Raw genomic sequence first — 57,671 nt, 5'->3', positions numbered from 1 at the left:
CTTCCAGACCGTCGAAGGCCACTGGCGCCTGGGGAATGCCGCCGATGCCGAACACCAGATTGCGCGCGCGACGGCGGGAGATTTCGCCGTGCTCATCGCGGGACAACACGTCCATGGCGACGAAGCGGCCGTCTTCGAAATGCGGCTCGACCGACATCACTTCGGCACCGTAATGGGCCTGTTCGTTGAAGTGCGAGGCGGCCCAGGTCAGGTAATCGGTGTATTCCTCGCGGGTCGGGAAGAAGGTCTTCAGGTTGATGAAGTCCTGCAGGCGGCCGCGCTCGTTGAGGTAGTTGACGAAGGTGAAACGGCTGGCCGGATTGCGCAGGGTCACCAAGTCCTTGAGAAAGGAAATCTGCATGGTGGAACCGTCGATCAGCATGCCTTCGTGCCAGTTGAACGCCGGCTTTTTCTCGAGGAAACACACGTGGGGCGCCAGACCGCTGCGCTGGGCATGCTCCTGGGTGGCAATGGCCAAAGCCAGGTTCGACGGGCCGAAACCGATGCCGATGAAGTCGTAGACGAGTTCCATGCTTCCCTCTCGTAAGGCGCGATGCGCGATCGACTCCGGCAAGCCGCGCGACAAAATCGCTGGCGCCGGATGGCAGTTCACGCGCATCAAAAATTTTTAAGACTGATTCTCATTAACATGACGACTGAGGCTGACGGCTGTTTAGTCGCAGTCGCCGAAAATTCTTACAGCGCCTCTACTGTCTTCATCTGGTAGGCAGCGCCAATCTCTTCCACCGCGTCGCGGCTGGCGTTTTCCCGGCGATCACCCTGCAGTTCGCTGAGCTGCCCGGACTCCATCTTCACCAGGCGGTCGGCCAGGTCGAAATACTGGTCGTCGTGGCTGATGGCGAACACCGTCACGCCGGCTTTTTTGAACATCGGCAGCAGCTCGCGGTAGAAGAAGCGGCGGAACAGCGGGTCCTGATCGGCGGCCCATTCGTCCAGCAGCAGGATGTCGCGCTTCTCCAGCAGCGCCAGCATCAGCGCCAGGCGCTTGCGCTGCCCCTGGGAAAAACGCGTGTCGAGCAAGTGCCCGTCGGCGAGCTGCACCTTGTGCTTCATGTGCAGTTTTTCCAGCCAGTGGTCGACGTCAGCGACATCGGCGTTTTGCCCGTCGGCGCCGAGCAATTGAGCAAACAGGTGGAAGTCGGTGAACACGCTGGCGAACAGCTGACGGTAGGCCAGCCAGTCGTCCGAACCGATGACTTGGCCGTCGATCAGGATCGCCCCCGCCGACGGTCGATACAGGCCGCTGAGCAAGCGTGCCAGGCTGGACTTGCCGCTGCCGTTGCCACCCATGAGGAACACCGTTTCGCCCCGGCGCAGGGTCAGGTTGACCGGGCCGACATCGAAACCGGGCTCGTCGCCCTGGGGCGCGTAGTGGTATTCAACGTCACGCAGTTCGAGGGTCTGCCAGTGGCCGGCGATGTGGCTCGGGGCGACGGCAAAGCTTTCGTGGTGCTCGGCCAGGGCCAGGGACTCGACTTTATCCAGCGCCACGCGCCCGGAGATCTGCGCCGGAATCGCTGCCACCGCCAGCACCAGCGGCGTGCGCATGAACAGCACGGTCAGCGCGTAGGTCGCCGCCACTTCCGTCGGCGCCCAGCCCAGGCCGTTGGCCAGGTAAAACGCCAGGCCAATGGTGCCGAGGACCATGATGTTGGCCCAGTTGCTGGCCAGGCCGTGATAACGATCGGCCAGGGTGAAATGCTCGCGGTAGCGCTGGGCGGCGACGTCGAAGGTTTCCTCGTACAGCCGGCGCGCGCGGTCGCGGTTGAGGGTCAGCTCCTTGCGCCCGTCGATCACCCCTTGATAGCTCTGATAGAGCTTGTCTTCGGACTCACGCAGCGCGCGAATGTGGGCGTTGAGTTTGCCCACCAGCAACCAGCCCACCCCCAACGTGAACGCCATCCAGCACAGGGTGGTGATGAACAGAGACGGCGACAGCCAGGCCAGGTAACTGAACGACGCGACGCTGAGCACCGTGCCGTAGATCAGGTCCGGCAGCTGAACGAAGGCCATGGTCACGGCGCGAATGTCGCTGGACAGGCTGGCGAAAATCTTCGCCCCGCCGATGGATTCGATGCGCTCGATGTTGGTGTCCAGCAGGCGCTTTACCATCACCCGGCGCAGGCCGTAGACGAACCGGTGACCCAGCGCGGTCAGCGACAACGACGCCCCGGACGCCAGCGCCAGCAGCACGGCGAGCATCAGGCCGAACTGCCACAGCGCGGTGCCGAGGCCTTCGTGGCTGCTGATCATGCGTTGGTTGACGAAGGCAATCACGCCAACGCTCAACAACCCGCTGCTGACGCTCAGCAGCAGCACCATCGCAAGCGGCCAGCGGTATTGCTGGAAGACCAGACGAACTAATTTCATGGATGACTCCGGGCAGTGAAAACGGGGGACATGGCGCGGCGGTGCCTAGAGCTCGCCGAGCCGCGCGCGGCAGTGAGACAGGGTGTCGCGCAGGAGGAAATTGACCATGGTCGGCGAGGTGCCGATGACCTTGGCCACGTCGCGCTGGGTGTAGCCTTGGATCTGGCTGAGGTCGAAGACGATGCGCATGCGCTTGGGCAGTTCGTTGAGCGCCCCGACCAGCTGATCCAGTGACTCGCGACCGGCCAGCACACGTTCGGGGGACACCTCGAAACGTATCTGCTCTTCATGCTCGGCTTCGGCGCCGTGGTTGCGTTCAAGACGCTGGCGGCGAAGACGGTCGATGGACAGATTGCGCACGACGCGAAACATGTAGCGCGCCGGTTCCGCAGACGCCAAGTCGCTCTCGAGCATCTTCACGAACGCGTCCTGGACTACGTCCTCGGCGCGGGCGCGACAGCCAAGGAATTTTGCCGCCAGGCGCATCAGCGCCTCGCGGTGGGTGTTGTAGGTGCCCATCAGCGCCTCGAGGCGCGGGTCTCTCGCGCCACGGGTGGCGCCAACACAGGGTGAGCCGACCCGGGTGGGGTGGCTCATTGCAGGGCGAAAATCCATCTTGTTCGACATCCCTGGTAACAAAGGAACGCGAAGGATAACGCAAACGATTCTCATTGCAACGTAAGAAAGTTTACCGATTGGTGAAACTTTCTCGCCGCACCCTGAGTCGTTTCGGCCCTGCAATCCTTATTTCATCAGGCGCAGCTCCAGGTATTGCAGGAGCATGATGGTCTTGCCGTCATTGATTTCGCCGCTTTCCACCATGGCGACGGCCCGCTCGAAGTTCAGCTCCAGGACCTCGATATCCTCGCCCTCCTCTTCCAGTCCGCCGCCGTCGCTGACTCGATCGTCGGCCTGGTATTCGCCGATGAAAAAGTGAATGCACTCGGTCACTGAACCGGGGCTCATGAAGGCATCGAAGATTTTCTTCACCGAGCGCACGACGTAGCCGGTTTCTTCCTCGGCTTCCAGACGAATGCGTTCTTCGGGGCTGGCGTTGTCCAGCAATCCTGCTGCGGCTTCGATCAGATAACCGCTGTGACCGTTGACGAAGGCCGGCATGCGGAACTGGCGGGTCAGCACGACGGTGCGGCGTTCGAGGTTGTACAACAGAATCGTCGCGCCATTGCCCCGGTCGTACACCTCGCGGGTCTGCGACTGCCAACTGCCGTCGCGGCGTTGCAGCTCGAAGCTGTATTTCTTGAGCACGTACCAGTTGTCAGAGAGGAGTTGTTCATCGGTGATGCGGATGGGGGTGGAAGGCATGGTGGTCCTTATGGGTAGGGAGTGGTTGGATTTGGCTCATTGAGTTGGCGCAGCTGCAGGGATTTAAGCAACGACACGGAATTGTGAAAGTGACACGGATTTTGTGGGGGCGAGCTTGCTCGCGAAGAGGCCGAGGCATCCGTTACATCTCTGGCGCCTGAAATGACGTCTTCGCGAGCAAGCTCACTCCCACGTTGCCTGCATGTGCCACTTCATCTGCGTTCCTGGCAAAACCCCGAACTATTGTTTCCATCGATTGCCAACATAGTCACGAACGCCGTTCAGTTTGCCTGTGCAAATCCGGATGATGGCGACACTGATTAACCAGACAAGGATTTGCCCGCAATGTCCATCAACATGACCATTCTGTTGGCCCTCATCGTTTCGTTTTCCATCGCCCTGGTTGGCGTGGTGCATATCTGACACTGGCTGCAGATACGCATTAGGCGCCGAAGCCCGGTCCGGCACACCAGATCGGGCCATCGATCGTCACTTTTTACTCGTGAAACGCCGCTACCGTCTCCTTGCTGCCGACAAAAAAACTGTCGGCGACGATGCGCAGTGGCTGCAGATCCAGGTCGCTCTTGCCCCCGTCGATCAGGCGCGCGAAGTGCCCGTACATCGCCGGGTACTCGCCCTCCTCCGATACGGCCTGGGTCACGCCGTCGATGCTGACCTGCGCGCCGCCCGCGTCCAGACGCATCACGCCCTCGTCGCACTGCAGCTCGATTCTCCACTGCTCGTTGACGCTGTGATCGAAATCCAGTTCGGCAATCACCCGCACGTCCTCACCGGAACGCATCTGCAACGACGCTGCAATCGGCGACTGGCAGTTGCTCGGCACGCTGAGGTTCGCCGATTCGACGAACAGCGCGCGGGGCAGCAGTTCGGTGACGATCGACAACGCGTTGATCCCCGGATCGAACACGCCCAGCCCGCCCGCCTGCCAGATCCACGCCTGGCCCGGGTGCCATTTGCGCACCTGCTCTTTCCAGTCGATCCGCACCTGCTTGAGGGTCTTGCCTTCAAGCCATTGCGCCGCGTTGCCCACGCCCGGGGCAAAACGTGAATGCCAGGCGAATAGCCCGCTGACGCCCGCTGCGTTGACCTCGTCGATCAGGGCAAGGGCTTCACCGAGGGTCGAGCACGGCGGTTTTTCCACCAGCACGTGTTTGCCGGCTTTCAGCGCCTGTTCAACCAGCGCAAAACGCCCTTGGGGCGGCGTGCAAAAGGCGATGGCGTCCACCGCCGGGCCTTGGGCGAGCAACTCAGCCAGCGAGCTGAAATTGGGCACGCCCGGACAGTGCTGACCCAGCGTCGCCACAGCCACCAGCTCAAAGCGGTCACTGCCGTGGATCGCCGGCACATGCTGGTCCTGGGCGATCTTGCCGTAACCCACCAGCCCTAAACGAATCGGATGCATCGATGACTCCTGTGATGTTGTCGTTGTTATGACAGACGCGCCCCAAACGAGACGCGCTAAAGCAATTCAATGAAGCGGTGCTGCCTCGCCCTGCTGGTATTCGCGAGGGGTGCAGCCGAACTCCCGGCGGAACACGGTGTGCAGGTATTGCGCGGACTTGAAGCCGCAGTTTTGCGCGATGTCGGCGATGGCCGAGTCACCGTGTTTCAGCCCTGAAGCGGCGGCGGTCAGTTTGAAGCTCAGAATCTCGTCATGCACGCTGCAGCCGCGTTCCTTGCGAAAGTGTGATTCCAGGGAAGAACGGGAAATGCCGACGTAGCCCGCGACCTGGGCGGTCTTGATGCCCTGGCACGCGTACTGGCGAATGAAATGCAGCGCCTGCATGACGTACGGATTGCCCAGCGGCTGATGCAGGCTGGAGGCCTGAACGTTGATGGCCTCGGGTGGCACCAGAATCTGGCGAGCGGTCGAGGGCATGCCGTGGAGCATCTGGTGCAGCAACTGCGCCGCCGTGCGCCCCATCAGCTGGGTGCCTTGCGTCACCGAACTGAGCGGCACCCGCGTGAGGGTGCGGGTCAGCGGGTCGTTGTCGATGCCGATCAGCGCCACCTGCTCGGGCACCGCAATGCCCGCCGTCAGACACGCCTGCAGCAACTGCCGGGCGCGGGCGTCGCTGACGGCGATGATGCCGATGGGTTTGGGCAGGCTTTGCAGCCAGGTGATCTGCTGTTCGACGGCGCTGTCCCACAACGGTGCGCTGGTGCTCAGACCGCGATAGACCTCGCCGCGTAACCCGTCGCGCTGCAACAGCCGGCGAAAGGCTTTCTCACGCTCCTGGGCCCAGCGATTGCTCTGGGCTTCCGGCAGGCTGAAACAGGCGAAGCGCGTCAGACCCGCCTCGATCAGGTGCTCGTAGGCCAGCTTGATCAGGGCGAAGTTGTCGGTGGCCACGTAGGGAATGTGCTTCGGGTAGGCCCGCTCGTCCTCGTAGGAACCGCCCACGGCCACCACCGGCAAGGTGCTGCCGGCCAGCGCCTCGCCGATCAGCGGATCGTCGAAGTCGGCAATGATGCCGTCGCCGTGCCAGCGCTCGATGCCCTTCAAGCGGCAAAGAAAATCCTCCTCCAGAAACAGATCCCACGAGGCGCGGGTGCTGCTCAGGTAATTGCCGATGCCGGTGATGATGCCGCGGTCGTAGATCTTGCCGCCGTTGAACAACAGCGCGATGCGGTGAGCGGGCGGGACGGTTTTCATTATTGTTCCCCGGGCCTGTGAAGCGAGTCGGCACAGACTAGGCCTGCGCCGGGGGAATCTCAATACTCAAAATCGAACACCGAGTTGGTGATTTTCGCAATCGGCGCGGACGGGGCCGTTGCTAGTATCGGCACACAGGCAATAATACATCGCCCGTCAACGCTGGCAAGAATAATAAGGAAACCCCGATGCCCTGCTTCCCCGATGTCGACACCATTCGCTACGAAGGCCCCGGCAGCGAGTCGCCCCTCGCCTTCCGCCATTACGACGCCAACAAGATCATCCTCGGCAAGCCCATGCGCGAACACCTGCGCATGGCCGCCTGCTACTGGCACACCTTCGTCTGGCCCGGCGCGGATATGTTCGGCGTCGGCACCTTCAAGCGGCCATGGGTCAAACCGGGGGACGCCATGGAGCTGGCGCGCTTGAAGGCCGATGCAGCATTCGAATTCTTCTCCAAGCTGGGCATCGACTACTACAGTTTCCACGACACCGACGTCGCCCCCGAAGGCGCCAGTCTGAAAGAGTACAGCCGCAACTTCGCGCAGATGGTCGACGAACTCGAACGCCATCAGGAACAGAGCGGCATTCAGCTGCTGTGGGGCACCGCCAATTGCTTCAGCAACCCGCGCTTTGCGGCCGGCGCTGCGAGTAATCCGGACCCGGAAGTGTTCGCCTTTGCCGCCGCTCAGGTGTTCAGCGCGATGAACGCCACCCATCGGCTCAAGGGCTCGAACTACGTGCTGTGGGGTGGCCGCGAGGGTTACGAGACGCTGCTCAATACCGACCTTGCGCGCGAGCGCGAGCAACTGGGCCGCTTCATGGCCATGGTGGTCGAGCACAAACACAAGATCGGTTTTACCGGCGACCTGCTGATCGAGCCCAAACCCCAGGAGCCGACCAAGCACCAGTACGATTACGACACGGCCACGGTGTTCGGCTTTCTGCAACAGTTCGGCCTGGAGAAAGAGATCAAGGTCAATATCGAGGCCAACCACGCCACCCTCGCCGGCCACAGTTTTCACCATGAAATCGCCACGGCGGCGTCCCTCGGCATCTTCGGCAGCATCGACGCCAACCGCGGTGATCCGCAGAACGGCTGGGACACCGATCAGTTCCCCAACAGCGTCGAAGAGCTGACCCTGGCCACCTACGAAATCCTCAAGGCCGGCGGTTTCAAGAACGGCGGCTACAATTTCGATTCGAAAGTGCGCCGGCAGAGCCTGGACGAAATCGATCTGTTCTACGGCCACGTCGCGGCCATGGACGTCCTCGCGCTGTCGCTGGAACGGGCTGCTGCGATGATTCAGGACGATAAGCTGCAAGCGTTCAAGGACCAGCGCTACGCCGGCTGGGACCAACCGTTCGGGCGCGCCGTGCTGTCGGGGGATTTCAGCCTGGATTCTCTGGCGCAGCACGCCATGGACAACGAACTCAACCCGCAGGCCGTGAGCGGCCGCCAGGAAATGCTCGAAGGCGTGGTGAACCGGTTTATCTATCCCTGACAGCAGGCGCCCGCGATTCCCATGCAGGACCGGCGAGGTCATCACCAAATCCGCTGGATGGACGCGATGCTTTTCGTAGGACCGGCTTTAGCCGGGAAGAGGCCAATGCGTGCAACATTCATCTTGCGGTGTGACGCCAACAGCTTCCCGGCTAAAGCCGGTCCTACTAAGGGAATTGCGTTGGTTACATTCTCACGACAATTCCCTGCTCGCGGCGCGCGGCCAGTATCTACAGTTCCACCGGCAAACCCATACATGCTCGAAAAGTGTCTTTAAACAAAAATAACAGGACGCAATCCCATGAAGAGTTTCAAGACCACCCTGCTCGCCAGTGCTCTGGCCCTGCTCAGCCTGCCCGTCATGGCCGATTCGGCCCATCCGAAAATCGGCTTTTCCATCGATGACCTGCGCCTCGAACGCTGGGCCCGGGACCGCGATTACTTCGTCGCGGCAGCGGAGAAAATGGACGCCAAGGTCTACGTCCAGTCCGCCGATGCCAACGAAGGCAAACAGATCTCCCAGATCGAAAACCTGATCTCCCGCGGCGTCGACGTCATTGTCATCGTGCCGTTCAACGCCACCGTGCTGACCAACGCCGTCGCTGAAGCCAAGAAGGCCGGCATCAAAGTGGTGTCCTACGACCGGCTGATCCTCAACGCCGACATCGACGCCTATATCTCCTTCGATAACGAAAAAGTCGGCGAAATGCAGGCGGCGGGCGTGCTCAAAGCAGCCCCGAAAGGCAACTACTTCCTGCTCGGCGGGGCACCCACCGACAACAATGCCAAGGTCCTGCGCGAAGGCCAGATGAAAGTGCTGCAGCCAGCCATCGACAAGGGCGACATCAAGATTGTCGGCCAGCAGTGGGTCAAGGAATGGAACCCGACCGAAGCCCTGAGCATCGTCGAAAACGCCCTGACCAAAAACAACAACAAGATCGACGGCATCGTCGCCTCAAACGACGCCACCGCCGGCGGCGCGATTCAGGCTCTCGCTGCGCAGAAGCTGGCCGGCAAGGTGCCCATCTCCGGGCAAGACGCCGACCTGGCAGCGGTCAAGCGCGTGATCGACGGCACCCAGACCATGACCGTCTACAAACCGCTGAAACTGATCGCCTCGGAAGCGGCAAAACTGTCCGTGCAACTGGCGCGCAATGAAAAGCCTACGTACAGCTCGCAGTACGACAACGGCACGAAGAAGGTCGACACCATCCTCCTGACCCCGACGCCGCTGACCAAGGACAACATCGATCTGCTGGAGAAGGACGGGTTTTACACCAAGGATCAGATCGCCGGGAAGTGATCACTTTTTGCAGATTGCCATAGCTGCAGTGTGACCCCTGCACCGACACCTGTAGGAGCGTGGCTTGTCCCGCGAGCGGCGGGGAACCCGTCGTAAAACCTGACACTGTGGTTTGCCTGACACAACGCGTCTGCTGAATTTACGACTGATTCGAAGCCGGTCGCGGGACACGCCGCGCTCCTGCACAAGAACTCCGGCCTGTCCTGGAATACCGCGCCATGTCCGACTATCTGCTGCAAATGAACGGCATCGTCAAATCCTTCGGCGGCGTCAAGGCGCTCAATGGCATCGACATCAAGGTGCGGGCCGGCGAATGCGTCGGCCTGTGCGGCGAGAACGGCGCCGGCAAATCGACCCTGATGAAAGTCCTCTCGGCGGTCTATCCCCACGGCACCTGGGAGGGTGAAATCCTCTGGGACGGCCAGCCGCTGAAGGCGCAATCCATCAGCGAAACCGAGGCCGCCGGGATCGTCATCATTCACCAGGAACTCACCCTCGTCCCCGACCTGTCGGTGGCGGAAAACATCTTCATGGGCCATGAACTGACCCTGCCGGGCGGGCGGATGAATTACCCGGCTATGATTCACCGCGCCGAAGCCCTGATGCGCGAACTGAAAGTGCCGGACATGAACGTCGCCCTGCCGGTCTCGCAATACGGCGGCGGCTATCAGCAACTCGTGGAGATCGCCAAGGCGCTGAACAAGCAGGCGCGACTGCTGATCCTCGACGAACCCTCTTCAGCCCTGACCCGCTCGGAAATCGACGTCCTGCTCGACATCATTCGCGAGCTCAAAGCCAAGGGCGTCGCCTGCGTCTACATTTCCCACAAGCTCGATGAAGTCGCTGCCGTCTGCGACACCATCTCGGTGATCCGCGACGGCAAACACATCGCGACCACGGCCATGGCCGACATGGACATTCCCAGCATCATCACGCAGATGGTCGGCCGCGAGATGAGCAATCTCTACCCCACCGAACCCCACAGCGTCGGTGAGGTGATTTTCGAGGCGCGCCACGTCACCTGCTACGACGTCGACAACCCGAAGCGCAAACGCGTGGACGACATCTCCTTCGTGCTCAGGCGCGGAGAAATCCTCGGCATCGCCGGGCTGGTCGGGGCCGGCCGCACCGAACTGGTCTCGGCACTGTTCGGCGCTTACCCGGGACGCTACATCGGCGAAGTGTGGCTGGACGGTAAAGCCATCGACACGCGCACACCGCTCAAATCCATCCGCGCGGGGCTGTGCATGGTCCCCGAGGACCGCAAACGCCAAGGCATCATTCCCGACCTTGGCGTCGGTCAGAACATCACCCTCGCCGTGCTCGACAGCTTCGCCCACCTGACGCGAATCGACGCCGAAGCCGAGCTGGGCAGCATCGACAAGGAAATCGCGCGCATGCACCTGAAGACCGCGAGCCCGTTCCTGCCGATCACCAGCCTGTCCGGCGGCAATCAGCAAAAAGCCGTGCTGGCGAAGATGCTGCTGACGAAGCCGCGGGTGCTGATACTCGACGAGCCCACTCGCGGTGTGGACGTTGGCGCCAAGTACGAGATCTACAAACTGATGGGTGCGCTGGCGGCCAGCGGCGTGTCGATCATCATGGTGTCGTCGGAGCTGGCCGAAGTGCTCGGCGTCTCCGACCGGGTGCTGGTGATCGGCGACGGCCAGCTGCGCGGGGACTTCATCAACGAAGGGCTGACCCAGGAACAGGTGCTCGCGGCCGCACTCAGTCAGTCCGGCGACACTGCGCACAACAAAAACAATAACGACCGGCCCGGTGCTGTGGGAGACGCGCGTCAATGAATCAACTCAAGCAACTGTTCACCCGCTACAAAATGCTCGCGCTGGTGATCGCCATCGCGGTCATCTGGCTGTTCTTCAGTTGGGAAACCGACGGGGGCTTTCTGACGCCGCGCAATCTGTCCAATCTGCTGCGGCAGATGTCGATCACCGGGATTCTGGCCTGCGGCATGGTGCTTGTAATCATCAGCGGTGAGATCGATCTGTCGGTGGGGTCGTTGCTCGGCCTGCTCGGCGGCGTGGCGGCGATTCTCGACGTGGTCTACCACCTGCCGCTGCCGCTGAACCTGTGCATCGTCGCCGGCTGCGGGCTGTTGATCGGTCTGGCCAACGGCTGCATGACCGCGTACCTGCGCATCCCGTCATTCATCGTCGGCCTGGGCGGCATGCTCGCGTTTCGCGGGATTCTGCTGGGAATCACCGGCGGGACCACCATTGCGCCGGTGTCGCCGGAGCTGGTCTACATCGGCCAGGGGTATCTGCCGCCGCTGGTGGGGATCGTGCTTGGCGTGCTGCTCTTCGCGCTGACGCTGTTCCTGACCTGGCGTCAGCGCAGCAACCGCGCTTTGCACGGGCTCGCGGCCCATTCACTGGTTCGGGATGTGGTGCGGGTCGTGGCGATTGGCGCCGTCCTGGCAGGCTTCGTCTACACGCTGAACAGCTACGACGGGATTCCGGTGCCGGTCCTGCTGCTGTTGGTCCTGCTCGGCGTGTTCAGCTACATCACCCCAGACCGTGTTCGGCCGGCGCATCTACTCGGTGGGCAGCAACATGGAAGCCACGCGGCTTTCCGGCATCAATGTGCAGGCGGTGAAATTGTGGATCTTCGGCATCATGGGCGTCATGTGCGCCCTCGCCGGCCTGGTCAACACCGCGCGCCTGGCTGCGGGTTCGCCGTCGGCGGGCAACATGGGTGAACTCGACGCCATCGCCGCCTGCTTCATCGGCGGCACCTCCATGCGCGGCGGCTCGGGCACCGTCTACGGCGCCCTGCTCGGCGCCCTCGTCATCACCAGCCTCGACAACGGCATGTCCATGCTCGACGTCGACAGCTACTGGCAGATGATCGTCAAGGGCAGCATTCTGGTGCTGGCGGTGTGGGTGGATGTGAGCACGCGGGCGGGACGGCGATGATTGTCAATGGGCTTGAGCCACGGCATTTTCAGCGCCTGTAATAGAGCCTTCGCGAGCAAGCTCCCACAGAATGGTGGTCAGGCTAGGGATTTTCGGTTGTTGCAAAACCTGTGGGAGTGAGCTTGCTCACGAAGGCGCCGGAACAACCGCCACATTTTCAGCGCCTGAAATACAGCCTTCGCGAGCAAGGTGGAGCGCCACCCCGGTCGCTCCCACACAAGGATTCCGCTTCAAGCCAATATGCGCGCCCGGCGCTGGAAGCAGTAGGCCACTCACCGCCCCTCCAGCAACTCCCCCGCCCGATCCAGCAACCCCAGCGGATCGTCCGTCTTGTGAATGTCCACCGAGAGCATCTGCCGAAATTTGCGCGCGCCGGGGAAGCCGGTGCCCAGGCCCAGCACGTGGCGGGTGATGTGGTGCATGGAGCCGCCGTCGCGTAGGTGCGCTTCCACATAGGGGCGCATCAGCGCCAGGGCTTCGGCGCGGGTGATCTGCGGGGCGTCGCTGCCGAACAGTTCGCGGTCCACGCCGGCCAGCAGGTAGGGATTGTGATACGCCTCGCGGCCAAGCATCACGCCGTCGAAGGTGTTCAGGTGCGCCTGGCACTGCTCCAGAGTCTTGATGCCGCCGTTGAGGATGATCTCCAGTTCGGGGAAGTCCTGCTTCAACTGCGCGGCGATGTCATAACGCAGCGGCGGAATGTCACGGTTTTCCTTGGGCGACAGGCCCTCGAGAATGGCGATACGTGCATGCACAGTGAAGCTCGTGCAGCCGGCGTCGCGAACGGTGCCAACGAACTCGCACAGCTGCTCGTAACTGTCGCGGCCGTTGATGCCGATGCGGTGCTTGACGGTCACCGGAATCGTCACGGCGTCGCGCATGGCCTTGACGCAATCGGCCACCAACTGCGGATGCCCCATCAAAACCGCGCCGATCATGTTGTTCTGCACGCGATCGCTCGGGCAACCGACGTTGAGGTTGACCTCATCGTACCCCGCGGCCTGCGCCAGACGCGCGCTGGCAGCAAGGTCGGCCGGGTTGCTGCCACCTAATTGCAAGGCCAGCGGATGCTCCGTTTCGTCATGGCGCAAAAAGCGCTCGGTATCGCCGTGCAGCAACGCGCCGGTGGTCACCATTTCGGTGTACAGCAGCGCATTTTTCGACAGCAGACGCAGGAAGAAACGGCAGTGACGGTCCGTCCAGTCCATCATCGGGGCCACGGAAAAACGCCGTGAGGGCTCGGACGGAAGGCGGTCGGTACGGGGTTCTGTGATAGGCAACATGGGCGCAATTAGCAGGTCGGGCGAAGGAGGACGCGCATTCTAACAGCTCGCCCGCCAGGCTGAAGCCGATCCGGCTGAAAAGACACCCTCTGCAGAACCGGTTCCATCCTGACATTAATGGCCCAAGTGTTCAGAACTTATAACAACTTAATCGATACCGCACAGTCCTACACTTAGCGACCCTCCTAAACATTAGCACGCTAACAACCGCCTTTTAAAACACGCTTTTTACACGCCCATAGACGCTGGCGTTATTAACGCCATCGCCCGATGGATTCTTTGACGCCATTAATTCGCAACCTGGTTAATCCATGACTCTTTAAACAGGGTTATTTAAATAAGAAAGGAAGTTGACGCCAACAAAATAAATGAACTTTATTTTAACTCACCACTGGCAAAGTATTTTTATTGAGATATAACAAGTAACAACCTGCACACACGAACGTACAAACATGACAACCCTTAAGTTCATCGGCCTCTGGCTGCTGCCTCTGTGCGCCGCCACCACGGCGTTTGCTCAGCCCAGCGTGAATACTTCCGCGACGGTTGAACAACACCGGACGCTTAACCATCGTGACGTCGGCGGTATTGTGATCGGGCAGACCATGACGCTGGCAGGCCGAACGTTTTATGACAGTTTCGCAAACACCTGGCGTGAGAAAGATCAAGCGGAAACATTCACCGTCACTATTACCGAGCGGCCCACGGCGCGTTTAGGCAGCCAGGTATTCGTGGATTACGGCAATCGCCGGTTATTTCAAATGTTCCTGCCACCCAATCGAACGCTTATTCCGGCCATTGCCGCCGACGCGGCCGGTCAGGTGTATCAGGGCATCCTTGATTATCAATTGGCACAATTCTTTGGCGACCCGGACATGGGACGAGACGAGCTATGAAAGCACTCACTATTAACCGCAGTTTGGTGGTTGTTGCCAGCCTCGCCTTGATGGCCGGCATGGGGTCAGGCGTCCAGGCCAGCGAACTGGCGTATGTCCCGAACAACCCGTCATTTGGCGGCAATCCGTTGAACGGCCCGGTGCTGCTCAATCAGGCGCAGGCGCAAAACCATTACGTCGAAAAGTCTTCATCGTCCGGCGCCTACGCCGGGCAGACCGCGCTGACCCAGTTCAACAGCATGTTGCAGAGCGCCATCCTCAGCCGGGTGTCGTCGGCGGTCACGTCCAGCATCGTCGGTACCAACGGCCAACTGGTGCCGGGCACCGTCGAAACCACTGACTTCCGCATCGCAATCACCAACCTGCAAGGCGGCCTGCTGCAGATCGTCACCACCGACAAGAACACCGGCCAGACCACCCAGTTTCAAGTGAATCAACCGTAACACCCGTCGCACCCGCTACCCCGCAACACCCCACTACCCAACTGAATAAGGAAGATCACCATGCAAGCACGCAAATCCTTACTGTCTCTGGCCATCCTGTTTGCTGTCTCCGGTGCGGCCATGGCCGACTCCAGCACCGTCAACACCACCCAGGCAGGTTCTGACAACGGACTGAACGTCGAGCAACGCGGCGCCACCCAGTCCACTGTCACCGTTAATCAGAACGGCGGCCGTAACACCGCAGGCGCTATCAACCAGACGGCCACTTACAGCAACCTGACGATCAATCAGACCGGCTACTACAACCTCAGCAGCGCCAAACAGGCCGGGAACAACAATACCGGCTCCATCACTCAGAACGGCGGCGGCCCTCAGCCGCAGATCGCCAGCCTGGATCAGTCCGGCGGCTACAGCAAAGCCAGCATTGATCAACAGAGCAACCACAGCACCAGCGCCTCCATCACCCAGGGCGGCGGTAACAACAACACCGCCAGCACTTCGCAGATCGGCAATAGCACGCGCGTCGGCACGACTGTCTCCCAAGCCGGCAGCTACAACCTGGCGACTGTTTCGCAAGAGAGAAATAACAACACCGTCACCAGCAGCGTCACCCAGGCGGGCAACAGCAATACCGGGATTGTTTCGCAACAGCATAACGCCCAGCAGGTGTCCGCCACTCTGCAACAGAACGGCAACTACAACGTCGGCTCGATCCAGCAGAACGACACCCTCGTCACCACAGCCAAGGCTCAACAGCGCGGCGATTTCAACACGCTTTCCGTTTCGCAGAACGGCTCTCTGCTGAACGCCGACGTCCAGCAGAACGGCAACAACAACTACGCGTCCAGCACCCAGACCGGCCTTAACAACGAAGATACGCTGCTGCAGACCGGCAACAACAACCGCGCGGCTGTGAGCCAGACCGGCACCGGCACTTACCTCTCCACCAACGCCGTTCGCCTGACTCAGTCCGGCAACAACATGGTCGCCAACGTCAGCCAGACCGGCGGCAGCGGCAACGTGGCAACGATCTACCAACACTAAGATGGTGTACCCCGCCAGGTTCTGGCGGGGTTTTCTTGCGGGAAGAAAAAGAATGCGCGTCCGCCCCCTCATGTTGATCGTCACCGCCGTCATGCTGATTGCCGGCTGCACCACGTCCCGCCCTGCCGCGACCATTTCCCCGGCCACGCTGTCGCCTGCGACCCAGAGCCTGCGTGACCTGACTCACCTGCCGCCGCCCGCTGGCCCCATCAGCGTTGCGGTGTACGGCCTGCGCGACCAGACCGGGCAATACAAACCGTCCCCCGACAGCTCGTTTTCCACCTCGGTGACCCAGGGCGCCGCGTCGCTGCTGATCAGCGCCCTGCGGGACTCACGCTGGTTCAAGCCGGTGGAACGCGAAAACCTTCAGGACCTGCTGACCGAGCGCAAAATCATCCGCGCCCTGGAGCAGCCCCAGGACCAGGCCCAGGTGCAACTGCCTGCGCTGCGACCCGCGAACATGATCATCGAAGGCGCCATCGTCGCCTACGAAAGCAATGTGCGCACCGGCGGCATCGGCGTTCGCTATCTGGGTGTCGGGCCCTCGGAGCTTTACCGTCAGGATCAGGTGACCGTTAACCTGAGGGCGGTGGACATCCGCACCGGTGACATCATCCAGAGCATCACCACCACCAAGACCATATTCTCGATCCAGGTCGATTTCGGCATCTTCCGTTTCGTCTCCCTCAAGCACCTGCTGGAGGTGGAGACCGGCGTGTCACGCAACGAGCCCGTGCAGCAATGCGTGCGCGAAGCCATCGAGACGGCGCTGATCCACATGATTGCCCAAGGTGCGCGGGACGGTAGCTGGAACCTGAAAAATCCCACTGACCTGAACAAACCGCTGCTGCAGAGTTACCTGCAGAGCTACGACGAACAGATGACCACCTTGCCGCTGGCTGACGCGGACAAGGACATCGTTGCCACAGGAGAGAAAAATGGAACGCAACGCTAAAGGATTCGGCTGGGTCGCAGCGGCACTGCTGCTCACCGGCACGCTCGCCCAGGCGCAGGATCTGGTGCGCGAAGCACGCTACGCGGACATCACCGTCGGCAACAGCGTCGCCACCATCTTGCAGATCGGCGCCTATAACACTGCGCGCGTCGATCAAAGCGGGGCCCGACAGAATCAGGCCGTGAGCCAGACCGGCAGTCGCAACCAGGCGGTGGTCAACCAGAGCGGCGTCAACAACGCGCTCACCGCCCAGCAGTACGGCACAGCGAACACCGCGCAGGTCAGCCAGTCGGGCAACAACAACCAGACCGGCGTGATGCAGAACGGCACCGACAACGCCGCGAGCGTGGTGCAGACCGGCGCCTACAATCAGGCCTTCGTCGGGCAGTACGGTCAGGCCAACCAGGCCAGCGTTACCCAGGCCGGATCGGGCGGCGCCGTCTCCATCAAGCAGTTCGGCGACAACATGAACGCCAGCGCGACCCAACGGTGACCTTGATGATGGATTTCACGCAGCTGGTGGTGACGGTTGACGCCCAGCGCAGCGGCTCGACGGTGGTGATCCGCCCGCACCTCGAGAATCCTGCCCCGCTGACGCTGCAATACCGAATGACCGTCAGGCAGAACAGCGCCCAAGGCACCTCGGCCATCAACCAGCAGGGCGATCTGCAGAACGGCGTCGCGGCAAACAGCGTGAGCCTGACGCTGCCGGCTGATGCCACGTGTCAGGTCCATCTGGAGGTCTTCGACCGCACCACGCTGATCAAATCGGTGGACAGCGACTGCGGCGACACGCCCGCCCGCTGATTCAGACGGTGCGGGTTCAGAAGCACAAGCCGCTTCAGAGCCCTCTCCCTCGCTCGGCCCCCGACCGTCAGCGGATAAGATGCCGGGCGCCGGGAACATCCCGGGCGGTCAGGGCTCCAACCAGTCTGGATCGAGTATCCGCCCTCCTCGGGAACCGACAGACCATGACCCCGCGCTGCCCTTTTAAAAAGCTCGCACCGCCCGGATCATGGCTGACGCGCAAGCACGGCGTTTGCGCAAACGCAGGCGTCTAAACCGGCGTGTCTGTCGCGGTTTACGCCCTTGAGTGACCGGCGGCGCTCGGGTAATGTCAGCACAACCACAGGACAGAGCACGCTCATGACTTCCAAGCTGGAACAACTCAAGCAATTCACCACCGTCGTTGCCGACACCGGCGACTTCGCTGCCATCGAAAAACTCAAACCCGTCGACGCCACCACCAACCCTTCCCTCTTGCTCAAGGCCGCTTCCAGCGACAGCAACAGCGATCGGTTGAAAGAGGCGTTCACCGGCAGCAACAACGACATCAACGTCGCCAGCGACCGTTTCGCCGTCGCCATTGGCCGCGAGATCCTGAAAGTGGTCCCGGGCCGCGTCTCCACCGAAGTGGACGCACGCCTGTCGTTCGACACCCAGGCCTGCATCGAACGCGCCGACCGCATCGTCGGTCTGTACGAAGATTTCGGCATCGGTCGCGACCGCATCCTGATCAAGCTGGCGTCAACCTGGGAAGGCATCAAGGCCGCTGAAGTGCTGGAAAAGAAAGGCATCCAGTGCAACCTGACCCTGCTGTTCTCCTTCGCCCAGGCCCAGGCCTGTGCCGACGCCGGCGTGTTCCTGATCTCGCCATTCGTAGGTCGCATCTACGACTGGTACAAAAAAGCCGAAGGCAAAGACTACGTCGGTGCAGAAGACCCGGGCGTGCAGTCGGTGACCCGCATCTACAACTACTACAAGGCCAATGACTACAAGACCGTGGTCATGGGCGCCAGCTTCCGCAACCTCAGCCAGATCGAAGAACTGGCCGGCTGCGACCGTCTGACCATCAGCCCTGACCTGCTGCAGAAACTGGCAGAAGACAACGGCACGCTGGCGCAGAAACTCAAGCCGGGCAATGGTGGCGAGCCGCGCGTAACCCTCAACGAAAGCCAGTTCCGCTGGGCTTCCAACGAAGACGCCATGGCCACCGAGAAACTGGCCGAAGGCATCCGTCAGTTCGCCCGTGACCAAGTGGCACTGGAAAAAATGCTGTCGGCCAAAGCGTAAAGCGTCAGGCATGTAAAAAGGGCGGCACCCTCACAGGTGCCGCCCTTTTTTAATGCCTCGGTTCAGGACCGAGGCGTGTTACTGGTGTTCGAGTGCGTTGACCAGATCGCGAAAGGCTTCGCGGTTCGAATCGTTCAAGCCCATCAGGATCTTGTGGGCCTCCAGCACCTTCGCCTTGACCACGTCTTCGCACTGATCCTGGCTGGGCAGATCGCTCAGCGCTTCAGGACGCGGAATCGGCCGACCGACGATGTTGAACACCTGATCGAAGCCCATCGACTGCAACAGGCGCGTGATGTCTTCGTGGGTGGTGACGACCGTCGGCAACAACCCGGCTTTCTGGCGCGAGAGGATCGACAGCTTGGCCAGCAGACCGAGGGTCGTGCTGTCGATGCTGCGGGTTTCGGTCAGATCGATGACCACCGTCGAGAAGTTCATCGAGGTGAAGATCCGTTCAATTGTCGCATCCAACGCCGAGCACAGTGTCAGACGCACTTCACCTACAAACTTGAGGACGAATGTGCCGTCTTGCTCGGCGAACTGGATTCTACCGGTACTCATTAAAGGTTCCTGCTCAACACTAACAAGGCGATATCATCCGGCATCTCCCCTAGCGTGGCCAATCCAAACGTTTGGCGCAGACCATCCAGGCTGCCCCCCGCCGCCTTGACCAGTTCGGGCAAGTTGGCTTCTTTCTCTTTGAGTGTATCACCTGGCAGAAGGTCCAGAATGCCGTCGGACAGCAGCGTCAGACTAAAGGACTCCGGCAGATCGATGACGTGATCGGTGTAAGTCGCTTCGTTGAACAGCCCGACGGGCAGACCACGGCCTTCAAGGTAATGGGTGTCGCCCGGGGTGTAGAACACCGGCAGCGGCAAATGCCCGCCGACGCTGTAGGTCAACTGCCCGGTGTCTTCGTCGATCACGCCGCCCACCATCGTCACGTGCTTGCCCAGCTTGCAGCTGATCAGCCCGCGATTGATATGGCCCAGCACGTCTGACGGTTTGAATTCCGGCAAACTGCCGCCGCGCTTTGATTCGAACAGCAGACGCGTGGTCATGAATTTCAACAGCACGGTGATGAACGCAGACGACGCGCCATGGCCGGACACGTCCGCCAGGTAGAACGCAACACGGCGCTCATCGACCCGGAAATAGTCAACGAAATCACCCGACAGGTACAGCGACGGGATGATCTCATGTTCGAATTCGAACGCATCGATGGCCCAAGGGCTGGTGGGCAGCATGTTCATCTGCACCTGACGCCCCGCGTCCTGGTCTTCCTGCAGCAAATGCAGGCTGGCCTCGAGCTCGCGGTTAGCGGTCTCCAGCTTCTGACGGTATTCCTGGTTTTCATGGAGCAGGCGTGCGCGATCCAGCGCGCGTCGGACCGAGTGCTCAAGCACTGCGAGGTCTTCGAGGGGTTTGATCAGGTAGTCGGCCGCGCCAAGGCGCAGGGCTTCGACGGCATCGCTCATCACGCCTGCGCCGGACACCACGATGACCGGGGTTTCCGGCGCAAGGCTGGTGACCTGACGAATCAGCTCGAGACCGCCCACCTGCGGCATGCGCAGATCGCAGATCAGCAGATCGGGCTTTTCCTGCTCGAAGGTCTGGAGACCCTGCAGGCCATTACCGGCTTGCAGAACGCTGAAACCGCTGTCTTCCAAATAGGCCGCGAGACTCGCGCGCACTACTTCGTCGTCATCGATGATCAGCAGCGTGGCACTGGTTTTTTGCATGTGGGCAAACGGCGCCAGATTAGGTTGGCGTAGGCGGCTGGTTGCAGTCAGCCCGCGTACTGGATTCGCTTCTAGCCTCTCTGGCTCAGGTAGCGGACTTTTGGTCAAACGCTTCACATGACAGAGCTGCCCTTCAAGGCGCAGACGGTACTCCCATCCGCCTGGCGTTTCAAGCGTGGCCCGGCTGCCGAGCGGCGTCTTTACATCGCAAATCACCCGGAGTTATAAGAACCGTTAAATCAGCAATCAAAACAAAGGATGTGCCATGGGTCAGCTCGATCGCGATTACGAAGAAAAACGGGATTACATTCGCATGCGGGTCGATGCGGACATCAGTCTGATCTACGCCGGCCAGATTATCCCGGCGGTGTGCGTGGATTTATCCAGCTCCGGCATGCAGATACAGGCGCCGCGCTCGTTTCAGGTGGGTGACAAGATCAGCGTGAGCATCGATTCCGAGCATGCCGCGCTCAAGGGCCTGGAGGCCGACACCGAGGTGGTGTGGATTGCCGACATCGACGGCGGCGATCAGAGGCTGGGCCTGACGATCTTGAAGATCAAGTGACGGCAGCCCGGAACTCCGTCACATTTTCGAAAAATAGCGAAAATAAAAAGGCGACCCTAAGGTCGCCTTTTTTTGCATCGTTTTACGGACCGGCTGAATCAGAAGTCGTCGACGACCTTGCCGTCTTTGACCTTGAACTCACGGTTCTGCAGGTAAGCGTTGCGGATGAAGATGTACTTGTCGCCATTGATCAGCTTTTCAGCCGACAGCAGGCTGGCGCGGGTATCGACCAGACTCACGCCCAGCGCGGTGTTGCGCGTCGGCACGTGATCAATGTACCGCCAAGGCTGGGTGTAGGTGTCAGGGTATTTGGCGAATGCGTCACGCACGGTGCTGGGACCGAACAGCGGCAGCATCACGAACGGACCGCTGGCAACACCCCAGTGACCGAGGGTCTGACCGAAGTCTTCGTCGTTGCGCTGCAGGCCCATCTTGGTGCCGACGTCGAAGAAGCCGAGCAGACCGAACGTGGTGTTGAAGATCAGGCGCGCGGTGTCGACGCCAGCGGCCTCAGGCTTGGCCTGGAGCACGTCGTTGGCAAAGTTGGTCACTTCGCCGACGTTCTTGAACATGTTGTGAATGCCGTCTTCGAGGAACTGCGGCGTGATGAACTCATAGCCCTGGGCGATGGGTTTCAGCGCGTAGGTGTCGACGGTGTCGTTGAAACGGAAAATCGCACGGTTGACGCCTTCCCACGGATCTTCGTCTGCCGCGTTTGCAGCCATCGGCGCCACGGCCAGGCTGGCCCAGACGCACGTTCGAACCAGACGATTAATAAAGCCAGCACCGTTCTCGGGCATAGCTGAGACTCCCAGTCAAAGTAATGAAGCGGGCGCTACGCCCCAAACCAAAGGCGAGAGTATAAAGCCTTCTGTGACTATTTACGTCGCTGAAATGGTCAGGGTTTTGTAGGGCAATAAACATCCCGAGTCACTGTCATCGTTTAGTCATCGATTTGTCATGGCAATCCCTTAGCGTCTACGGCTTTGAGAGGGAATGCCATGCTCGCCCCGGTTGCCGTCGCTGTTCCGCCGTTCACCGCTGTGTTGTTCGGACTCAGCGGATGCCTCGTCGACTTCGGCGCCCAGACACGCACGCTGCTTGCCGCCGATGGCAAGTCCCTCGCCTCCCATGACGTCCAATCCTTTGCAGCGCCGGCGCCCGGTGCAATCAACGCACTGAAGTACCTCAAGCAGCACGGCATTCCCTGCGCCTGGATCGATGAGTACCCCTCCCCGGTTACCGATCAACTGGCTGCGCCACTGAGCAACCTGATTTTGCCCACGCCCCCGCCAACCCACCGCTGGCCAGCACCTGATGCGTGTTGGCAGGCGCTGATGATCCTTGGCGTCATGCAACTGGACGGCTGCGTGCTGGTCAGCGGTGATCCGCGTCTGCTCATGGCCGGAATCAACGCAGGGCTGTGGACGGTCGGGCTCGCGTCCTGCGGGCCGCTGTGCGGTTTGTCACCCGAGCAATGGGAAGCGCTGAGCGACCTGGATCGCGAGCGCCGTCGCGGCCGCGCCACCCTTGAGCTGTATGCCGCCGGCGCGCATTCGGTCATCGATCACTTGGGGGAATTGGAGTCCTGCCTGGCGGATATCACGCTGCGCCGGCAGAAGTCGGAAAAGCCTTGAGCTGACAGCGGTCATGCACGGCGGCCGGGAGTGGATTAGTCTAGAGCGGTAAGGACCTTTGCCTTCGCATTGCGGTCCATCGTGAGACCCATCACATTAAGGAAGACCCCATGTCCGTCAGTGACTTGCAACTACAACTCAACACGTTGCGCGAGCAGCTTGAGCAAAATCCGCAGCTGACGCTGGAAGAGCGCGGGAACCTGACTGAGGTCATGGAGCAGATCCAGGCGCAGATCGAACTCGAAACAGTCTCCCAGGACCCGAGCATTGCCGATGGCGTCAACCTGGCGGTCGAGCGGTTTGAAGTCGATCACCCGACCATCGCCGGCACGCTGCGCAATGTGTTGGTAACCCTGGGCAGCATGGGGATCTGAATCATCCCGTCCCTCTTCATGTGGGAATGACGGGGATGGCGTTCCACCCCGGTCACTCCCACAGTGCGTTAACGTGCAGAAAGTGGTCGAGAAGTTACTGCCGCGCGAGACGCCCGTTCTCCAGCGTCAGTGTTTCCGTGCTGCGGTACGGATTGATGTCCAGCCCGCCGCGGCGCACGTAACGCGCATACACCGTCAGCTTCTCTGGCTTCAGCAAGCGCTTCAGGTCCATAAAGATGCGTTCCACACACTGCTCGTGGAAATCCGAATGCTGGCGGAAGCTGACGATGTACGCCAGAAAACTTGCGTGATCCAGCGCCGCGCCACGGTACTCCACCGCGACGCTGCCCCAGTCCGGCTGGCTCGTCACCGGGCAGTTGGATTTGAGCAGATGGCTGTGCAGCGCGTCGTCCACCACTCGCGACTCATCGCAGCGCAGCAGCTCGGGTTGAGGCCGGTCGTAGCTTGAAATGCTCACGTCCAGGTCATCGACACACACACCCGGCACCGCGACGATACCCTCGGCCTCGATGTCCTTCAGACTGCGAACGCGGACGCCAACCGGCTTGCCTGCGGCCGCCGAGAGGTCTTTCTCCAACGTGGCGATCAGCTCGGCTTCAGACGCGAACGCAGTCTGGTTGAGCGAGTTCAGGTACAGCTTGAACGACTTGGATTCGATGATATTGGCCGAGTCCGCCGGAATGCTGAACTCACCGATGGCCACCACCGGCTTGCCCGACGGCAGCAGCCAGGACAGCTCATAACAATTCCAGAAATCGACACCCTGATAAGGCAGCGTCTCGGCGGTCAGGCCCAGCTCCGCCCATTTGGCAGCGCGCGGGATCGGGAACAGCAGAGACGGGGTGTACGTGGCGATGTATTCGCTGGACTTGCCCAGCGGCGAGTGTTCGGCTGCGGGATGCATGGCGGGACCTGAACCTGAATAAAGCGGCTGTAAAAACCAAGGCCGCGAAGTTTATCGGGTTCGGCCCGGGTTTTCAGCGTTTACTGACTGATCGCCAACTTACCGACCGTGCCCCCTGGCCATGCCCGGGAATATTGCACGCGGACGCCAGACCCGTGGCGTCATTGCTCTTCGCCGCGGGTCAGCCCCTGATCCCTCTCCTACTCGTAGCGCAGGGCGTGGGCCGGCTGAATCTGCGCGGCGCGATAGGCCGGGTAGATCGTCGCCAGAAAGCTGAGGATGAAGCCGGCACTGCAGATCAGCGCCACATCGCTGCCTTCGAGCTTCGACGGAAGGTTGCTGATGAAGTACACGTCCGAGGTAAAGATGTGCTGGCCTGTCACCCGCTCGACCCAGCCGACGATCTGACTGACGTTGATCGCCGCGATCACGCCCAGCACGCCGCCGATGACGGTGCCGACGATGCCGATGACGGTGCCCTGCACCATGAAGATGGCCATGATCTGCCCGGGAGTGGCTCCAATGGTGCGCAGAATCGCGATGTCGGCGCCCTTGTCGTTCACGACCATGATCAGCGTGGCGATGATGTTGAAGGCCGCCACGGCAACGATCATCAGCAGCAACAGGCCGATCATGGTCTTTTCCATCTTCATGGCGCTGAACAGGCTGCCCTGACTGTGGGTCCAGTCATCCGCTTTGTAGTCCGCTCCGAGTCCGGCGGCAATGGCCGTGGACACTTGGGGCGCGGCGTACAGATCGGTCAGCGCCAGGCGCACGCCCTGCACCTGATTGGGCTGCCAGCGCTGGATCACCGCAGCATCCGCGACGTTCACCAGCGCCATGGAACCGTCCAGTTCAGCGCCGACCTTGAACACGCCCACCACCGTCAAACGCTGCAAACGCGGGGTGATGCCACCTGGGGCGCTGCTGATTTCCGGAACGATCAGCGTCAGTTTGTCGCCGACGTTCAGGCGAAAGCGCCGGGCGGTGATTTCGCCGATCACCACACCAAACTCGCCCGCCTTCAAGTCCTGCAACCGGCCCTGCACGATGTGCTGGGTCACGATGGAGACCTTGGATTCCAGCGCCGGATCGACGCCGTTGATTTGAATCGGCTGCATCGACCCCTTGTACGACAGCATGCCGTCCATTTCAGTGAACGGCACGGCGGCGGTGACTTGCGGATCCTTGAGCGATGCCTTGGCAGCCGGCTGCCAATCGTCCAGCGGCTTCACTCCGGAGATCACCGCATGGGGAACCATGCCGAGGATCCGCGAGCTCATTTCCTGCTGGAAACCGTTCATCACGGACAGCACCACGATCATCGCCAGCACGCCCAGCGCCAGCCCGATCATCGAGGTCATGGAAATGAACGAGATGAAGTGGTTGCGACGCTTGGCCCGCGTGTAGCGCGTACCGATAAAGATGGATAACGGTCTGAACATTCGTGGAGCACCGTAACTAAGCAGCTGAAAGTAAAAAGCCGATGCCCGAAAGGCACCGGTTGTGCGGGTCAGGCTTCGACCAGACGGCCTTCTTCAAGACGCCACACGCGGTCCATCTGCCGGGCCAGCGTCATGTCGTGGGTCACCACCAGAAACGCTGTGCGCGACGACGTGCTGAGTTCCAGCATCAGGTCCTGAATCCCTTGGGCGGTATGCGAATCAAGGTTGCCGGTGGGCTCGTCGAGCATGACCAGACCCGGCTGGTTGACCAGCGCGCGGGCAATTGCCACCCGCTGGCGTTCGCCACCCGACAACTCCGATGGCTTGTGCGCCAGTCGATGTTTGAGCCCTACCCGCTCCAGCAGGGCGGTTGCGCGCTGACGCGCTTCCGGAATCGGCGTCTTGCCGATCAGCAGCGGCATGCAGACGTTTTCCAGCGCAGTGAACTCGGCCAGCAAGTGGTGGAACTGATAGACGAAGCCAAGGGCGCGATTGCGCAGCAGGCCGCGGGCTTTCTCGTTCAGCGCCGACAGCTCTTCGCCCGCCAGCCAGACGCTGCCTTCGGTCGGCGTGTCGAGGCCGCCGAGCAAGTTGAGCAAGGTACTTTTGCCCGACCCCGAACTGCCGACGATCGCCACGCGTTCGCCCGGGTGCAACTCCAGTTGCAGTCCCGACAGGACGACCACGGATTCCGGACCTTCCTCGTAGGACTTGCCCAGGTTGCGGCAGCTCAGTACAGCTTTATCACTCATGCCCGACTCACTCATAACGTAGCGCCTCCGCCGGCTGGGTGCGCGCAGCACGCCAAGCCGGATACAGGGTGGCGAGGAAACTCAGGACCAGCGCCGCGCCGCATACCAGCAGCACGTCCTGGGCCATCAATTGCGAAGGCAGATAGTCGATGAAGTAGACATCCGCATTGAGAAACTTGTGACCGATCAGGCCTTCCAGCGCCGAGATCGCCGAACTGACGTTGAGCGCCGCAAGAATGCCGACACCGGCGCCGATCAATGTTCCGACCACGCCGATAACCGTGCCCTGGACCATGAAGATCGCCATGATCTGGCCCGGGGTGGTACCCAGGGTGCGCAAAATGGCGATGTCGCCGCGCTTGTCGTTCACCACCATGACCAGCGTAGAAATGATGTTGAACGCCGCCACCGCCACGATCAGCAACAGCAGCAGGCCGATAATGGATTTCTCCATGCCGATCGCCTGATACAGGTTGCCGTGGGTGCGGGTCCAGTCACGGGAGTAATACTGATGCTCGCCGAGATTCTGGGCGATGTCGTACGCCGTACGCGGCGCCTTGAACAGGTCGGTGAACTTCAGGCGCAAGCCCTGCACCTGATCCGGCTTCCAGCGGTGCAGCCGCGCCAGATCCTGCAGGTTGGTAACGCCCAGGTAGCCGTCCAGCTCGCCGGCGCCGACATGAAAGATGCCGACCACGGTGAAGCGCTTCATGCGCGGGAACATGCCCGCCGGGGTCACGGTGACTTCGGGTGACACGAAGGTGACTTTGTCGCCCATGCCGACACCGAGCTTGGTCGCGGCCTTGTCGCCGATCACCACGCCGAAGCCGCCCGCGACCAGATCGTCGAGGCTGCCCTGCTTCATGAAGCCGTCGATGATCGACACCTTGCGCTCCTGCGCCGGGTCGATGGCGTTGAGCAGGATCTTCTGCACGTTGCCGTTGTTGGTCAGCAGGCCTTGCATCTGGGTAAACGGCGCAACGGCTTCGACCTGTTTATTCTGTTTGACGCGGGCGGCCAGGGCCTGCCAGTCATTGATGGGCTCGCCGGACTCGATGGTTGCGTGGGGCACCATGCCCAGCACGCGGGTGCGCATCTCGTGGTCGAAGCCGTTCATGACCGAGAGCACGACGATCATCACCACCACGCCCAGGGCGAGGCCGATCATCGACGTCAGGGAAATGAAAGAGACAAAATGATTACGACGTTTGGCACGGGTGTAGCGCGTACCGATAAATACAAAAAGAGGTCTGAACATTTAGGGGCTTGTTCGAAGGAATGGGAACGTCCTTGTGGCGGGCCTGGGCCAGCGGCTTTACACTCGAATCACCGCCGAATCATGCTCGAAAAGCCGAGCCATGATTTTGAGCAATCACTCTGACAATCGCCGCTACCATGGGTTCGCCATGCCGACACTAGATGAAGAAGAACGCCGCGAATACTACCGTATCGAGGACAGCGTCGCACTGGAAATTAACCGCATCGCCGGCCCAGAGACGGGAGATGAACCTGGCCATCACGACACTTCCACGCTGTTCGATCTGCTGAGCGAATTGCACGTCGCCGAGTTCGAATCCCAGCACCTGCTGCGTCAGCTGGATGATCGCGACCGCACCACCAACAGCTTCCTTCGGGCCATGAGCAAACGCATCGACCTGCTCGGTCAAGTGGTTGCGCACACCGCATTGGGCAAGCTGGGCGCCCCCCAGCGCGTGATCATGTCCGAGGGCGGTCTGCAATTCGTGACCCCTCAACCCTTCCCGCCCGGCACCTTGCTGTCGGTGAAAATGGTGCTGATGCCCCAGGCTTCGGGGATGATGCTGCGCGCCCGGGTGACACATTGCGATGCGTTGGCCATCGGCGATTTTGACGTCGGCAGCGAGTGGATCGACCTCACCGATGCCCAGCGCCAATTGCTTGCCCGACACATCCTGCAACGACAAGCCGCGCAGCGACGCCTGGCCCGTGAGCAAAGTGACCCAGACGTCAAGCCCAACTGATTCCAGCTCGACTTATTCCAGCGCTATGCGTACCAAGGAGTGATTGTGACCATTATTTACGGCCACCGCGGCGCCAAGGGCGAAGCACCGGAAAACACCCTCACCAGCTTTCAGGAATGCCTCAAACACGGCGTCAAACGCTGCGAACTGGACCTGCATCTGTCCCGCGACGGCGAGCTGATGGTGATCCATGACCCGACGCTCAAGCGCACCACCGACCGGCGCGGCAAGGTCGTCGAACACGATGCCGCCGATCTGGTCACCTACGACGCGCGCAAGGGCGGACCGGGCTGGGTGCAGCCCTGCCCCATTCCTCGTCTGGAAGAACTGTTCGAACAGTGTCCCTTCGACCACTGGCAGCTTGAAGTCAAAAGCGCGTCACGCACCCGCGCGGCGACGACCGTGCTGGCCATCCGCGAAATGGCTCAGCGCCACGGGTTGCTGGACAAAGTAACCATCACGTCGAGTTCTCGGGAAGTGCTGCGCGCGGCCCTGGAGCTGACGCCGGACATCTCACGCGGGCTGGTGGCGGAGTACGCCTGGCTCGACCCACTGAAAGTGGCTCAGGGGTATGGCTGCGAAATTCTCGCGCTGAACTGGACGCTGTGCACGCCAGAGCGCCTGAAGAAAGCACAGAATCAGGGCCTGCACGTGTCTGTCTGGACAGTCAATGAGCCCGCGCTCATGCGCAGGCTCGCTGACTTCGGCGTTGACAGCCTGATTACAGACTTTCCCGGTTTGGCCAGCGCCACCCTTGGGAAGTACTGAAATCGGTCTCCCCGGCCGGCTCAGGCCACCGGCCGGAGCCGCTCAAAAAAGCCGGTTAAGGCCGTCGTACGCCGCTACCCGATAAGCCTCGGCCATGGTCGGGTAGTTGAACGTGGTGTTGACGAAGTACTTGAGGGTGTTCGCCTCGCCCGGCTGATTCATGATCGCCTGACCGATGTGCACAATCTCCGATGCCTGGTCGCCAAAGCAGTGCACGCCCAGGATCTGCAGGGTTTCCCGGTGGAACAGGATTTTCAACATGCCGACCGGCTCGTGGGAAATCTGCGCGCGGGCCATGCTCTTGAAAAACGCCTTGCCCACTTCGTACGGCACTTTTGCGATGGTGAGGTCGTGTTCGTTCTGACCGATGGAGCTGATCTCGGGAATGGTGTAGATCCCGGTCGGCACATCGTTGACGAAGCGCCACGCGCCGTTGTCGACCGCGCTGCCCGACGCCGAACGACCCTGGTCATAAGCTGCGCTGGCCAGACTAGGCCAGCCAATCACGTCGCCGGCGCCATAAATGTTCGGCTGGCTGGTGCGGTAGGCTTCGTCGACATCGATCTGTCCACGACCGTTGGCCTTGATGCCGACGTTCTCCAGACCCAGCTTGTCGGTGTTGCCGGTACGGCCGTTACACCACAGCAAAGCGTCGGCCTTGACCTTCTTGCCGGACTTGAGGTGCAGGATCACGCCGTTGTCCAGCCCTTCAACGCGCTCGTATTCTTCGTTGTGGCGAACCATCACGTTGTTGTTGCTGAAGTGATAGCTCAGGCCCCGCGAGATTTCCGAGTCGAGGAAGCTAAGCAACTGGTCACGGTTGTCGATCAGTTCGATCTCGACGCCGAGACCGCTGAAAATCGACGCGTATTCGCAGCCGATGACCCCTGCGCCGTAGATGATCAGTTTGCGTGGTGTGTGACCGAGGCTGAGGATGGTGTCGCTGTCGTAGATGCGCTTGTGGGAAAAGTCGATATCGGCCGGGCGATAAGGCCGCGAGCCGGTGGCGATGATGATCTGATTGGCGACCAGTTTTTCCACGATTCCGGTATTGCAGACCACGTCGATGCTGCGCTCGTCGGCAAAGCTGCCGGTGCCGAAGAACACGTCGACACGGTTGCGGGCGTAGTAACCGGTGCGCGACGCCACTTGCTTGCTGATGACCCTCTCGGCGTTCTTCAGAACGTCCGGGAAGGAAAACCAGCGTGGCTCACCGATGGCGCGGAACATCGGGTTGGTGTTGAACTGGATGATCTGTTTGACCGAGTGACGCAGGGCCTTCGACGGGATCGTGCCCAGGTGGGTGCAGTTGCCGCCGACCTGCCGGCGGCTGTCGACCATTGCCACCTTGCGCCCGGCCTTGGCAGCGTTCATCGCCGCGCCTTCACCTGCGGGGCCGGAACCCAGTACCACTACGTCGTAGTTGTAGACAGCCATGCGTACTCCTTAGAACGGGCCGAGAGCGCCACTCTGGCGTCTCTGGCTAACTCACGCCGCAGCCAGCGGCGAGAAGAATGAAAACTCGCGACGCAGTCTATACGTCCAGCGCCGCCGCGAACATTAACCCTTGGTCGCGTCGTAGGCGAATATTGTCACGCTACACACCTTTTTTGCACAGCAGACCCTCAGACCGCCCCCGTCCCGCCACCTCAGTCGCAGGACGCGGGGCGCATTAAGACGCCAGACCAAGGAACAACCGTTGGGCAACGTCTTTACCTATAGCGCTTCGGTAAACAGTCACCACCGCGCCATCGTCTTTTGCGGCCTTGACCAACGCCTTGTACCCGATGAAGCGCTGCTCCGGTATTTTCAGGTGCGCCGCTGTGAAGGCGTCATCAGCCGTCGCTTCGCTGGCGTAATGGAAATGAGCCCACCACAGCACGCGCTGATCTTTGTCTCGGATGACGTATTCCTGAAGAAAGTCATTGCGCTTGGCGCCTGACATATTCTTGCGCCCATCGAAACGGGCGATATTGACCTCTCGCTCGCGTGCCAGGTAACTGAGCCGCGCGGCCGTAGGCGGTTGATTCTTGATCATCGCGACGCGCACAGTGCGGCCCTCTTCGATCAGGCGCGCGGCCCCGGATCGCAATTGATCGATCAACGACTGCAAGGTGCTCCCGGGCTCTTCGCTCCGGGGGCTGTCGGCCAGGGGAGCCAAAAGCTTGTCAGCCAATGCACTCAGTTTCTCGGCCTTTTGCTCAAGGATGTCCTGCATGTCTTCCGGCTCGCTGATACGCGCAGACTGACGACGCACAGTGCTGATATCCGGCTCGATACGCGCCAGCCCGGCCGTCGCCTGACGCTTTAGCTCGGCCAGAGCAACCGTAGTTTCGCCACGCATCGGTTTGGCGGCGGGCACGACTTTGACCTCCACCCATTCACCGTTCTCGTGCAGATGGTAGGTGCCGATCACAGCGTCGCCCGCAGCCTGCGTCACATCGAGCACAACGCCCGGCAAATCCGACTCGCCTTCGCGCAGGCGCCCGATGAGCGTGCGCTGAGCACGAGTCTTGAACACTCGTCGGCGAGGTTGCTTGAGTCTGGGCGCATATTCGGACGGTTGCGCTGGCGGCTCGGCACTCTCTCGAATCAGCTCCGAGAGGCGGTGCTCGGCGCGATCTGAAATCCACGACAAGTCTTCGAGAAAACGACTGAAGTACTCCGGGACCATGGCGTCGGGTGCACTTTCGTGAGCATACGTCGCAATCAGCGTACCGCGCTCATACTCGCGCAGCGAACTTTCCAGCACACTGGTTTCTTCGGCAGGGGTGTAATCGTTGGGTTTTTCCAATTCTGCGTGCGAACTGAACGCGGCGTGCAGCCTTTCATCGGCACGCAGATCCTTGAGCTCTTTGGCGCCCTGTCCTAAAAGGATCTCGTCCTTGCTGAAGGTCAATTCCAAAAGCGACCACAATCGACTTACTCGCCAATTCATATGGGTGCACAGACCGCCTTGATGCAGCTCCAGAACGTTATCGCGCCAGAACCCTTCTCTCACGTCAGACCAGTGTACGCCTCGGTTTTGCAGAGCCAGAAGATCCTCAAACAGCGCTAAATACAAGTTGACGTTGGAATGCGTGACGCTGCTCTCGGAGAGGGTTTCCGACAAAGCCATTTGAGTGCGCGCCTGTTTCAGCATGTTTTCAAGCAGCATGGCTTCAAAGTATGCAATGCGCCGACACACCGCTTGCAGTTCTTTTCCAACCGTCTTGTCTGGCGCGCGGTCAGCCGGACGCAGTTCCAGATCCAACTGTTTCTTCTGCTCGACGTTGGCGCATATCTCCTTCAAGTCGGTTTCAAAGCGTGAGATGAGCTCAGCCGGCACCCGCTCGGACGATGCCTGGAACTCGACGTCCCAGTCGACGAATTTCTTGTAAAGCGCATATGTACGCTTATCCAGTAGCTCTTTCGCCTCGGTCACACGCTTGAGCGTTGCCGCGTTTTCCAGGGAAAGTTGCCGAAGGCTTCGCTTGGGGGCTCCTCCACGTAAGCGCAGCGACAAGTCCAGCGTCCATGCCTGATTGACGCGATGCAGACGAGGACCGTTTGCTGACGGGTTACCAGTGTTGACAATAGAGGCGCCCTCTTCGTCAAGCGCCACTTCGTAGACCCCGGTACTCAGGCGCACAAACCACCGTTGGTCCTGCTGAAAGAGACCTTCTGTTTCTGGCTGCGCAGACGGTGCTCCCAGCACGGGTTCAGGCGACACTTTCAGGCGCTCCAAGGCCTCAGTCTGGGCCTCGGTCAGATGATGACTGGCACTGGACCAGGAAAAATCCACCCGCTTTGCGTCGACTTTCGGCAGATCAACCTGATCCGGGATCGGCAAGTCTGCCTGATTACCCGGCCTGCCCACCGCACGTTTCAAAGACAAGGGACGTCCGGACAGCTCCAACTGATCGGTAAACCCGTGATGCAGGAGAATCATGGAGATCGTCAGCAGCAAGGTATTCCATGCCTCGACACCCTCACCCTTCGCCTTGCGACGCTCAGCCGCCAGCACCTGATCCACGCTGACCATGACCTGCACCAGCCAAAGGGCAGAGCCCACAGAGCCGGAAAGAAAAGGCATCACCGCTTCCAGCGCCAACCAGCCGCCACGCTTGATCAGCGCCCATCGGCTTTCTGCGTTGGACACCGACTCAAGGTCCGCCAGATCGGCCAAAGCCCTGGCGTTAGCGTTGAACAAAGCAGAAGAGACATCGCCCTGAACCAGGCTTACGTCCAGCTGCGCCGGTGCGGGAACCTTCAGCGGGGCGAAATCCGACCCCTGACCGAAGCGCATCAGGTGCGGCTGGGCAAAGCCGCCGTTACCGTAGCGTTGCGCCGCATGCTCGCTCATCCACGCCAGCACCTGGTCCTGCAAATCACCGTCCTGCGCAACGGCATCGCGCAGCGCCGACCAACTGGCGAATTCGGTGAGCGGCACTTTGTCAAAGGGGCGATACAGCACAAACGGCCCAATCGCCAAGTCGGCGCCGCCTATGACGAACATATTGCTCACCGAGTCTGCCGGGGCGCCTGGCTCAGCCACAAACGCCAGCGGGCGAAGCACGGCGGCGGCAGTCTGCGTCGACGGCTGTAACAGCGAGCGCACACAACGATAGCCGGCCTGCGTCAAATGCCCTTCACCACGGATCTTTTGTTCCAGCGCCTTGAGAGGCAGCTGTACGCGCAATTGATCGGCAAACAGTGCTTGGCGGGTCGCGACCTGAGCAGCGTCGGTGATGAGATAACGTCTTAACAAGGCAGGGTAGGTGCGACCAATGTCTACGCGCCTCACCAGTTGCTTCAAATAGTCAGCCGTCAGCCAGGCGGGCAGCGGGCCGCCATCGCGCAGGGACAACGTAAGCGTGTCGTTTGACAGGCTCGACAGATTATCCAGAGCGAAAGAGGCAACATCCATCTTGATATGTTCGACGCTGCCCACGGTGACGATCTGACCGCCTGAAGGCACGGCCGCCGCGGTGACTTTTGCGATGTGGACAGTGACGTCATTGAACGTCAGCGCCGTTGCTTCTGGATGATCTTCACGCATACGATCCTGAAGCGCTTTATTGGCGTACTCAAGAATCGGCGGCAGATCGTCGTCCCAGGATTTTCCCTCTGCACGGGCACTCACCACCGCCAGCGCTGCAAGGGTGCGGCTGTAATCCAGGCGATCCACCGCAGGTGCATTGCGCAACCAGTCGGGAAGTTGATCGAGGCGAGACAGGCGCGGGGCGATCTTCGCTGTCGACGCGTCACGAAGCAGCCCGGAGACATCGGTGACTTTTGCCAGATAACGTTCGATCTCGTCGAATTCGCCAAGTCCTAAGGCCAGTACATCCTGTATCTCGTGCAGCTGGCCCTCCAATACGTCCAGAGCTTGTTGTTCAAAATCTGCAGCGCCGGGCTCGGCAACCACGTCTACTTCGCTGGCGCCGCCGGCCTGCACGGCGCCTGCCTCATTCGCACTTTGCTGCGCCAGCACCTGAGCCAGGCATTTCCACGGGGTGATGCCATCTTTGCCAGGGCTGTCCCAGAATGTGACGAGAGACTGCATGAATTGTTCGACAAGGCCCAGGGATACGCTGTCGACCACAATAGCCAACTGCGTAAGGTCGATCTCCAAGGCGACCGGCATCGGGCCGGCCGGATCAGTGGTCAGGGTGTTTTGATCGGCTTCAAAGCGTAGCGTCTTACCGGTTGAAAAGCTCTGTTGCAAGTACTCCATCAGCGTTTCGGAGCTGGGCTTGCCAGCGCTGTCAGTGCGGGTGATGAGTACGACCTGTGGATCGATTTCAAGGGCTGGAAATTGCACCTGGAGCGCATCGCGCAAGGCTTGTAACGCCAGCGGCGCGAGGGTAGGACGGCGGGAAAACGTATCGATTAAGTCAAACTTCAATTTCATTAGGGTTTTAACTCGCAGATTGATGTCTGGCCCGGCCTTGCCAAGGGCTGTCGGACCGGGACATTTCAAGCGAGTTAACAGCGGATTCGTCCGGGCGATGCCATAAACAAATATTGCGCAGGAAATACATTTGCAAGGCCAGCCAAGTGTGCAGGCTAGCTTCTGATTGCTATCCGCTACTCTTACGGATTCGTTACAAATATGCGGTGTCCGAAGTCCAGGCTTGGTTCGGTAGCAGAGGACGCATAAAAATAACGAATCCTAAAAAAATCGCACGCCCAGGCATCTGCCTTTGCCCTAGCCTGAGGAATTACTCGGCCAGATGCAGAAACAACCGCTGCGCCAGTTCCTTGCCGATGGCGCTGCGATAAATGCTCACCACTTCCTTGTTGTCCTTGGCGGCCTTGAGCATCGCGCTGTAACCCATCAGCCGCTGTTCCGGGAGTTTAAGGTGCGCGGCAGTGAAGGCATCCGCCGCCGCGTGCTCAGTGGCGTAGTGAAAATGCGCCCACCACAGGAGATGGTCGTCCTTGTCGCGGATCGCATACTCCTGCACAAAATCGTTGCGACGGGCTCCCGACATGTTTTTCCTCCCCTCCACCCGGGCGATGTGCACCTCGTGCTGGCGATCCAGATAACTGATGCGACTGGCCGTCGGCGGCTGGCGCTTGATCATCTCGATACGCAGCTGGCGCCCCTGCTCGCGAAACCGCGACTGGCCCGCCTGCAAATCGTCGAGCACCGCCTGCAGCGACCGAGCGCCGTCCTCTCCCGCATCGGGGTCGTCCAGATGGATCTGCAGTTTTTCCACCAGCTCGCCAAGCTTGTCGGCCTTCTGCACCAGGATGTCTTCCATGTCCTCGGGCTCGTTGGCACGGCGTGACTGACGCACCGCGCTGGCAATCTCGGGCTCCACCCGTTCCAGCAGGGCGCGGCTTCGACGCATGAGCTCTGCCAGTGGAACGATGCTGTCGCGATTGACCGGCTTGCGTGGCTGCTCCTCAATTTCGACCCATTCCCCCTCCGCGTGCTGGTGGTACGCGCCGACCACGCGATCACCGGTGGCCGCCTTGACCTCAACGACTTCACCCAGTGAGGGCTCTTCGCCTTCACGCAGTCGGCCGATCAATGTGCGCTGCCCTCGGGTCTTGATGACTCGCTTGCGAGTCTGCCTGACCCTCGGGACATATTCCGCAGGCGTATCGGCGGGTTCCTCGCTCTCGCGTATCAGGGCCGACAGCCGATGCTCGGCCCGATCGGAAATCGCCGACAGGTCTTCGAAAAACCGGTGAAAGTGCGTGGGATTGACCACCTCGGGCTCACTCTCGAAGGTGGCCAGGGCGACGATCGAGGCCCGGTCATACTCCCTGAGCGAGCTCTCCAGCACGCCGATCTGTTCAGCGATCGTGTAATCGTGAGGCCTTTCCAGCTCCGCCTGGGAGGTGAGTGCGGCGTGCAGCGAGTCGTCGTCGAGCAGACGCTTGAACCTGACAGCTCTTTGGGTATCGAGGACGCTCTCGGCACTGAAACACAACTCCAGGGACGACCACATGCGACTGGCGCGCCAATCAATCAGGGAGAACATGCGGTTGTTGTAGAACTCCAGCGCCTCCGTACGCCAGTAGGCCTCGCCCACCTTTGGCACCTCGCGCAACCTTTGCCACAGCCCCTCTCTGATCATCGCCCAGTGCACGCCGCTCTCTTGCAGCACCAGGGACTTTTCGAACAACCCCAGATAAAGCCCCACATTCTCCGGCGAAACGGTTCTGGACACCGCGCGCATCCGGGCCAGGTCTTCTTGGGCCACGACGAGCATGTCGCTGAGCAGCACGCCCTCCAGCAAACAAATCCGCCGGGCGATGCCTTGCAGGTCCGTGGCATAGGTTTTGTCCGGGGTGCGGTCGGCAGGACGCAGCGACTGGTCGAGCTCGTTTTTGCGGTCAATGATCTCCATCACGGCACGGACGTCTGTCTCGATCAGCGCAATGACCTCGTGGTGCTGTTCGAGGGGCGTGGCATCAATGCGGTTGTCGTTCGCCACAATGCGAATGTACAGATCGTTCTGACGCTTCAGCAGCTCGGACTTCTCGGCGTTGACGCGCTTGAGCCGGGCGGCATTTTCCAGGGCCAACTGCCGGGCGCTGCGCTTGGGCCCTCCGCCACGCAGTCGCAGCCCGAGGTCCAGACGCCACACATCACCCTCGCGCATCAGCCATGGCCCGGTGCGTTCAAGGTTGTGGGGATGAACAATCTGCACGTCACCATCATCGACCTGAACCCTGAAGACGGCGTTGTCGACGTGGGCATACCAGGCGCCGTCCTGCTCATACAGACCGTGGGTGCCAGGAGCGTCCGACGGCTGCGGCAGCTCGGGCGTCGGCAGAATTTCGAACGACCGCAGCGCGAGCTTCTGCACCGTAGTCAGGCTCTGATCGGGTCGAGACCAGGTGAAGTCGAGCCGGTTTTCAAGGTTGGCCGGCATGGCAACAGGATCAGGCGCGGGGGCCGGAATGATCGGGGTCGACGCGCTTGAAGCGCTTGAAGGCGTCGACGCCGCTGTGAGCAGATCCGCCAGCGTCGGTCGCACAACCCGGGCAACGCGCTGGCGACCGGGGATGGCGGCCTCGCCCAGCGAGCTGTGCAACAGCAGCATCGCCACCGTCAGCAGCACGTTGCCCATGGATTCCCTGCGTTCGCTGGCAGTGGCATTGCCGTCTTCAGCCAGGGCCCCTTGGGTTTCGCTCATCAGTTGAACCAGCCACAGCGCGTGGCCGACCGGCCCCGACATGAAAGGCATGAGCGATTCCAGCGCCAGCCAGCCGCCACGTTTGAGCAGCGCCCAGCGGCTTTCGGCGTTGGAGGTGGACTGCCTGTCCGCCAGCTGGATCAGTGCGGACGCGTTGGCCTTGAACAGCGCAACCAGCGGATCACCGACGACTTCGTCGACCGCCAGCTGTGCAGGCGTCGGCGTCTCCAGGGGCGCGAACTCCGACCCCTGGCCGAAGCGCACGACATGGGGCTGATCAAAGCCGCCATTGGCGTAGATCTGCCGTGCGTGATCGTCCATCCACGTCAGTACGTCGTCCTGAAGTTCGCCCGGCTCGACAATCGCGGTACGCAGCGCAGCCCAGGACGTGAACTCAGTCAGCGACTGGCGGGAAAACGGCCGGTACAGCAACACCGGTCCTCGGGTCGTATCGCGATCACCGATCACGAACATGTTGGCGACCTCATCCGCCTGGGACCCCGCCGTTGCGTGGAAGGCCAGCGGACGCAGGGTCGTGTTGCGCAGCGCTGGAGGGCGCTGCTGCGGCGGCTGCACGAGGGCGATAACGTGCTGATAGGCGCTGTCGCAGAAATGCCCTTCTCCACGCATTTTCAGCTCCAGCGCCTGCAGAGGCAGTTGAGCGCGAAGCTGGGCAATATAAGCCCCCTGTCGCTTGGCGGACTCAACGGGGTCAGTCACCAACACCCGTTTCAGCAGCGCCGGATAGTGGCGCCCGATGTCCACCTGACACACGAGCAACCGCAGATAATCGCCACTGAACCAGTCCGGCGCCGGCGTGCCGTCCCTGTGCACGACGTGCAGCGCACCGGCCGGCTCGCCGGAAAGGTTTTCCAGCGCAAACTCGGCAAGGCTCATGCGTACGGGCTCGACCAGGCCTGAGGCGACCACTTGACCACCGCTGGGAATGGCAGCGGCGATCACTTTGCGGATAACCACGTCCAGATCGGCGATCAGCAGATCCGCGGCCTCCGGGTGATCGGCGAGCATTTCACGCTGCAGTTGCTGGCTGGCGTAATCCAGCAACGGCGGAAGGTCTTGGTTAAACGTGCCGGGTGCCCCCGACGGAGCGCTCGCCACGGCAATCATTCGACGGCTGAAATCCATTCGGTCGGCAACATTGGCGTTGCGCAACCAGTCCGGAAGCGTCTCGGGGCTTTGCATCCCGGGGACGGCCGGGAGCAAAAAAGGCGTGATGTCGGTGGCAGCGGCCATACGGCGATCGAGATCAGCAAAATCCTCCGCGTCGGCGGGGTCCTGCCGGGCGATCTGCTGCAGTTGTTGGGCCAGTATCGACTGCGCCAGCGCGTAGAACAGATCACCCTCAACCTCGCGCAGCGCCCAGGTCTGGGGATGGGCGACGGACTGAGGAGTATCGATGCTGGCTATCAGGTCGGTCAGCGAGCCATGCCTGACCAGGAGGCCCGGCGACTGCCAGGTAAAGAACATCTCCGTGCCGCCCCAGACACCGGTCGCCGCCAGCACGGGCAGCACTGACGCCGGTGACGAGGCGCCCACCCCCTGGGGGATGCAGGCGCGAATGACATCGTCCGGATGGGCCTGGTCCAGACTCACCATGAAATTGCGCTGGGTCTGATCGGAAAAAGAAGCGAGGGGACGCAGGAAATCCCCCTCGTTTTCGGGCAACCCCGGGGTGTCGTCCAGCGCCTTCAGATAACCCTTCTTCAACGCATCGGCGAGGCGTGACCAGAGAGTTTGCCCGTCTGCCGCCGACGCTCCCCAGAATTCCACCGTCGCTCGCTGAAACTGGTCGTTCAGGTCCAGAGCAACTGTATCGACCAGGATATTCAGTTGGTCAAGATCGATTGGCGTCGCAGTCGCGTCCCGGACGGCGGGATCGATGACAAAGGTGTTGGCGCCGGCGCGCCAGCGTGGGGTTTTCCGTGTCAGAAATGCCTGCTGAAGATTTTTGAGCAGGGTTTCCGCGCGCTGAATGCCGTCGGGTCCCGTACGGGTGATGACGGAAATCTCGGGATCGATTTCAAGGTTCGGGAATTGTTGTTGCACTGCGCAATGCAGCTGCTTGATCGCGACGTCATTCAGGGTCGGTCGCCGGGAAGCCGCAGCAATCAGGTCAAATTTCGGGCTCATTTGCCGGTTAACTCGTGCAAGGGATTGAGGATCCCTCAGGGGCCTGTCAGGCACTGAGAGAATTTGCGGGGAGTTAAACCGGGAATGAGTCCATCGATGGGATACATAAATATTGTTTTCGCGTGGGCGCAGCGGGAGGTCCGTGGTCGATGGGCGGGGCGTTCTGATTGCCAACCGCCAGCTTTACACATATCGTTACAAATCTGGGGCGCCCGAGGCCAAGCGCGGGCGCCGCAGCAGAGGACGCATAAATACAACGGATCCCCCCAGCTAGACAGCTTAAGTGAGTAATTCCAGATGGCCTCGAACACGGGCAAAGGCAAGGCGATATTTCGCGTTGTGAGCGGCAACTTCCTTGAAATGTTTGACTTCATGGTCTATGGCTTTTACGCCACGGCCATCGCCAAAACCTTCTTCCCCGCCGACAGTGAATTCGCATCGTTGATGCTGTCGCTGGCGACCTTTGGCGCCGGCTTTCTCATGCGCCCGCTGGGTGCCATTTTCCTCGGGGCCTACATCGACCATCACGGCCGGAAAAAAGGCCTGGTGATTACGCTGGCGATGATGGCCATGGGTACGGTGCTGATTGCCTGCGTGCCGGGTTACGCGACCCTGGGCGTCGCCGCACCGATCCTGGTGTTGATTGGCCGCCTGCTGCAAGGCTTCTCGGCCGGGGTTGAACTGGGCGGCGTCTCGGTTTATCTGGCGGAGATTTCCACGCCGGGCCGCAAGGGCTTCTTCGTCAGCTGGCAGTCGGCTAGCCAACAGGCCGCGGTGGTTTTCGCCGGTCTGCTGGGCGTCGGCCTGAACCACTGGCTGAGCCCGGAAGACATGGGCCAATGGGGCTGGCGCGTGCCGTTCCTGATTGGCTGCCTGATCGTTCCGGCGATCTTCGTGATCCGCCGTTCCCTCGAAGAAACCCCTGAGTTCGAAGCCCGCGCGCAACACCACCGCCCAAGCCTGGGCGAAGTGGTCAAGTCGATCGGTCAGAACTTCGGTCTGGTCATCGCCGGCATGGCGCTGGTGGTCATGACCACCGTGTCGTTCTACCTGATCACCGCCTATACCCCGACGTTCGGCAAAAACGAGCTGCACCTGTCTGATCTGGACAGCTTGCTGGTGACCGTCTGCGTCGGTATCTCGAACTTCATCTGGCTGCCGGTGATGGGTGCGCTGTCAGACCGGATCGGCCGCAAGCCCCTGCTGCTGGCGGCGACCATTCTGGCGATCATCACGGCGTACCCTGCCCTGTCCTGGCTGACCGCCAACCCGAGCTTCGGCAACCTGCTGATGGTCGAGCTGTGGCTGTCCTTCCTGTACGGCTCGTACAACGGCGCGATGGTGGTTTCCCTGACCGAAATCATGCCGGTCGAAGTACGCACCACCGGCTTCTCCCTGGCCTACAGCCTGGCGACTGCGACGTTCGGCGGTTTCACGCCGGCGGCCTGTACTTACCTGATTCACGTGCTGGACAACAAAGCCGCACCGGGCATCTGGCTGAGCGGCGCGGCGGTGCTGGGCCTGATCGCCACGCTGGTGCTGTTCCGCAAGGGTCAGACGCGGATTCAGGGTGTGACAGCGGTCGGCTGATCGCCGAGAGCTATAAGCGACAAGCGGCAAGCTTCAAGCAGCAAGTAAAAACAAAAACGCCCCGAACCAGTCGGGGCGTTTTTTTACTTCGCAGTTCAGCTTGCAGCTTGCAGCTTGCGGCTTAGCGCTTGCCGCTGCTTTCAACCTACTTCGGGAAGGCTGGCAGGTTGACCCCGGTCATTTCTTCCATCACGCGGACCACCTGGCAGCTGTAGCCGAATTCGTTGTCGTACCAGACGTACAGCACAACGCGGTTATCCATGGCGATGGTCGCTTCGGCATCCACCACACCGGCGTAACGCGAGCCGACGAAGTCGGTGGAGACCACTTCCAGGGAGTTCACGAAGTCGATCTGTTTGTGCAGATCCGAATACAGCGCAGTGTGGCGCAGGTACTCGTTCATCTCTTCGCGGGTGGTCGCAGTGCCCAGATTCAGGTTGAGGATGGCCATGGACACGTTTGGCGTTGGAACGCGGATCGCGTTGCCGGTCAGCTTGCCGGCCAGCTCGGGCAGTGCCTTCGCGGCAGCGGTGGCCGCACCGGTTTCGGTGATGACCATGTTCAGCGCGGCGCTGCGGCCACGGCGATCGCCCTTGTGGAAGTTGTCGATCAGGTTCTGGTCGTTGGTGTACGAGTGAACAGTTTCAACGTGACCGTTGACGATGCCGAACTTGTCGTTGACCGCCTTGAGCACCGGCACGATGGCGTTGGTGGTGCAGGACGCCGCCGAGATAATCTTGTCATCAGCGGTGATCTGCTGATGGTTGATGCCGTGCACGATGTTCTTCAGTTTGCCCTTGCCCGGCGCGGTCAGAACCACGCGGTCGATGCCCGGGCATTGCAGGTGCTGGCCCAGGCCCTCGGCATCGCGCCACACACCGGTGTTGTCGACCAGCAGCGCGTCCTTGATACCGTACTGGGTGTAATCCACCTCGGCCGGGTTCTTGGCGTAGATCACCTGAATCAGGTTGCCGTTGGCGCAGATGGTGTTGTTGGCCTCATCGATGGTGATGGTGCCGTCGAAAGGACCGTGGACCGAGTCGCGGCGCAGCAGGCTCGCGCGCTTGACCAGATCGTTTTCAGCGCCCTTGCGGACCACGATGGCGCGCAGACGCAGGCCGTCGCCGCCACCGGTTTTTTCGATCAGGATGCGTGCCAGCAGACGACCGATGCGACCGAAGCCGTACAGTACGACGTCAGTGCCCTTGCGCTCACCGGAATTCTGCTGACCGATGACCTCGGCCATTTCTTCGCGGATGAACTCTTCAGGGGTGCGGCCATTGGCCTCGGCCTTGTACTTCACCGCCAGCTTGCCCAGGTCCACCGAAGCGGCGCCCAGCTTGAGCTCGCTCATGGCTTTGACGAGGGGGAACGTCTCGTGTACGGACAACTCGCTGGCGTCAGCCTGGCGGTGACGCGCAAAGCGGTGTGCTTTGAGAATCGCGATGACTGAACGGTTGATCAGGCTGCGGCCATAGATCGAACTCACCACATTATTATTGCGGTAGAGCTGACCGATAAGCGGGATCATCGCCTCGGCGAGGGCTTCACGATCGATCCATTCACCAAGACACTGGTCGGGCTTCTGAGTCACGGGAACCTTCCACATGTAGGGGCTGAAAAAAGGGACTACATTATGCACAGGCCTTTGTTTATGAGCAATCCAGACTTTTCAGGACCTGGAGCACTACATAATTCCCGGCGCACAAAACTGACAGCGTCTCTGCGGATTAGTTACACTCCCCGGCTTTGCCGCAACGCCTGGAGCTTTAACTTCCGTGCCCGTTCTGCGCCTTCCGATTCTGCCTGCTGCAGCAGGCAAACAACATTGGGGTAACCTCCCCGGTGCCGCCCTGAGTCTCGCCATCGCCGAGGCTGCCAGCGCCGCGAAACGCTTCACCCTGCTGCTCACCGCAGACAGCCAGAGCGCCGAGCGACTGGAACAGGAACTGAAGTTTTTTGCCCCTGATCTCCCGGTCTTGCATTTCCCCGATTGGGAAACCCTGCCCTACGACCTGTTCTCGCCCCATCAGGACATCATCTCCCAGCGCATCGCCAGCCTGTACCGGCTGCCGGAGCTGGTGCACGGCGTGCTGGTGGTGCCGATCACCACCGCCCTGCACCGTCTGGCGCCGACCAGTTTCCTGCTCGGCAGCAGCCTGGTGCTCGACGTCGGCCAGAAGCTCGACGTCGACGCCATGCGCACCCGCCTTGAAGCCAGCGGCTATCGCTACGTCGACACGGTGTATGAGCACGGCGAGTTCACCGTCCGTGGCGCGCTGATCGACCTGTTCCCGATGGGCAGCAAACTGCCTTACCGCATCGACCTGTTCGATGACGAGATCGAAACCCTGCGCACCTTCGAGCCGGAAACCCAGCGCTCCATCGACAAGGTCGATTCGGTGCGTCTGTTGCCGGCGAAAGAATTCCCGCTGCAGAAGGAAGCCGTGACCCGCTTCAAGGCGCGCTTCCGCGAACGCTTCGACGTCGACTTCCGCCGCAGCCCGATCTTCCAGGACTTGAACAGCGGCATCACCCCCGCCGGTATCGAGTACTACATCCCGCTGTTCTTCGAAGAGACCTCCACCCTGTTCGACTACCTGCCCCAGGACACCCAGGTGTTCTCGATGCCAGGGATCGAAGCGGCGGCGGAGACGTTCTGGAAGGACGTGCGCAATCGCTACGAAGAGCGCCGTGTCGACCCGGAGCGCCCGCTGCTGCCACCGGCCGAGCTGTTCCTGCCGGTGGACGACTGTTTCGCCCGCCTGAAAAACTGGCCCCGCGTGGTCGCCAGTCAGGACGACGTCGAAAGCGGCGTTGGCCGCGAGCGTTTTCCGGCGCAGGTGCTGCCTGATCTGGCCATCGAAGCCAAAGCAAATCAACCGCTGGCGGCGCTGTCGAAATTCCTCGGCGAGTTCCCGGGACGCGTGCTGTTTACGGCCGAATCCGCCGGTCGCCGTGAAGTGTTGCTGGAGCTGCTCGAACGCCTGAAGCTGCGCCCGAAAACCCTGGACAGCTGGCAGGAGTTCGTCGACAGCAAGGAGCGTCTGGCGATCACCATCGGGCCGCTGGACGAAGGCCTGGTGCTGGAGGAGCCGGCGCTGGCGCTGGTGGCAGAAAGCCCGTTGTTCGGTCAGCGGGTCATGCAGCGTCGTCGGCGCGACAAGCGCGCCGACAGCCACGCCAGCGACGCGGTGATCAAAAACCTCGCCGAGCTGCGTGAAGGCGCGCCGGTGGTGCACATCGATCACGGTGTCGGCCGTTATCTCGGGCTGGCAACGCTGGAAGTCGAAAATCAGGTCGCCGAGTTCCTGATGCTGGCCTACGCCGAAGAGGCCAAGCTGTACGTGCCGGTGGCCAACCTGCACCTGATCGCCCGCTACACCGGCAGCGATGACGAGCTCGCGCCTTTGCACCGTCTGGGTTCGGAAGCCTGGCAGAAAGCCAAGCGCAAGGCCGCCGAACAGGTCCGCGACGTGGCCGCCGAGCTGCTCGACATCTATGCCCGCCGCGCGGCTCGCGAGGGGTATGCCTTCGCCGATCCGAAGCTGGACTACGACACCTTCAGCGCCGGCTTCCCGTTCGAAGAAACCCCGGATCAGCAGACCACCATCGAGGCCGTGCGCGCCGACATGCTCGCGCCCAAGCCCATGGACCGTCTGGTCTGCGGTGACGTCGGCTTCGGCAAGACCGAAGTGGCCATGCGCGCGGCGTTCATTGCCGTGCACGGCGGCCGCCAGGTGGCGATTCTGGTGCCCACCACCCTCCTCGCCCAGCAGCACTACAACAGTTTCCGCGACCGTTTCGCTGACTGGCCGGTGACGGTTGAAGTGATGAGCCGCTTCAAATCGGCAAAAGAGATCAACGCCGCCGTGGCCGATCTGGCCGAGGGCAAGATCGACATCGTCATCGGCACCCACAAGTTGCTCCAGGACGACGTCAAGATCAAAAACCTCGGACTGGTGATCATCGACGAAGAGCACCGCTTCGGTGTGCGTCAGAAGGAACAGCTCAAGGCCCTGCGCAGTGAGGTCGACATTCTGACCCTCACCGCCACGCCGATCCCGCGGACCCTGAACATGGCCGTGGCCGGCATGCGCGACCTGTCGATCATCGCCACGCCGCCGGCCCGTCGTCTGTCGGTGCGCACCTTCGTGATGGAGCAGAACAAGCCGACCGTGAAAGAGGCGTTGCTGCGTGAGTTGCTGCGCGGCGGTCAGGTGTACTACCTGCACAACGATGTGAAAACCATCGAGAAATGCGCCGCAGACCTGGCCGAACTGGTGCCGGAAGCGCGCATCGGCATCGGCCACGGGCAGATGCACGAGCGTGATCTCGAACAGGTGATGAGCGATTTCTACCACAAGCGCTTCAACGTGCTGATCGCCTCGACCATCATCGAGACCGGCATCGACGTGCCGAGCGCCAACACCATCATCATCGAACGTGCCGACAAATTCGGTCTGGCCCAGCTGCATCAGTTGCGCGGCCGGGTCGGGCGCAGTCACCACCAGGCCTACGCCTACCTGCTGACGCCGCCGCGCAAGCAGATCACCCCGGATGCCGAGAAGCGTCTGGAGGCGATCGCCAACACCCAGGACCTCGGCGCGGGCTTCGTGCTCGCCACCAACGACCTGGAAATCCGTGGCGCCGGCGAGCTGCTCGGCGATGGCCAGAGCGGGCAGATTCAGGCGGTGGGTTTCACCCTGTACATGGAAATGCTCGAACGCGCGGTGAAGTCGATCCGCAAGGGCGAGCAGCCGAACCTCGACCAGCCGCTCGGTGGCGGTCCCGAGGTCAATCTGCGGGTGCCGGGGCTGATTCCGGAAGCCTATTTGCCGGACGTCCATACGCGCCTGATTCTGTACAAGCGCATCGCCAACGCCGCCGATGAAGAGGGCCTCAAGGACCTGCAGGTCGAGATGATCGACCGCTTCGGTCTGTTGCCTGAGCCGACCAAGAATCTGGTGCGGCTGACGTCCCTCAAGCTGAAGGCCGAGCAACTGGGCATCAAGAAGGTCGACGCCGGGCCCCAGCGTGGACGCATCGAGTTCGCGGCCGAGACCCCGGTCGACCCGCTGACGCTGATCAAGCTGATCCAGAGCCAGCCCAAACGCTACAAGTTCGAAGGCGCCACGCTGTTCAAATTCATGGTGCCGATGGAGCGCCCCGAAGAACGCTTTGCCACGCTGGAGGCGCTGTTCGAACGCCTGACCCCACCGCCTTCCAAAAAATCGGCTTAAGGATTCACCATGGGTTTGATCCGCTCCTTCACCCTGCTGCTGGTGCTGTTTGCCCCGGCGGCCTTCGCCGATGGCGCCTATCAGGTGGAACTGATCCTGTTCCGCCAGAACGGCGAGCCGGCGGCGACCAATCAACCCGCGCCGGAAAACTGGGCCGAAGGGGCACAGCGGCTGGGCACGGACAGCCAGACGCCCACAGCGCTGGACACATTGGTGAACAAGCTGGAATCAAGCGACGGCTATAAAGTGCTGCTGCACACCGCCTGGCAACAGGACCTCAGCGCCACGCCGAGCAAGGTGGCGATCAGTGACGGTCAGGAGCAGTTCGGGCACTTCCCCATCGAGGGGACGGTGAGCCTGGGTCTGGCGCGCTTCACTGACATCGACGCGAATTTCTGGGTCAACCAGGTGGACAGTCATGGCGTGTTGGTGACCAGCGAACGCATGCGTCAGGCCACCCGGGTCAGAAACGGAGAACTTACTTACATGGACAACGGAAGCCTCGCCATGCTGATCAAGGTTTCTCCTGTCCAGCCACCCCGCTGACGCAGGCCTAGACGTGGCGTCCAACCTGGAAAAAGCCCTCGCCCTGCCGTGGGAACCCCTGTTCAAAACCCAGTCAGTCGAGCGGGGTCTGGAGTACGCGCGGCAGAAGCGCGTCATGCTCGACCACCTGAGCGGCGATGTCGTGCGCACAGTGTGCCGGGGTTCAAGCCTGGAGAACTACACCCAGACGCTGTTGTTCAAGGACCCGGAGCGCACGCGCAATTTCATCGTCGGCAAATGCACCTGCCCGGTCAGAAACAACTGCAAGCACTGTGCGGCGGCGCTGTTCTTTTTGCAGGCCCCGGAAAACAGCCCCGGGATTCTGGCAGCGGTCGATGGCGAAGCGGTTGCGCGCAGGCCGAACGTCGTCGAGCAAAAACCCAAGTTGCCCGAGCGCCTGGAAAAGAACATCAAGCCCGAGCCGCGGTTGATTCTCGCCAGCTTCGAGTACAGCGCCTACGAGCCGCGCAACGGCAAGATGCAGCGGCACATCCAGCACCGCGCCGCCCTGGCGTTTCGCTATCGCGAATCCTATGTGTCCGGCGTGCCTGCCCCGGGCCGTGGCGGCGACATCCTCTGGCATTTGCCGGACGAGACGCTGCGCATGCGCCGGCATCCGGAGCGTGAAGCCGTGTACCGCAAACAGCTCCAGGAGCTGGGCTTCCACATCGCCACCCGCCAGAGCAAGGCGCTACCGGACAGTGCTGGCGAAATGTTCGAGCTGCCGAACGACAAGGCTTGGCTGAGCTTCATTCTCGACGAGTTGCCCCGGTTGCGCGCCGAAGGCTGGCAGGTCGAGATGAGCGAGGACTTCGGCTTCGACGTGACCCCGGTGGACGACTGGTATGCCGTGGTCGATGACGAGCCGGAGCGCGACTGGTTCGATCTGGAGCTGGGGATCATCGTCAACGGCGAGCGGCTGAGCCTGCTGCCGATCCTGATCAACCTGCTGCGCACCCACCCGGAATTGATGACCGCCAGCGGTATCGCCAAGCGTCGGGACGACGAGCAGTTGTTGGTTCAGCTCAACCATTTCACTCAGCGTGGGGGCGTGCCGATTCAGGTGGCGCTGCCTTATGGCCGATTGAAACCGGTGCTGGCGACCCTCGGCGATTTCTACTGGCGCGAGGATGGCAACAACGCCATTCGCCTGAATACTGCGGACGCCGCGCGGCTCCGTCAGCTCGATGACTTGCCGCTGGTGTGGCAGGGCGGCGACCGGCTGCGGCAGTTCTCCGAACGACTGGTGAACATCAAGGACGTGCGCGGCGAGGTGCCGGAAGGCCTGAATGCGACGTTGCGGCCTTATCAGCTGGAGGGCCTGAGCTGGATGCAGGCGTTGCGCGAGCTGGAAGTCGGTGGCGTGCTCGCTGATGACATGGGCCTGGGCAAGACCCTGCAAACCCTGGCGCACCTGCTGCTGGAGAAACAGGCCGGGCGTCTCGATCGGCCGGCGCTGGTGGTGATGCCCACCAGCCTGATCCCCAACTGGATGGACGAGGCGAAGCACTTCACGCCGCAACTCAACGTGCTGGCGCTGTTCGGCACCCAGCGCCATCAGGATTTCAAGCGCCTGCAGGATGTCGACCTGATCCTGACCACCTATGCCCTGCTTCCGCGCGACGTCGAAGTGCTCAGCCAGCAACTGTTTCATGTGTTGGTGCTTGATGAAGCGCAGTACATCAAGAATCCCAATAGCAAAGCGGCGCAGGCGGCGCGTGAGTTGAATGCGCGGCAGCGTCTGTGCCTGAGCGGTACGCCGCTGGAAAACCACTTGGGCGAGTTGTGGTCGCTTTTCCATTTCCTGATGCCCGGCTGGCTGGGGGATGCCAAGCAGTTCAACAGCAATTACCGCACGCCGATCGAAAAGCTCGGCAACGAGGAGCGCCTGGAGCACCTCAATGCGCGGATCAAGCCATTCCTGCTGCGCCGGACCAAGGAGCAGGTGGCGACCGAGCTGCCGCCGAAGACCGAGATCGTGCATTGGGTCGAGCTCAATGACACCCAGCGCGATGTGTACGAAACCATGCGTCTGGCGATGGACAAGAAGGTCCGCGACGAGATCACCCGGAAAGGCGTGGGGCGCAGCCAGATCATTATCCTTGAAGCGTTGCTCAAGCTGCGTCAGGTCTGCTGTGACCTGCGGCTGGTCAACAGTGCGCCGGTCAATCCGCGGCAGTCGAGTTCGGGCAAGCTGGATAGCCTGATGGAGATGCTGGAGGAGTTGTTTGCGGAGAATCGCAAGATTCTGTTGTTTTCGCAGTTTACGTCGATGCTGGAGTTGATTGAGGCGGAGTTGAAGCAGCGCGGGATCGCGTATTCGCTGCTGACCGGGAAGACCAAGGACCGGCGGGTGCCGGTGCAGGATTTCCAGAGCGGCAAGCATTCGATTTTTCTGATCAGTCTGAAGGCGGGGGGCACGGGGCTGAATCTGACGGCGGCCGATACGGTGATTCACTACGATCCGTGGTGGAACCCTGCGGCGGAGAATCAGGCGACGGATCGGGCGTATCGGATTGGTCAGGATAAGCCGGTGTTCGTTTACAAGATGATTGCGCGGGGGACGGTGGAGGAGAAGATTCAGCATTTGCAGCAGGAGAAGGCGGCGCTGGCGGCGGGTGTGCTGGATGGGCGCAAGGCCGGGGACTGGAAGTTGCAGGATGAGGATATTGCGGCGTTGTTTGCGCCGTTGCCGGTGGTGGCCAAAAAGGTGAAGCGCTAAGGACATCAACATCAAAAGCGTCTGCCTGGGGGCAGACTGTTTCGCCTTCGGCGAGTTACTTGGAAAAGCACCCCAAGTAACCAAGGGTGCTTGCTCCTGGTTGGGCCCTTCCTTCGTCAGGGTACCCTCACTCCGACGACGCTCCGTGGGCCCGCGCCGAACGGACATCCATGTCCTGACGGCGCTCTCGCCGCATCCATGCGGCTCGACCCACTGCGCGTCGTCTGCGTTCGGCCTGCACCCAAGTCGCGATTGGCGGTGTCTGAACTTTTTGCGTATGAAGATCAAAAGCGGTTAGTAGGACCGGCTTTAGCCGGGAAGCCTTTTGTTTAAAGGGGACTGATTTATTTACAGCGCTTCACCGTAAATTAATCTGTCCCCGCGTCAGCCAATCCCAGCTCACCCCACCGCCCGCACTTCTTCTTCCGCCCATTTCACATAGCACACCACCACCGGCATGTCGTGTTCGGCGCAGAAGTCGATCCAGCGCAGTTGGTTGTCTTGCAGGCGGTCGCCGGGGCCTTTGACTTCGATCATTCGGTAGCGGCGTTGTTCGGGGTAGAACTGGATGAGGTCGGGCATGCCGGTGCGGTTGGCTTTGATGTCTTGCAGCAGGCGGCGGAACCAGCGTTTGAGGTGTTGCGCCGGCAGGCAATGCAGCGCTTGATCCAGCAGTGCGGGGGTCAGGGTGCCCCAGAACACGAAGGGCGATTGCAGGCCGAATTTGCTGAGGTAGGTGTCGCGGATCACTGTTTCATAGCGCTGGTCGTCGAGCTGCGCCAGGCATTCGTCGAACAGGGCTGCGCGGCGTTGGTAAAAGTCCGGGCTGTAGAGGTCACTCGGTGCGCTGTGAAACGGGTGGAAAAAAGCCCCCGGCAGTGGCGCGAAGATCGCCCGCCAACAGAGCAAACCGAACAGCGAATTGACCAGCGCATTCTCGACGTAGTGCACCTCGCTGCCCTCTTCCGCCAGGTGCTGCTGGATCAGCCGTTCGACGCTGTGATCGGGCAGCGGCAGCACGCTCAAATCAAGCCGAGTGACCGTTCGTTTCAACCGCTTCTGCACGCTGCCCTCGCCCAGCTTGCGTTTCAGACGCGGCTGTATGCGCAGCAGGTATTGGGTTTCTTCGTCGTTCTCCGGCGCCAACTGGGCTTCCAGCAGCAACGTCATCGCGTCGAGAAATTGCTCGCTGCGTTCGAGCACGCGAATCCTGCGCACGCGGGCGCCAGGGTAGCTGGACTGCGCGTAGACGCTGAGCGCCAGCGGCCAGTCCTGCTCGCGTTCGGCCTGCTGGCCGATCTTGAACAACAGCTTGGCGCGACGCATGGCCAGCCAGGGGTTGTCGGTCGTGACCGCCAGCGCTTGCGGCGCCAGGTCGGTCAATGCCATGCCGTCGTCCAGCGCCTGTCGGCAGCTGTGCAGGTGCACGCAGGTGTCGATGTCGGCGCGTTGGTTGATGCCACGGGATTCGACGGAAAACTCGACTTTTTCGTACCGATAGATGCCCAGGTCCGCCAGCACGAACTCCGACCATTCCTGATACAGATTGCCGAAGTACAGCAGGCGAAGCCGGTCGCACAGGGGCATGACCTGGAGGGCGAAGATCACTTCTTCAAACCCGGCAAACCAGTGCTCCAGGCGCTGGGGCGATTCGTAGATCGGCAGCAGGCGCTGCAGCAGGTCGGATTTTTTCTCGGCGCTTTTGACGCCGTGGGCTTTGAAACACTGGCCCAGCTCATCTTTGCGCAGCAGCGCGAACAGAGCGTGAAGGTCCAGATGAGGCTGACCGTCGACCCAGCCGGATTCCAGCAACGGCGCGGCGGCCAACCGGACATCGCCGATCTCGGCGTAATCCAGCTTGCTGGCGCGGAACAGCGTGCCTTTGCGCATGACCATGCGCACCAGCAAGGCCTGTGCCCGCTGCGGCAGCTGGGCAAAATCGTCGATGAAGCGACGCTCGTCTTCATCGAGCAGGTCGTCGTAGCGCTGGGCGATCCAGTTCAGGACCTGGCGGAAGTTCTCCAGGTAATAAAACGGATTGTCGAGGGGGGAAAGGCTCACGGCGAGGTCACGTAAAGGCTGACGGAAGAGCGTCAGGATACTGGTTATCCGTACAGATTCCAGCCCTGACTGCTGTAGGATGGCGCCCGCCCGATCAACGGCGCGGACCAAAGAGCGCTGCCCACCCGCTACACTCCCTTCACGCATTTTTCAGGAGATCGTCATGGCTTCCGCTGACAAACACCTCGTTTATCTCGCGGGCTTCGACGTGTTTCGCGCCGACGCCATCGAGCACGGCCGCGCGTTGAAAGCCCTCTGCGCTCGGCACGGTCTTGAGGGTTTGTACCCTTTTGATAACAAAGTGCCTGAGGGGCTGTCGCCTGAAGAGGCCGCCGCGGTCATTTGCAACGCCAATATCGCGATGATCAAAGGCTGCGACGCGGTGCTGGCCAACCTCGACCCGTTTCGCGGCGCCGAGCCGGATTCAGGCACGGCTTTCGAAGTGGGAATGGCCGTTGCGCTGGGCAAACCGGTCTGGGCGTATTTCGCAGCGAATGGCTCGTTGCGCGAGCAAATTGCCCATGACGCGGCAGGCTTCGACGCGCAGGGGTTTCAGGTGGAGGATTTCGGTTTGCCGCGCAATTTGATGCTGGCGTGTACCTGGGCTGGCAGTAGCGAGACGGCGGAGCAGGCGGTTGAGGCATTGGCTGCGCATCTGGCTGGCTGAACCCAACACTGTAGGAGTGAGCTTGCTCGCGAAGTGGTGGGTACATCCGCTGAATATCTGGCGGATGTACTGCCGTCTTCGCGAGCAAGCTCGCTCCCACAGATCCTCAGACGGCAGATCCATCTGCGGTGTCGTCACTAAGGTCATGCGATCGCGAACGCCCTCACCTATTCCAGATTCGACGAACTGATGTCCAGCTTGTCAGCGTCGGCGAACTCGTCCAGATCCAGTTCGCTCAAATCCAGTTCGCCCTCCGGGTCGCGGTCTTCGTCGGAATCGGCGTCGTTGAGGGGCGACTGATCGCCGCCGAAATGCTCGCCATCGTGGGCCAGATAGGCGATGGCGTGGGCGCCCGGCTGGCGGGTCTGTGGCTGGATCTGTACCTGCATCGTTGACGCTCCGGAAGTTGAATGTCTGTGTGCAGGCTAACCCACCCGGCGGGTTAAAAGCACCGGTCAGGACAAACTGAGGAAGGATCCGCCGTCGTCGCGCAGCATCCGCACCATGGCGTGGGCGGCAGGCGACAGATAGCCTTCGCGGCGCAGCATGACGCACAGGGTGCGTTCCATGGTGGTTTGTTCCAGCTGCACCTCGCGCAGGTCCTGCATGTTCTTGCCGAACTCCAGCGTCTCCCGGGCAATGAAACTCAGCAGACTGGTCTGGGCGATCAGTCGGGGCAGCAGGGAAATCGAGTTGGATTCGATTTGCACGTCCGGCAGTGGCAGGTCGTGGCGGGCGAAGGCGTCGTCGACCCAGATGCGCGACGACACCCCGGACGGCGGTAACACCCAGCGATAGCGACACAGGTCGCGCATCTCGAACGGCGCCTTAAAGATCGGGTGATTACGACTGGCGATCACCACCGCTTCGTCGGTCAGGATCGGGTAGAAGGTGAACTCCTCTTCGGCGCCGCGCTGGGCGCAGATGATCATGTCGAGGTGCCCGGAGCGCAGCTGTTCGCGCAGCATGTCGTCCTGACCAATCACCAGTTTCAGGGTCACTTGAGGCGAGCGTTTGAGCAACGCATTGGTCAGCTCGGGCAGCAGGTACTCGGCCATGGTCGCCGCACAGCCCAGACGGATATCCCCTACCGCGCCACTGGCGAAATCGCGCACCTCGCGCTGGGTCTGGGCAATGCTTTGCTGCAGCACCTTGCCCCGCGCCTGCAGCAGTTCCCCCACCGGCGTGAGCTTGATTCGGCGACCGTCGCGCTGGAACAGCTTGGTGCCGAACGACTCCTCCAGCCGCTGGATGCTTTTGGTCAACGCCGGCTGGCTGCGATTGAGTTTTTCCGCCGCCCGGCCCAGGTGACCGAGCTCGGCGATGGTTTCGAAATAGGTCAGGTCACGCAGGTCCATATATCAACCAAAGTTATCAATTCATGATTATTAGAAAATAGACTTGATCGATTGCGCTGTCGATACTGGACGTCATTGGAAAACACCTACCAGGAATCGCCAATGCTCTGGAGATCCGCGTTGCCACGCCCCGCCTCGTTCGCCCTCGCCCACCAGCACCCGATGACCCAATGGTTGCTGCTCATCCTCATGGCCGGTAGCGCCGGCCAACTGTTCAAGTACTTCCACGTCCCCGCCGCTCTGTTTCTCGGGCCGATGCTGGTGGCAATCGGCTTCGGCGTTGCCGGGGCCAGTGTTCGCCTCAACAAGCAGGTGTTCCGCCTGGGTCAGGGCACCGTCGGCGTGCTGGTCGCCCACTCCATGACCGTTGGCGTTTTGCTGGCGGCGATGCAGTCGTGGCATGTGATGGTCTTCGCCACCTTGCTCACCGTCGCGTTGAGCGCGGTGGTCGGCATCGCCATGGCGCGCTGGGGCGGCATTCAGAGCAGCACCGCGGCGTGGGGGACTTCACCGGGGGCGGCGTCGGCGATGGTCGCGATGTCCGAGGATTACGGCGCCGACTCCCGGGTGGTCGCCACCATGCAATACGTGCGGGTGGTCTGCGTGGTCATGGTCGGCGCGCTGGTGAGCCGGCTGATCGGCGCCGATGCTGGCGGTTCGGACACCCATAGCACCGACGCGCTGCTGCACGGTATGAACCTGCTCAATCTGGGGCTGAGCCTGCTGGTGATCGGGGTCGGCGTGATGCTCGGCAGTCGGTTGCCGGCCGGGGCGTTACTGGTGCCCTTGCTGCTCGGCGGCGCGTTGCAATTGAGCGGCATGCTGCAGATCACCCTGCCCACCTGGGTGCTGGCGATTGCCTACGGCGCGATCGGCAGTTACATCGGCCTGCGCTTCGACCGCGTGACCATCAGCTATGTCTGGCGGCGGCTGCCCGCGATGATCGCCGGCGCGCTGGTGCTGATCCTGCTCTGCGCCCTGTCAGCCTGGGGCATCGCTGAAATCATGGGCAAGGACTTTCTCTCGGTGTACCTGGCGACCAGCCCCGGCGGCCTTGATGCCATGGCGATCATTGCCATCGACACCCATTCGGACGTCGGCTTCGTGCTGGCGATGCAGACGCTGCGGCTGTTCGCTGTGATTGTGACCGGCGCGTACATCGCCCGGCAGGTGATTCGCGTGTCGCACCGCTTTGCCTGAATCCGCTCGGCCTGGTTCGCGCACACAGTCTCGCGCCCACAGTCTCGCGCGCGCAGTCTGACGGAATCTTCATCGCTCCTGCGACCTCCAACCCTTCACACTCACTGGAGGCGGACGCCATGGCCACGCTGAAAATCGCCACGTTCAACATCAACGGCATCCGCGCGCGTTTGCCCATTCTGTTGCAATGGCTGGAAAAGGAAGCGCCCGACATCGTCTGTCTGCAGGAACTGAAGGCCGCCGACGCAGCCTTTCCCGCCGACGACATCCGCAATGCCGGCTACGGCGTGATCTGGCAGGGCGAGCCGTCGTGGAACGGCGTGGCGATTCTGTCCCGCGACAGTGAGCCGCTGGAGATTCGCCGGGGTTTGCCGGGCAATGAGAAGGACAAGCACAGCCGCTATCTGGAGGCGGCTGTTCAGGGCGTGATCGTCGGCTGCCTTTACCTGCCCAATGGCAACCCGCAGCCGGGGCCGAAGTTCGAGTACAAACTGGACTGGTTCGAGCATTTCATCAAACACGCCGACTCGCTGTTCAACAGCGAGCATCCGGTGGTGCTGGCCGGGGACTACAACGTCATCCCCACCGACGACGACATCTACAACACCCGCTCATGGCTGAAGGATGCCTTGCTGCAACCGGAAAGCCGCGCCTGCTTCGAGCGCCTGTTGGACCAGGGCTGGACCGACGCCCTGCGCGCGAAATTCCCGGACGAGCGGATTTACACGTTCTGGGATTATTTCCGCAACCACTGGAAGACCAACTCCGGCCTGCGCATTGACCACCTGCTGTTGAGCAAGGACCTGGCGCCCAAACTTAAAAATGCTGGCGTGGATCGCTGGGTCAGGGACTTGCCCCACGCCAGTGACCATGCACCGACGTGGATTGAGTTGAAGGTTTGAGCGAGATGCACCGGTCCTCAAACAACACATCACCTGTAGGAGTGTTGGCCTTGAGACTGCGCAGGACCCAGCGGACTAGGCCCGGCTCGCCAAGGCCGTCGCCAGGCTTTGCTCCAGCGGCAACACCGGTAGCAGCGTGGCCTGATAGGCGTGGTACAGGTCCGGTTTGCCGGCCCAGATGTCGGCGCTGGGCTGGTTTTGCGGGTTGAGCTCGTGGCGCCAGCTGCCGTTTTCGTAATCGATGAACAGCGTCTCGCTGAATTCCCAGAACGTCCGGTACCAGTCTTCGTATGGCTGCTCGTGGGTCCGTTGCAGCAGTGCGGCTGCGGCGGCGGCCGCTTCGGCGTGGGTCCAGTGCAGGCGATGGCGGACCACCGGGCGGTTTTCCCAGTCGAGGGTGTAGACGATCCCCGGCGCGCCATCGACGTCCCAGCCATAACGGCAGGCGTTTTCGAATAATCCCCGCGCGTCTTCCAGCAGCCAGGCCGGCGCTTCCAGCCCGGCTTTGCGCCGCGCCGCTTCCAGGTGCAGCACCAGCCGGGCCCACTCGAAGGCATGGCCGGGCGTCGTGCCGTAAGGGCGAAAACCGTCGTCGGGCTTGTCGACGTTGTAGTCGAGCATCGGCTGCCACTGCAGGGTGAAATGCTCGATCACTTGATAATTGTTGCCGGCGGCGTGCTGATGGATGACCCGCTCGACGATGCTCAGCGCCCGTTCCAGCCAGCGCGCATCGCCAGTGACGTCGGCCAGGGCGAGAAACGCCTCGGTGCTGTGCATGTTGCTGTTGGCGCCGCGATAGGCTTCTTCGTTGCTCCAGTCGCGGTCGAAGGATTCGCGCATCGCGCCTTCCTCCTCGCTCCAGAAGTGCCCGGTGATCACCTGAATCGCTTGTTCCAGCAGCGCCTGCGCGCCGGGGCGACGGGCAACCACTGCAGAGCTGGCGGCCAGGGCAACGAAGGCGTGCAGGTAGGCGTTCTTGCCGGTGTCGGCGCTGTGCTCCAGTGGCTTGGCGAACCAGCCACCGTGCTCAGCGTCGCGCAACGGCCCGGTCAGTGCGGCGATGCCGTGATCGACCAGCGCGGCGCAACCGGGAATACCGTTGATGTGGGCCATGGCGAAACTGTGGGTCATGCGCGCGGTGTTCATGGTTTCGGCCACGGCATCGGCGGGGAGCCGGCCGAAATCGTCCAGATTGCCGAAGCCTTGGGGCAGCTTCGAGGCCTTGGCAAACGCCAGCAGCCGATTGCCCTCCTGCATCAGCCAGGCCGTGTGACCCGGAGAGCGCAGCCAACTGCTGAAATCGCGATTCACGTCATCCATTGCCCTTCACCTATCTTGTCGGCAGGTTCGGCCCGCCAGGAATTATTAGTCGGGGCGAATCATGCAAGCCGAGGGCAGCGACAGGCAAGTGAATGAGGTGAAAGGCGCGGACTGTGGGACGTCTGTAATTGGATGGACTCGCCCAAGCCGAGGCGTCAGTAGCGCCACGGTGGCATTCTTAAGAAGCCAACGACAGCGAGGGCGAGCCCATGAAAAAGCATACGATCAAAAGT

Annotated in this window: 44 protein-coding genes and 1 pseudogene (1 of these 45 running past the window's edge); 23 read left to right on the top strand and 22 right to left on the bottom strand. The window is 61.4% G+C overall.

The genetic code is table 11. From position 1 onward, the window contains the following. The 6 genes from SLW74_RS15425 to SLW74_RS15400 form a co-directional block, all read right to left on the bottom strand. Positions 1 to 532 carry the start of a lysine N(6)-hydroxylase/L-ornithine N(5)-oxygenase family protein gene (locus SLW74_RS15425; protein WP_192134214.1) on the bottom strand. It extends 815 nt beyond the left edge of the window, so 532 of the gene's 1,347 nt are visible here — the first part of the coding sequence; its start codon is at positions 530 to 532; its stop codon lies off the left edge, out of view. Positions 533 to 696: 164 nt separating this feature from the next. Beyond that, positions 697 to 2,391 (bottom strand): multidrug ABC transporter permease/ATP-binding protein, encoded by a 1,695-nt coding sequence (locus SLW74_RS15420; RefSeq protein ID WP_410929404.1) that lies wholly within the window; start codon positions 2,389 to 2,391, stop codon positions 697 to 699. A 45-nt stretch (positions 2,392 to 2,436) separates the two neighbouring features. Next, complete coding sequence (locus SLW74_RS15415; RefSeq protein WP_410929403.1) at positions 2,437 to 2,988, bottom strand: sigma-70 family RNA polymerase sigma factor; 552 nt, start codon at positions 2,986 to 2,988, stop codon at positions 2,437 to 2,439. A gap of 147 nt (positions 2,989 to 3,135) precedes the next feature. After that, positions 3,136 to 3,714 (bottom strand): GDP-mannose pyrophosphatase NudK, encoded by a 579-nt coding sequence (gene nudK / locus SLW74_RS15410; protein WP_410929402.1) that lies wholly within the window; start codon positions 3,712 to 3,714, stop codon positions 3,136 to 3,138. A gap of 496 nt (positions 3,715 to 4,210) precedes the next feature. Further along, positions 4,211 to 5,137, bottom strand: a complete 927-nt coding sequence (locus SLW74_RS15405; protein ID WP_410929401.1) for a Gfo/Idh/MocA family protein — start codon at positions 5,135 to 5,137, stop codon at positions 4,211 to 4,213. 66 nt (positions 5,138 to 5,203) lie between these two features. Beyond that, a complete protein-coding gene (locus SLW74_RS15400) occupies positions 5,204 to 6,391 on the bottom strand; it encodes a XylR family transcriptional regulator (RefSeq protein WP_410929400.1) in 1,188 nt (395 codons plus the stop codon). Between the two features lie 188 nt (positions 6,392 to 6,579). Between SLW74_RS15400 and xylA the strand changes: the two genes are divergently transcribed. From xylA to SLW74_RS15380, 4 genes and pseudogenes are all read left to right on the top strand, one after another. Next, entirely contained in the window at positions 6,580 to 7,896 is a 1,317-nt protein-coding gene (xylA, locus tag SLW74_RS15395; protein WP_410929399.1) for a xylose isomerase, read from the top strand. A gap of 300 nt (positions 7,897 to 8,196) precedes the next feature. Next, a complete protein-coding gene (gene xylF / locus SLW74_RS15390; RefSeq protein ID WP_065989643.1) occupies positions 8,197 to 9,198 on the top strand; it encodes a D-xylose ABC transporter substrate-binding protein in 1,002 nt (333 codons plus the stop codon). A gap of 218 nt (positions 9,199 to 9,416) precedes the next feature. Next, positions 9,417 to 11,003, top strand: a complete 1,587-nt coding sequence (gene xylG / locus SLW74_RS15385; protein ID WP_410929398.1) for a D-xylose ABC transporter ATP-binding protein — start codon at positions 9,417 to 9,419, stop codon at positions 11,001 to 11,003. Continuing rightward, positions 11,000 to 12,134 (top strand): annotated as a pseudogene (locus SLW74_RS15380) (sugar ABC transporter permease). Before xylG ends, SLW74_RS15380 begins: the two are co-directional and overlap by 4 nt. Positions 12,135 to 12,406: 272 nt before the next feature. On the opposite strand, the gene dusA reads toward SLW74_RS15380, so the two are convergent. After that, entirely contained in the window at positions 12,407 to 13,417 is a 1,011-nt protein-coding gene (gene dusA / locus SLW74_RS15375) for a tRNA dihydrouridine(20/20a) synthase DusA (protein WP_065989637.1), read from the bottom strand. Between the two features lie 452 nt (positions 13,418 to 13,869). Here dusA and SLW74_RS15370 point away from each other — a divergent pair, with 452 nt between their 5' ends. The 7 genes from SLW74_RS15370 (at position 13,870) to tal (ending at position 18,828) form a co-directional block, all read left to right on the top strand. Next, complete coding sequence (locus SLW74_RS15370) at positions 13,870 to 14,313, top strand: CsgE family curli-type amyloid fiber assembly protein (RefSeq protein WP_410929397.1); 444 nt, start codon at positions 13,870 to 13,872, stop codon at positions 14,311 to 14,313. Beyond that, positions 14,310 to 14,756, top strand: coding sequence for a curli assembly protein CsgF (locus SLW74_RS15365; RefSeq protein WP_197986036.1), 447 nt, complete (start codon positions 14,310 to 14,312; stop codon positions 14,754 to 14,756). The genes SLW74_RS15370 and SLW74_RS15365 overlap by 4 nt, the downstream gene beginning before the upstream one ends. Positions 14,757 to 14,816: 60 nt before the next feature. Further along, a complete protein-coding gene (locus SLW74_RS15360) occupies positions 14,817 to 15,800 on the top strand; it encodes a hypothetical protein (RefSeq protein WP_065989631.1) in 984 nt (327 codons plus the stop codon). A 52-nt stretch (positions 15,801 to 15,852) separates the two neighbouring features. After that, positions 15,853 to 16,755 (top strand): CsgG/HfaB family protein, encoded by a 903-nt coding sequence (locus SLW74_RS15355; protein ID WP_065989627.1) that lies wholly within the window; start codon positions 15,853 to 15,855, stop codon positions 16,753 to 16,755. Next, positions 16,739 to 17,248 carry a curlin-associated protein gene (locus SLW74_RS15350; protein WP_065989623.1) on the top strand — a complete coding sequence of 170 codons (510 nt, stop codon included), beginning with the start codon at positions 16,739 to 16,741 and terminating at the stop codon, positions 17,246 to 17,248. Before SLW74_RS15355 ends, SLW74_RS15350 begins: the two co-directional genes overlap by 17 nt. 5 nt (positions 17,249 to 17,253) lie before the next feature. Then, on the top strand, positions 17,254 to 17,562 hold the full coding sequence (csgH, locus tag SLW74_RS15345; RefSeq protein ID WP_065989708.1) for a curli-like amyloid fiber formation chaperone CsgH: 309 nt from the start codon (positions 17,254 to 17,256) through the stop codon (positions 17,560 to 17,562). A gap of 339 nt (positions 17,563 to 17,901) precedes the next feature. After that, positions 17,902 to 18,828 carry a transaldolase gene (gene tal / locus SLW74_RS15340; RefSeq protein WP_065989621.1) on the top strand — a complete coding sequence of 309 codons (927 nt, stop codon included), beginning with the start codon at positions 17,902 to 17,904 and terminating at the stop codon, positions 18,826 to 18,828. A gap of 78 nt (positions 18,829 to 18,906) precedes the next feature. Here tal and rssC read toward each other — a convergent pair whose 3' ends face one another. Further along, a complete protein-coding gene (gene rssC, locus SLW74_RS15335) occupies positions 18,907 to 19,389 on the bottom strand; it encodes an anti-sigma factor antagonist RssC (protein WP_037009276.1) in 483 nt (160 codons plus the stop codon). Then, positions 19,389 to 20,570 carry a two-component system response regulator RssB gene (rssB, locus tag SLW74_RS15330; RefSeq protein ID WP_065989620.1) on the bottom strand — a complete coding sequence of 394 codons (1,182 nt, stop codon included), beginning with the start codon at positions 20,568 to 20,570 and terminating at the stop codon, positions 19,389 to 19,391. The genes rssC and rssB overlap by 1 nt, the downstream gene beginning before the upstream one ends. A gap of 265 nt (positions 20,571 to 20,835) precedes the next feature. On the opposite strand from rssB, the gene SLW74_RS15325 reads away from it, so the two are divergent. Further along, entirely contained in the window at positions 20,836 to 21,135 is a 300-nt protein-coding gene (locus SLW74_RS15325; protein ID WP_065989616.1) for a PilZ domain-containing protein, read from the top strand. Positions 21,136 to 21,233: 98 nt separating this feature from the next. On the opposite strand, the gene SLW74_RS15320 is transcribed toward SLW74_RS15325, so the two are convergent. Further along, positions 21,234 to 21,935: a VacJ family lipoprotein gene (locus tag SLW74_RS15320; protein ID WP_192134241.1), complete on the bottom strand. Its 702-nt coding sequence runs from the start codon at positions 21,933 to 21,935 to the stop codon at positions 21,234 to 21,236. A 201-nt stretch (positions 21,936 to 22,136) separates the two neighbouring features. On the opposite strand from SLW74_RS15320, the gene SLW74_RS15315 reads away from it, so the two are divergent. Together SLW74_RS15315 and SLW74_RS15310 are read left to right on the top strand one after the other, a co-directional pair. After that, positions 22,137 to 22,772, top strand: a complete 636-nt coding sequence (locus SLW74_RS15315; protein ID WP_296306032.1) for an HAD family phosphatase — start codon at positions 22,137 to 22,139, stop codon at positions 22,770 to 22,772. Between the two features lie 110 nt (positions 22,773 to 22,882). Next, a complete protein-coding gene (locus tag SLW74_RS15310; protein WP_065989610.1) occupies positions 22,883 to 23,146 on the top strand; it encodes a DUF4404 family protein in 264 nt (87 codons plus the stop codon). 94 nt (positions 23,147 to 23,240) lie between these two features. Here the strand turns inward: SLW74_RS15310 and queF are convergent, their stop codons facing one another. The 4 genes from queF to SLW74_RS15290 all read right to left on the bottom strand — a co-directional run bounded on the left by queF (position 23,241) and on the right by SLW74_RS15290 (position 27,526). Next, the gene (gene queF, locus SLW74_RS15305; protein WP_410929396.1) at positions 23,241 to 24,071 is read right to left on the bottom strand and encodes an NADPH-dependent 7-cyano-7-deazaguanine reductase QueF; all 831 of its coding nucleotides are present in this window, start codon (positions 24,069 to 24,071) and stop codon (positions 23,241 to 23,243) included. A 200-nt stretch (positions 24,072 to 24,271) separates the two neighbouring features. Next, complete coding sequence (locus tag SLW74_RS15300) at positions 24,272 to 25,516, bottom strand: lipoprotein-releasing ABC transporter permease subunit (RefSeq protein ID WP_065989608.1); 1,245 nt, start codon at positions 25,514 to 25,516, stop codon at positions 24,272 to 24,274. A gap of 68 nt (positions 25,517 to 25,584) precedes the next feature. Beyond that, on the bottom strand, positions 25,585 to 26,268 hold the full coding sequence (gene lolD / locus SLW74_RS15295; RefSeq protein ID WP_167355799.1) for a lipoprotein-releasing ABC transporter ATP-binding protein LolD: 684 nt from the start codon (positions 26,266 to 26,268) through the stop codon (positions 25,585 to 25,587). A gap of 7 nt (positions 26,269 to 26,275) precedes the next feature. Further along, positions 26,276 to 27,526 carry a lipoprotein-releasing ABC transporter permease subunit gene (locus tag SLW74_RS15290; RefSeq protein ID WP_410929395.1) on the bottom strand — a complete coding sequence of 417 codons (1,251 nt, stop codon included), beginning with the start codon at positions 27,524 to 27,526 and terminating at the stop codon, positions 26,276 to 26,278. A gap of 148 nt (positions 27,527 to 27,674) precedes the next feature. On the opposite strand from SLW74_RS15290, the gene SLW74_RS15285 reads away from it, so the two are divergent. Together SLW74_RS15285 and SLW74_RS15280 are read left to right on the top strand one after the other, a co-directional pair. Continuing rightward, entirely contained in the window at positions 27,675 to 28,268 is a 594-nt protein-coding gene (locus tag SLW74_RS15285; protein WP_065989706.1) for a PilZ domain-containing protein, read from the top strand. A gap of 45 nt (positions 28,269 to 28,313) precedes the next feature. Beyond that, positions 28,314 to 29,036, top strand: a complete 723-nt coding sequence (locus SLW74_RS15280) for a glycerophosphodiester phosphodiesterase (RefSeq protein ID WP_065989601.1) — start codon at positions 28,314 to 28,316, stop codon at positions 29,034 to 29,036. A gap of 42 nt (positions 29,037 to 29,078) precedes the next feature. On the opposite strand, the gene sthA is transcribed toward SLW74_RS15280, so the two are convergent. From sthA to SLW74_RS15265, 3 genes are all read right to left on the bottom strand, one after another. Then, positions 29,079 to 30,473: a Si-specific NAD(P)(+) transhydrogenase gene (gene sthA, locus SLW74_RS15275; RefSeq protein WP_065989599.1), complete on the bottom strand. Its 1,395-nt coding sequence runs from the start codon at positions 30,471 to 30,473 to the stop codon at positions 29,079 to 29,081. Between the two features lie 235 nt (positions 30,474 to 30,708). After that, complete coding sequence (locus tag SLW74_RS15270) at positions 30,709 to 34,932, bottom strand: dermonecrotic toxin domain-containing protein (protein WP_410929394.1); 4,224 nt, start codon at positions 34,930 to 34,932, stop codon at positions 30,709 to 30,711. A gap of 310 nt (positions 34,933 to 35,242) precedes the next feature. After that, on the bottom strand, positions 35,243 to 39,829 hold the full coding sequence (locus tag SLW74_RS15265) for a dermonecrotic toxin domain-containing protein (RefSeq protein ID WP_410929393.1): 4,587 nt from the start codon (positions 39,827 to 39,829) through the stop codon (positions 35,243 to 35,245). Between the two features lie 297 nt (positions 39,830 to 40,126). Here SLW74_RS15265 and SLW74_RS15260 point away from each other — a divergent pair, with 297 nt between their 5' ends. Then, on the top strand, positions 40,127 to 41,419 hold the full coding sequence (locus SLW74_RS15260; RefSeq protein WP_065989595.1) for an MFS transporter: 1,293 nt from the start codon (positions 40,127 to 40,129) through the stop codon (positions 41,417 to 41,419). Between the two features lie 145 nt (positions 41,420 to 41,564). Here SLW74_RS15260 and SLW74_RS15255 read toward each other — a convergent pair whose 3' ends face one another. Next, a complete protein-coding gene (locus SLW74_RS15255) occupies positions 41,565 to 43,028 on the bottom strand; it encodes a glyceraldehyde-3-phosphate dehydrogenase (RefSeq protein WP_410929392.1) in 1,464 nt (487 codons plus the stop codon). Between the two features lie 169 nt (positions 43,029 to 43,197). On the opposite strand from SLW74_RS15255, the gene mfd reads away from it, so the two are divergent. From mfd to SLW74_RS15240, 3 genes are read left to right on the top strand one after another with little or no spacing between them, the layout of a single operon-like run. After that, positions 43,198 to 46,662 (top strand): transcription-repair coupling factor, encoded by a 3,465-nt coding sequence (gene mfd / locus SLW74_RS15250; protein ID WP_410929391.1) that lies wholly within the window; start codon positions 43,198 to 43,200, stop codon positions 46,660 to 46,662. Positions 46,663 to 46,671: 9 nt separating this feature from the next. Continuing rightward, a complete protein-coding gene (locus SLW74_RS15245; RefSeq protein WP_192134250.1) occupies positions 46,672 to 47,208 on the top strand; it encodes a CsiV family protein in 537 nt (178 codons plus the stop codon). A 13-nt stretch (positions 47,209 to 47,221) separates the two neighbouring features. Continuing rightward, positions 47,222 to 49,930: a DEAD/DEAH box helicase gene (locus SLW74_RS15240; protein WP_410929390.1), complete on the top strand. Its 2,709-nt coding sequence runs from the start codon at positions 47,222 to 47,224 to the stop codon at positions 49,928 to 49,930. Between the two features lie 399 nt (positions 49,931 to 50,329). Here SLW74_RS15240 and SLW74_RS15235 read toward each other — a convergent pair whose 3' ends face one another. Continuing rightward, positions 50,330 to 51,991: a VRR-NUC domain-containing protein gene (locus tag SLW74_RS15235; RefSeq protein ID WP_410929389.1), complete on the bottom strand. Its 1,662-nt coding sequence runs from the start codon at positions 51,989 to 51,991 to the stop codon at positions 50,330 to 50,332. A 163-nt stretch (positions 51,992 to 52,154) separates the two neighbouring features. Between SLW74_RS15235 and SLW74_RS15230 the strand changes: the two genes are divergently transcribed. Continuing rightward, a complete protein-coding gene (locus SLW74_RS15230) occupies positions 52,155 to 52,658 on the top strand; it encodes a nucleoside 2-deoxyribosyltransferase (RefSeq protein ID WP_410929388.1) in 504 nt (167 codons plus the stop codon). 167 nt (positions 52,659 to 52,825) lie between these two features. On the opposite strand, the gene SLW74_RS15225 is transcribed toward SLW74_RS15230, so the two are convergent. Together SLW74_RS15225 and SLW74_RS15220 are read right to left on the bottom strand one after the other, a co-directional pair. Continuing rightward, positions 52,826 to 53,047, bottom strand: a complete 222-nt coding sequence (locus tag SLW74_RS15225) for a hypothetical protein (RefSeq protein WP_065989581.1) — start codon at positions 53,045 to 53,047, stop codon at positions 52,826 to 52,828. A 66-nt stretch (positions 53,048 to 53,113) separates the two neighbouring features. After that, complete coding sequence (locus SLW74_RS15220) at positions 53,114 to 54,016, bottom strand: LysR family transcriptional regulator (RefSeq protein ID WP_065989580.1); 903 nt, start codon at positions 54,014 to 54,016, stop codon at positions 53,114 to 53,116. 102 nt (positions 54,017 to 54,118) lie between these two features. Here SLW74_RS15220 and SLW74_RS15215 point away from each other — a divergent pair, with 102 nt between their 5' ends. Both SLW74_RS15215 and SLW74_RS15210 read left to right on the top strand, forming a co-directional pair. Beyond that, entirely contained in the window at positions 54,119 to 55,216 is a 1,098-nt protein-coding gene (locus tag SLW74_RS15215; protein ID WP_410929387.1) for an AbrB family transcriptional regulator, read from the top strand. A gap of 119 nt (positions 55,217 to 55,335) precedes the next feature. Next, the gene (locus SLW74_RS15210; protein ID WP_410929386.1) at positions 55,336 to 56,118 is read left to right on the top strand and encodes an exodeoxyribonuclease III; all 783 of its coding nucleotides are present in this window, start codon (positions 55,336 to 55,338) and stop codon (positions 56,116 to 56,118) included. A gap of 75 nt (positions 56,119 to 56,193) precedes the next feature. On the opposite strand, the gene SLW74_RS15205 is transcribed toward SLW74_RS15210, so the two are convergent. Further along, complete coding sequence (locus SLW74_RS15205) at positions 56,194 to 57,438, bottom strand: AGE family epimerase/isomerase (RefSeq protein ID WP_410929385.1); 1,245 nt, start codon at positions 57,436 to 57,438, stop codon at positions 56,194 to 56,196. Positions 57,439 to 57,671: the final 233 nt, after the last annotated feature.

Origin of the sequence: Pseudomonas sp. W5-36 (assembly GCF_046540455.1) — a bacterium.
In the GTDB taxonomy this organism is placed as follows: Bacteria; Pseudomonadota; Gammaproteobacteria; order Pseudomonadales; family Pseudomonadaceae; genus Aquipseudomonas; species Aquipseudomonas graminis_B.
The sequence above is the reverse complement of the archived record's forward strand: the minus strand, read 5'-3'. Positions and strand labels throughout refer to the sequence as shown.

Bases quoted from the DNA above. Each gene is read 5' to 3' on its own strand.
- csgH (WP_065989708.1), top strand. From the start codon at position 17,254: ATGATGGATTTCACGCAGCTGGTGGTGACGGTTGACGCCCAGCGCAGC.
- SLW74_RS15350 (WP_065989623.1), top strand. From the start codon at position 16,739: ATGGAACGCAACGCTAAAGGATTCGGCTGGGTCGCAGCGGCACTGCTG.
- SLW74_RS15270 (WP_410929394.1), bottom strand. From the start codon at position 34,932: ATGAAATTGAAGTTTGACTTAATCGATACGTTTTCCCGCCGTCCTACC.
- SLW74_RS15230 (WP_410929388.1), top strand. From the start codon at position 52,155: ATGGCTTCCGCTGACAAACACCTCGTTTATCTCGCGGGCTTCGACGTG.
- SLW74_RS15365 (WP_197986036.1), top strand. From the start codon at position 14,310: ATGAAAGCACTCACTATTAACCGCAGTTTGGTGGTTGTTGCCAGCCTC.
- SLW74_RS15220 (WP_065989580.1), bottom strand. From the start codon at position 54,016: ATGGACCTGCGTGACCTGACCTATTTCGAAACCATCGCCGAGCTCGGT.
- SLW74_RS15215 (WP_410929387.1), top strand. From the start codon at position 54,119: ATGCTCTGGAGATCCGCGTTGCCACGCCCCGCCTCGTTCGCCCTCGCC.
- SLW74_RS15225 (WP_065989581.1), bottom strand. From the start codon at position 53,047: ATGCAGGTACAGATCCAGCCACAGACCCGCCAGCCGGGCGCCCACGCC.
- nudK (WP_410929402.1), bottom strand. From the start codon at position 3,714: ATGCCTTCCACCCCCATCCGCATCACCGATGAACAACTCCTCTCTGAC.
- SLW74_RS15300 (WP_065989608.1), bottom strand. From the start codon at position 25,516: ATGTTCAGACCGTTATCCATCTTTATCGGTACGCGCTACACGCGGGCC.
- SLW74_RS15245 (WP_192134250.1), top strand. From the start codon at position 46,672: ATGGGTTTGATCCGCTCCTTCACCCTGCTGCTGGTGCTGTTTGCCCCG.
- lolD (WP_167355799.1), bottom strand. From the start codon at position 26,268: ATGAGTGATAAAGCTGTACTGAGCTGCCGCAACCTGGGCAAGTCCTAC.
- rssB (WP_065989620.1), bottom strand. From the start codon at position 20,570: ATGCAAAAAACCAGTGCCACGCTGCTGATCATCGATGACGACGAAGTA.
- xylA (WP_410929399.1), top strand. From the start codon at position 6,580: ATGCCCTGCTTCCCCGATGTCGACACCATTCGCTACGAAGGCCCCGGC.
- SLW74_RS15415 (WP_410929403.1), bottom strand. From the start codon at position 2,988: ATGAGCCACCCCACCCGGGTCGGCTCACCCTGTGTTGGCGCCACCCGT.
- sthA (WP_065989599.1), bottom strand. From the start codon at position 30,473: ATGGCTGTCTACAACTACGACGTAGTGGTACTGGGTTCCGGCCCCGCA.
- SLW74_RS15360 (WP_065989631.1), top strand. From the start codon at position 14,817: ATGCAAGCACGCAAATCCTTACTGTCTCTGGCCATCCTGTTTGCTGTC.
- SLW74_RS15255 (WP_410929392.1), bottom strand. From the start codon at position 43,028: ATGTGGAAGGTTCCCGTGACTCAGAAGCCCGACCAGTGTCTTGGTGAA.
- SLW74_RS15370 (WP_410929397.1), top strand. From the start codon at position 13,870: ATGACAACCCTTAAGTTCATCGGCCTCTGGCTGCTGCCTCTGTGCGCC.
- SLW74_RS15205 (WP_410929385.1), bottom strand. From the start codon at position 57,438: ATGGATGACGTGAATCGCGATTTCAGCAGTTGGCTGCGCTCTCCGGGT.
- SLW74_RS15405 (WP_410929401.1), bottom strand. From the start codon at position 5,137: ATGCATCCGATTCGTTTAGGGCTGGTGGGTTACGGCAAGATCGCCCAG.
- SLW74_RS15265 (WP_410929393.1), bottom strand. From the start codon at position 39,829: ATGAGCCCGAAATTTGACCTGATTGCTGCGGCTTCCCGGCGACCGACC.
- xylG (WP_410929398.1), top strand. From the start codon at position 9,417: ATGTCCGACTATCTGCTGCAAATGAACGGCATCGTCAAATCCTTCGGC.
- rssC (WP_037009276.1), bottom strand. From the start codon at position 19,389: ATGAGTACCGGTAGAATCCAGTTCGCCGAGCAAGACGGCACATTCGTC.
- dusA (WP_065989637.1), bottom strand. From the start codon at position 13,417: ATGTTGCCTATCACAGAACCCCGTACCGACCGCCTTCCGTCCGAGCCC.
- SLW74_RS15315 (WP_296306032.1), top strand. From the start codon at position 22,137: ATGCTCGCCCCGGTTGCCGTCGCTGTTCCGCCGTTCACCGCTGTGTTG.
- SLW74_RS15420 (WP_410929404.1), bottom strand. From the start codon at position 2,391: ATGAAATTAGTTCGTCTGGTCTTCCAGCAATACCGCTGGCCGCTTGCG.
- SLW74_RS15290 (WP_410929395.1), bottom strand. From the start codon at position 27,526: ATGTTCAGACCTCTTTTTGTATTTATCGGTACGCGCTACACCCGTGCC.
- SLW74_RS15285 (WP_065989706.1), top strand. From the start codon at position 27,675: ATGCCGACACTAGATGAAGAAGAACGCCGCGAATACTACCGTATCGAG.
- SLW74_RS15320 (WP_192134241.1), bottom strand. From the start codon at position 21,935: ATGCCCGAGAACGGTGCTGGCTTTATTAATCGTCTGGTTCGAACGTGC.
- SLW74_RS15355 (WP_065989627.1), top strand. From the start codon at position 15,853: ATGCGCGTCCGCCCCCTCATGTTGATCGTCACCGCCGTCATGCTGATT.
- SLW74_RS15260 (WP_065989595.1), top strand. From the start codon at position 40,127: ATGGCCTCGAACACGGGCAAAGGCAAGGCGATATTTCGCGTTGTGAGC.
- SLW74_RS15325 (WP_065989616.1), top strand. From the start codon at position 20,836: ATGGGTCAGCTCGATCGCGATTACGAAGAAAAACGGGATTACATTCGC.
- tal (WP_065989621.1), top strand. From the start codon at position 17,902: ATGACTTCCAAGCTGGAACAACTCAAGCAATTCACCACCGTCGTTGCC.
- SLW74_RS15310 (WP_065989610.1), top strand. From the start codon at position 22,883: ATGTCCGTCAGTGACTTGCAACTACAACTCAACACGTTGCGCGAGCAG.
- SLW74_RS15400 (WP_410929400.1), bottom strand. From the start codon at position 6,391: ATGAAAACCGTCCCGCCCGCTCACCGCATCGCGCTGTTGTTCAACGGC.
- SLW74_RS15210 (WP_410929386.1), top strand. From the start codon at position 55,336: ATGGCCACGCTGAAAATCGCCACGTTCAACATCAACGGCATCCGCGCG.
- xylF (WP_065989643.1), top strand. From the start codon at position 8,197: ATGAAGAGTTTCAAGACCACCCTGCTCGCCAGTGCTCTGGCCCTGCTC.
- queF (WP_410929396.1), bottom strand. From the start codon at position 24,071: ATGCATCCCGCAGCCGAACACTCGCCGCTGGGCAAGTCCAGCGAATAC.